This window comes from Actinomadura sp. KC06 (assembly GCF_004348735.1).
In the GTDB taxonomy this organism is placed as follows: Bacteria; Actinomycetota; Actinomycetes; order Streptosporangiales; family Streptosporangiaceae; genus Spirillospora.
This window is the reverse complement of sequence record NZ_SMKT01000021.1, coordinates 1-57,671: the sequence shown is the minus strand read 5'-3', so window position 1 is coordinate 57,671 and position 57,671 is coordinate 1. Positions and strand designations below refer to the sequence as shown.

Annotated in this window: 53 protein-coding genes and 1 tRNA gene (1 of these 54 running past the window's edge); 14 read left to right on the top strand and 40 right to left on the bottom strand. The window is 67.0% G+C overall.

All coding sequences use genetic code 11. The features are described from left to right. Together E1287_RS10075 and E1287_RS10070 are read left to right on the top strand one after the other, a co-directional pair. On the top strand, nt 1-417 hold the 3' portion of the coding sequence (locus E1287_RS10075; RefSeq protein ID WP_131964598.1) for a cob(I)yrinic acid a,c-diamide adenosyltransferase. It extends 210 nt beyond the left edge of the window; 417 of the gene's 627 nt are visible here — the last part of the coding sequence; its start codon lies beyond the left edge, outside the window; it ends in the stop codon at nt 415-417. 180 nt (nt 418-597) lie between these two features. Further along, nucleotides 598-1,530, top strand: a complete 933-nt coding sequence (locus E1287_RS10070) for a DUF4097 family beta strand repeat-containing protein (RefSeq protein WP_131964597.1) — start codon at nt 598-600, stop codon at nt 1,528-1,530. 37 nt (nt 1,531-1,567) lie between these two features. Here the strand turns inward: E1287_RS10070 and E1287_RS10065 are convergent, their stop codons facing one another. The 27 genes from E1287_RS10065 to E1287_RS09935 all read right to left on the bottom strand — a co-directional run bounded on the left by E1287_RS10065 (nt 1,568) and on the right by E1287_RS09935 (nt 29,093). After that, nucleotides 1,568-3,094 (bottom strand): M20/M25/M40 family metallo-hydrolase, encoded by a 1,527-nt coding sequence (locus E1287_RS10065; protein ID WP_243718807.1) that lies wholly within the window; start codon nt 3,092-3,094, stop codon nt 1,568-1,570. Nucleotides 3,095-3,256: 162 nt separating this feature from the next. Further along, entirely contained in the window at nt 3,257-3,721 is a 465-nt protein-coding gene (locus tag E1287_RS10060) for a DUF2550 domain-containing protein (RefSeq protein ID WP_131964596.1), read from the bottom strand. 39 nt (nt 3,722-3,760) lie between these two features. Then, nucleotides 3,761-4,147, bottom strand: a complete 387-nt coding sequence (locus E1287_RS10055; RefSeq protein WP_131964595.1) for a F0F1 ATP synthase subunit epsilon — start codon at nt 4,145-4,147, stop codon at nt 3,761-3,763. A 76-nt stretch (nt 4,148-4,223) separates the two neighbouring features. Then, the gene (atpD, locus tag E1287_RS10050) at nt 4,224-5,654 is read right to left on the bottom strand and encodes a F0F1 ATP synthase subunit beta (protein WP_131964594.1); all 1,431 of its coding nucleotides are present in this window, start codon (nt 5,652-5,654) and stop codon (nt 4,224-4,226) included. Nucleotides 5,655-5,656: 2 nt separating this feature from the next. After that, nucleotides 5,657-6,553, bottom strand: coding sequence for a F0F1 ATP synthase subunit gamma (locus E1287_RS10045; RefSeq protein WP_131964593.1), 897 nt, complete (start codon nt 6,551-6,553; stop codon nt 5,657-5,659). 5 nt (nt 6,554-6,558) lie between these two features. Then, on the bottom strand, nt 6,559-8,193 hold the full coding sequence (gene atpA, locus E1287_RS10040; RefSeq protein WP_131964592.1) for a F0F1 ATP synthase subunit alpha: 1,635 nt from the start codon (nt 8,191-8,193) through the stop codon (nt 6,559-6,561). A gap of 38 nt (nt 8,194-8,231) precedes the next feature. Then, complete coding sequence (locus E1287_RS10035) at nt 8,232-9,101, bottom strand: F0F1 ATP synthase subunit delta (protein ID WP_131964591.1); 870 nt, start codon at nt 9,099-9,101, stop codon at nt 8,232-8,234. Further along, a complete protein-coding gene (locus tag E1287_RS10030; RefSeq protein ID WP_131964590.1) occupies nt 9,098-9,655 on the bottom strand; it encodes a F0F1 ATP synthase subunit B in 558 nt (185 codons plus the stop codon). The genes E1287_RS10035 and E1287_RS10030 overlap by 4 nt, the downstream gene beginning before the upstream one ends. A 32-nt stretch (nt 9,656-9,687) precedes the next feature. Then, nucleotides 9,688-9,924: an ATP synthase F0 subunit C gene (gene atpE, locus E1287_RS10025; RefSeq protein WP_131964589.1), complete on the bottom strand. Its 237-nt coding sequence runs from the start codon at nt 9,922-9,924 to the stop codon at nt 9,688-9,690. 97 nt (nt 9,925-10,021) lie between these two features. Next, nucleotides 10,022-10,816: a F0F1 ATP synthase subunit A gene (gene atpB / locus E1287_RS10020; RefSeq protein WP_131964588.1), complete on the bottom strand. Its 795-nt coding sequence runs from the start codon at nt 10,814-10,816 to the stop codon at nt 10,022-10,024. A gap of 61 nt (nt 10,817-10,877) precedes the next feature. Continuing rightward, entirely contained in the window at nt 10,878-11,102 is a 225-nt protein-coding gene (locus E1287_RS10015; RefSeq protein ID WP_131964587.1) for an AtpZ/AtpI family protein, read from the bottom strand. Between the two features lie 84 nt (nt 11,103-11,186). Then, nucleotides 11,187-11,621 (bottom strand): hypothetical protein, encoded by a 435-nt coding sequence (locus E1287_RS10010; RefSeq protein ID WP_131964586.1) that lies wholly within the window; start codon nt 11,619-11,621, stop codon nt 11,187-11,189. 189 nt (nt 11,622-11,810) lie between these two features. After that, nucleotides 11,811-12,977 carry an MraY family glycosyltransferase gene (locus E1287_RS10005; RefSeq protein WP_131964585.1) on the bottom strand — a complete coding sequence of 389 codons (1,167 nt, stop codon included), beginning with the start codon at nt 12,975-12,977 and terminating at the stop codon, nt 11,811-11,813. 112 nt (nt 12,978-13,089) lie between these two features. Further along, complete coding sequence (locus tag E1287_RS10000) at nt 13,090-14,172, bottom strand: DUF2207 domain-containing protein (RefSeq protein ID WP_131964584.1); 1,083 nt, start codon at nt 14,170-14,172, stop codon at nt 13,090-13,092. Nucleotides 14,173-14,258: 86 nt separating this feature from the next. Next, on the bottom strand, nt 14,259-15,104 hold the full coding sequence (locus E1287_RS09995) for an L-threonylcarbamoyladenylate synthase (RefSeq protein WP_131964583.1): 846 nt from the start codon (nt 15,102-15,104) through the stop codon (nt 14,259-14,261). A 73-nt stretch (nt 15,105-15,177) separates the two neighbouring features. Beyond that, on the bottom strand, nt 15,178-16,038 hold the full coding sequence (gene prmC / locus E1287_RS09990) for a peptide chain release factor N(5)-glutamine methyltransferase (RefSeq protein WP_131964582.1): 861 nt from the start codon (nt 16,036-16,038) through the stop codon (nt 15,178-15,180). Nucleotides 16,039-16,147: 109 nt separating this feature from the next. Continuing rightward, nucleotides 16,148-17,212: a peptide chain release factor 1 gene (prfA, locus tag E1287_RS09985; protein WP_131964581.1), complete on the bottom strand. Its 1,065-nt coding sequence runs from the start codon at nt 17,210-17,212 to the stop codon at nt 16,148-16,150. A gap of 155 nt (nt 17,213-17,367) precedes the next feature. Next, nucleotides 17,368-17,586, bottom strand: coding sequence for a 50S ribosomal protein L31 (gene rpmE, locus E1287_RS09980; protein ID WP_131964580.1), 219 nt, complete (start codon nt 17,584-17,586; stop codon nt 17,368-17,370). Between the two features lie 268 nt (nt 17,587-17,854). Next, nucleotides 17,855-18,508: a response regulator transcription factor gene (locus E1287_RS09975; protein ID WP_131964579.1), complete on the bottom strand. Its 654-nt coding sequence runs from the start codon at nt 18,506-18,508 to the stop codon at nt 17,855-17,857. Nucleotides 18,509-18,620: 112 nt separating this feature from the next. Then, complete coding sequence (locus tag E1287_RS09970; protein ID WP_243718805.1) at nt 18,621-20,027, bottom strand: sensor domain-containing protein; 1,407 nt, start codon at nt 20,025-20,027, stop codon at nt 18,621-18,623. Nucleotides 20,028-20,593: 566 nt separating this feature from the next. Further along, nucleotides 20,594-22,705 carry a transcription termination factor Rho gene (gene rho / locus E1287_RS09965; protein ID WP_131964578.1) on the bottom strand — a complete coding sequence of 704 codons (2,112 nt, stop codon included), beginning with the start codon at nt 22,703-22,705 and terminating at the stop codon, nt 20,594-20,596. 454 nt (nt 22,706-23,159) lie between these two features. After that, on the bottom strand, nt 23,160-24,128 hold the full coding sequence (thrB, locus tag E1287_RS09960) for a homoserine kinase (protein ID WP_131964577.1): 969 nt from the start codon (nt 24,126-24,128) through the stop codon (nt 23,160-23,162). A gap of 1 nt (nt 24,129) precedes the next feature. Then, nucleotides 24,130-25,197, bottom strand: a complete 1,068-nt coding sequence (thrC, locus tag E1287_RS09955; RefSeq protein ID WP_131964576.1) for a threonine synthase — start codon at nt 25,195-25,197, stop codon at nt 24,130-24,132. A 141-nt stretch (nt 25,198-25,338) separates the two neighbouring features. After that, entirely contained in the window at nt 25,339-26,631 is a 1,293-nt protein-coding gene (locus E1287_RS09950; RefSeq protein ID WP_131964616.1) for a homoserine dehydrogenase, read from the bottom strand. A 14-nt stretch (nt 26,632-26,645) separates the two neighbouring features. Further along, nucleotides 26,646-28,037: a diaminopimelate decarboxylase gene (lysA, locus tag E1287_RS09945; RefSeq protein ID WP_131964575.1), complete on the bottom strand. Its 1,392-nt coding sequence runs from the start codon at nt 28,035-28,037 to the stop codon at nt 26,646-26,648. Further along, on the bottom strand, nt 28,034-28,720 hold the full coding sequence (locus E1287_RS09940; RefSeq protein ID WP_131964574.1) for a DALR anticodon-binding domain-containing protein: 687 nt from the start codon (nt 28,718-28,720) through the stop codon (nt 28,034-28,036). Before E1287_RS09940 ends, lysA begins: the two co-directional genes overlap by 4 nt. Nucleotides 28,721-28,730: 10 nt before the next feature. Further along, the gene (locus tag E1287_RS09935) at nt 28,731-29,093 is read right to left on the bottom strand and encodes a response regulator (protein ID WP_131964615.1); all 363 of its coding nucleotides are present in this window, start codon (nt 29,091-29,093) and stop codon (nt 28,731-28,733) included. A 127-nt stretch (nt 29,094-29,220) separates the two neighbouring features. On the opposite strand from E1287_RS09935, the gene E1287_RS09930 reads away from it, so the two are divergent. Then, nucleotides 29,221-29,295, top strand: a tRNA-Arg gene (locus tag E1287_RS09930). A gap of 98 nt (nt 29,296-29,393) precedes the next feature. On the opposite strand, the gene E1287_RS43620 is transcribed toward E1287_RS09930, so the two are convergent. After that, the gene (locus E1287_RS43620) at nt 29,394-29,540 is read right to left on the bottom strand and encodes a hypothetical protein (protein ID WP_165968947.1); all 147 of its coding nucleotides are present in this window, start codon (nt 29,538-29,540) and stop codon (nt 29,394-29,396) included. A 153-nt stretch (nt 29,541-29,693) separates the two neighbouring features. Here E1287_RS43620 and E1287_RS09925 point away from each other — a divergent pair, with 153 nt between their 5' ends. Next, complete coding sequence (locus E1287_RS09925) at nt 29,694-30,014, top strand: hypothetical protein (RefSeq protein WP_131964573.1); 321 nt, start codon at nt 29,694-29,696, stop codon at nt 30,012-30,014. Nucleotides 30,015-30,312: 298 nt separating this feature from the next. Here the strand turns inward: E1287_RS09925 and E1287_RS09920 are convergent, their stop codons facing one another. After that, nucleotides 30,313-31,158, bottom strand: a complete 846-nt coding sequence (locus E1287_RS09920; protein WP_131964572.1) for a DUF2637 domain-containing protein — start codon at nt 31,156-31,158, stop codon at nt 30,313-30,315. Between E1287_RS09920 and E1287_RS09915 the strand changes: the two genes are divergently transcribed. Together E1287_RS09915 and E1287_RS09910 are read left to right on the top strand one after the other, a co-directional pair. Further along, nucleotides 31,130-31,693, top strand: a complete 564-nt coding sequence (locus E1287_RS09915; protein WP_131964571.1) for a hypothetical protein — start codon at nt 31,130-31,132, stop codon at nt 31,691-31,693. The genes E1287_RS09920 and E1287_RS09915 overlap by 29 nt on opposite strands. A 50-nt stretch (nt 31,694-31,743) precedes the next feature. Next, nucleotides 31,744-32,223: an NUDIX domain-containing protein gene (locus E1287_RS09910; protein ID WP_131964614.1), complete on the top strand. Its 480-nt coding sequence runs from the start codon at nt 31,744-31,746 to the stop codon at nt 32,221-32,223. Nucleotides 32,224-32,247: 24 nt separating this feature from the next. Here E1287_RS09910 and E1287_RS09905 read toward each other — a convergent pair whose 3' ends face one another. The 5 genes from E1287_RS09905 to E1287_RS09885 all read right to left on the bottom strand — a co-directional run bounded on the left by E1287_RS09905 (nt 32,248) and on the right by E1287_RS09885 (nt 43,251). Continuing rightward, the gene (locus E1287_RS09905) at nt 32,248-32,481 is read right to left on the bottom strand and encodes a hypothetical protein (protein ID WP_243718803.1); all 234 of its coding nucleotides are present in this window, start codon (nt 32,479-32,481) and stop codon (nt 32,248-32,250) included. Beyond that, nucleotides 32,478-33,248 (bottom strand): hypothetical protein, encoded by a 771-nt coding sequence (locus E1287_RS09900; protein WP_131964569.1) that lies wholly within the window; start codon nt 33,246-33,248, stop codon nt 32,478-32,480. The genes E1287_RS09905 and E1287_RS09900 overlap by 4 nt, the downstream gene beginning before the upstream one ends. A gap of 332 nt (nt 33,249-33,580) precedes the next feature. Then, on the bottom strand, nt 33,581-36,988 hold the full coding sequence (locus E1287_RS09895) for a DUF499 domain-containing protein (RefSeq protein WP_131964568.1): 3,408 nt from the start codon (nt 36,986-36,988) through the stop codon (nt 33,581-33,583). Nucleotides 36,989-37,009: 21 nt separating this feature from the next. After that, nucleotides 37,010-39,766 carry a DUF1156 domain-containing protein gene (locus tag E1287_RS09890; RefSeq protein ID WP_131964567.1) on the bottom strand — a complete coding sequence of 919 codons (2,757 nt, stop codon included), beginning with the start codon at nt 39,764-39,766 and terminating at the stop codon, nt 37,010-37,012. Then, entirely contained in the window at nt 39,763-43,251 is a 3,489-nt protein-coding gene (locus E1287_RS09885; protein WP_207934116.1) for a helicase-related protein, read from the bottom strand. The genes E1287_RS09890 and E1287_RS09885 overlap by 4 nt, the downstream gene beginning before the upstream one ends. A gap of 213 nt (nt 43,252-43,464) precedes the next feature. Here E1287_RS09885 and E1287_RS09880 point away from each other — a divergent pair, with 213 nt between their 5' ends. The 4 genes from E1287_RS09880 to E1287_RS44625 all read left to right on the top strand — a co-directional run bounded on the left by E1287_RS09880 (nt 43,465) and on the right by E1287_RS44625 (nt 46,769). Continuing rightward, complete coding sequence (locus E1287_RS09880; protein ID WP_165968945.1) at nt 43,465-45,444, top strand: DUF262 domain-containing protein; 1,980 nt, start codon at nt 43,465-43,467, stop codon at nt 45,442-45,444. An 82-nt stretch (nt 45,445-45,526) separates the two neighbouring features. Beyond that, nucleotides 45,527-45,937, top strand: coding sequence for an ATP-binding protein (locus E1287_RS44635; protein WP_207934115.1), 411 nt, complete (start codon nt 45,527-45,529; stop codon nt 45,935-45,937). A 56-nt stretch (nt 45,938-45,993) separates the two neighbouring features. Further along, on the top strand, nt 45,994-46,557 hold the full coding sequence (locus E1287_RS44630) for a hypothetical protein (RefSeq protein WP_207934114.1): 564 nt from the start codon (nt 45,994-45,996) through the stop codon (nt 46,555-46,557). Beyond that, a complete protein-coding gene (locus E1287_RS44625) occupies nt 46,554-46,769 on the top strand; it encodes a hypothetical protein (RefSeq protein WP_207934113.1) in 216 nt (71 codons plus the stop codon). Before E1287_RS44630 ends, E1287_RS44625 begins: the two co-directional genes overlap by 4 nt. Before the next feature lie 652 nt (nt 46,770-47,421). Here the strand turns inward: E1287_RS44625 and E1287_RS09865 are convergent. The 6 genes from E1287_RS09865 to E1287_RS46270 form a co-directional block, all read right to left on the bottom strand. Next, a complete protein-coding gene (locus E1287_RS09865; protein ID WP_131964564.1) occupies nt 47,422-47,658 on the bottom strand; it encodes a hypothetical protein in 237 nt (78 codons plus the stop codon). 85 nt (nt 47,659-47,743) lie between these two features. Next, entirely contained in the window at nt 47,744-47,959 is a 216-nt protein-coding gene (locus E1287_RS09860) for a hypothetical protein (protein WP_131964563.1), read from the bottom strand. 773 nt (nt 47,960-48,732) lie between these two features. Continuing rightward, complete coding sequence (locus E1287_RS09855) at nt 48,733-49,758, bottom strand: hypothetical protein (protein WP_131964562.1); 1,026 nt, start codon at nt 49,756-49,758, stop codon at nt 48,733-48,735. Between the two features lie 79 nt (nt 49,759-49,837). Continuing rightward, nucleotides 49,838-50,959, bottom strand: a complete 1,122-nt coding sequence (locus tag E1287_RS09850) for a hypothetical protein (RefSeq protein ID WP_131964561.1) — start codon at nt 50,957-50,959, stop codon at nt 49,838-49,840. A 691-nt stretch (nt 50,960-51,650) separates the two neighbouring features. Continuing rightward, nucleotides 51,651-51,968 (bottom strand): DUF2637 domain-containing protein, encoded by a 318-nt coding sequence (locus E1287_RS46275; protein WP_279503939.1) that lies wholly within the window; start codon nt 51,966-51,968, stop codon nt 51,651-51,653. Between the two features lie 665 nt (nt 51,969-52,633). After that, a complete protein-coding gene (locus tag E1287_RS46270; RefSeq protein WP_279503937.1) occupies nt 52,634-52,765 on the bottom strand; it encodes a hypothetical protein in 132 nt (43 codons plus the stop codon). 685 nt (nt 52,766-53,450) lie between these two features. Here E1287_RS46270 and E1287_RS09835 point away from each other — a divergent pair. The 4 genes from E1287_RS09835 to E1287_RS09820 all read left to right on the top strand — a co-directional run bounded on the left by E1287_RS09835 (nt 53,451) and on the right by E1287_RS09820 (nt 57,556). Beyond that, nucleotides 53,451-54,269, top strand: a complete 819-nt coding sequence (locus tag E1287_RS09835; RefSeq protein ID WP_131964559.1) for an SAM-dependent methyltransferase — start codon at nt 53,451-53,453, stop codon at nt 54,267-54,269. Nucleotides 54,270-54,417: 148 nt separating this feature from the next. After that, entirely contained in the window at nt 54,418-55,317 is a 900-nt protein-coding gene (locus E1287_RS09830; protein WP_131964558.1) for a helix-turn-helix transcriptional regulator, read from the top strand. 246 nt (nt 55,318-55,563) lie between these two features. Continuing rightward, on the top strand, nt 55,564-56,427 hold the full coding sequence (locus tag E1287_RS09825) for a hypothetical protein (RefSeq protein ID WP_131964557.1): 864 nt from the start codon (nt 55,564-55,566) through the stop codon (nt 56,425-56,427). A gap of 517 nt (nt 56,428-56,944) precedes the next feature. Beyond that, the gene (locus E1287_RS09820) at nt 56,945-57,556 is read left to right on the top strand and encodes a hypothetical protein (protein WP_131964556.1); all 612 of its coding nucleotides are present in this window, start codon (nt 56,945-56,947) and stop codon (nt 57,554-57,556) included. Nucleotides 57,557-57,671: the final 115 nt, after the last annotated feature.

The window sequence follows — 57,671 nt, the reverse complement described above, 5'->3', positions numbered from 1 at the left end:
GTCGTCCAGAACGACCTGTTCGACGTGGGCGCCGACCTGTGCGCGCCGGTCGTCCCCGACCCGCCGTACCCGCCGCTGCGCGTGGACGAGTCGTACGTCGACCGGCTGGAGGCGGCCTGCGACGAGCACAACGAGGCCCTTCCGCCGCTGCGCAGCTTCATCCTCCCGGGCGGGTCGCCGGGCGCGGCGCTGCTGCACGTCGCGCGGACGGTCTCCCGCCGCGCCGAACGCACCGCGTGGGCGGCGATCGAGGCGCACGGCGCCGCCGCCGAGGGCGCCCCGGAGGCCCCGGTGGGCGGCGTGAACCCGCTGACGGCGCGCTACCTCAACCGGCTGTCCGACCTGCTGTTCATCCTGTGCCGCATCGCCAACGCCGAGCACGGCGACGTGCTCTGGAAGCCGGGCGGGGAACGCTGATCCCCTCTCTTCCGGGGGGTGTGGGGGGGCGTCCCCCCACAAGAGACACGAGGGGTGGGGTTAGCCCCACCCCTGGGAGACCGGCTCCCCTCCTGGTGACGCCGCCCCCCGCGGAGCAGTCTGGTTCCGTACGGGCGCACAGCTTTCTGCGGGGCGCACAGCGACAACAGGAGTGACCACGTGAGGACCCTGACGATCACGGCCGTCGTGACGGCCGCGGCCGCGGCGACGCTGACCGGGTGCGGCAACCTGACCTTCGGCACGCATCAGGAGGACCGCTCCTACTCCGCGCCCGCCGGGATCACCGCGTTGAAGATCAAGTCGAACGGCAACCGGATGGTGCTCACGGCGTCCGACTCCCCCGCCGTCAAGGTGCGGGAGCGGCTGCGCTGGTCCAACGACAAGAACAAGCCGGAGGCGCGGCACACCGTCGAGGGCGACACGCTCTCGTTGTCGTCCAAGTGCGCCAGGGCCACGATCGGTTACACCAACTGCGGCGTCTCCTACCGGGTCGAGGTTCCGCGCAACATGCCCGTGGAGGTCGACAACGCCGACGGGGCGGTCGTGGCGTCCGGGCTCAGCGGGGCCGTGAAGCTGCACAGCGACAACGGCTCGCTGAAGGTGACCGATCTGCGCGCGACGTCGGCCTCGATCAGCTCGAACGACGGCTCGATCCACGTCACCGGACGCGCCGCGACCGCCGTCCTGCGCAGCGACAACGGGTCGATCAACGCCACCGGCCTCACCACCGACCGGCTCACCGCCCGCACCGACGACGGGCGCATCGAGCTCAGCGGCCGCGCCACCGTCGCCGAGGTCGGCACCGCCAACGGCTCGATCGACGCGGGCGGCCTGACCACCGACCGGATCACCGCAGAGACGAGCAACGGCGGCATCGACCTGCGGCTCGTCACGCCGCCGGCGAGCGTCCGCGCCATCAGCGACAACGGGTCGGTGCACGTCCGCGTCCCGACCAGCGAGGGCTACGCGATCAGCATGTCCAGCTCGAACGGCGGCGAGCGGATCGACTCGGCCGTCCGGCAGGACTCGGGCTCGCGCCACCAGCTCCAGCTCCGCAGTGGAAACGGCAGCATCACCGTCTCTCCCGCCTAGAGTCCGGCTAGAGTCCGCCTAGGGCCCGCCTGGAGGTCTAGCGGAGCCGGTACGGGCCCTGCCAGGCGGGAGCGCTGGACGAGGGGACGCCGCCAACGGTCAGGCGGGCCCCGCCGTTCACGGCGACGGTCGTCCGGGCCAGGTGCTGCGCGACGTGCGCGATCCCGTCGGCGTTGGTGTCGAGGAGCTTGCGGTTGACGTTCTTCAGCCGGTCGCACTTGGCGTGGTAGCACGGGTCGTACACCTTGCCCGCCCGGCCGCCGAACGCCTTGGCCTCCGCCGCGGTCTTGACGCCGTCCGCGCCGGTGGCCATGCCGCCGGACGCGATGCCCGCCTCGATGAACGGGCCGTAGTCGGAGCGTCCGCTGAACGCGTGCTCGGTCGTCGGCAGGCGGCGGCTCTTGAAGTAGTCGCGGAACATCTTCTCGATCGCGCCGGAGCCCGCGGGGGCACGCGTCCCGGCGCGGGTGGAGTGGTCGCCGTCGTAGACACCGCGGGTGCCGTTGCGCGAGCCGAGCATGTCGAAGTTCAGGGCCACCGCGATCTTCTCGCGGTTCGCGCGGGACAGCGACTTCACGTAGTGCCTGGAGCCCCGCAGCCCCTCCTCCTCCGCGCCCCACCAGGCGAACCGGACCCGGTTGCGCAGCCCGTCCTTGCCGAGGTGCTCGATCTTCGCGGCGATGGCGAGGAGCGCGGCCGCGCCGGTGGCGTTGTCGTTGATCCCCGCGCCCTCCGGGACGCTGTCGAGGTGCGCGCCGAGCAGCACCACGTTGTCGGACCGTCCGCGCCCGGTGTCGGCGATGACGTTGGACGACCGCCGCTTCCCGTGGACGGTGTCGGTCCGCACCCGCAGCATGAGCCCGCCCTTCTTCGCCGTCTTGGCCAGCGCGGCGCCGACCGTCCTGGACGTGCCGACGACCGGGATCCCGGCCGGCTTGCCCACCGTGCCGTTCAGCAGCCCCTGCTCACCGGGCTTGTTGTAGATCACGACGGCGGACGCGCCCGCGGCCCGCGCGTTCGCGGCCTTGACGGCGAACGTGCAGGTCCCGCGCTGGACGAGCGCGATCGACCCCCTCGTGAAGCCCTTGAAGTCGCCCTTCTCGCAGCCGCTCGTCCCCTCGCCCTTGGACGGGACGTCCACGGCGACCGCGCGTGCCGTCACGTTCCCGGACCCCGAGTACGCGAACGTGGCGAAGTCCTTGCCGTGCCGGTAGGACGCCTTGGACGGCGCCGTCCGCGCAAGCACCGCCCGCGACCTCTCCCGCCAGAACGGGTAGGCGAACTTCTGGATCTTCGGCGTGAGCCCGGCCTTGCGCAGCCGTCCGGCGACGTACCGCACCGACACGTCGTACCCGGCGCCGCCCGACGCGCGGTTGCCGCCGTTGTAGTCGGCGATCTCCTGGAACGCCTCAAGGTGCGCCACGATGTCCTTCAGCGTGACGAGCTTCGCGAGTTCGGGACGGGCCGGCGCGGCGCCGGAGGCCAGGGACCCCGCGGGCATGACGGCCGCGGGCAGAACGGCGAGGGGCAACGCCACGGCGGCGCCGATGAGCAGCTTGCGCACGTGCACTCCTGCGGACGAGGACGGAGCTGACCAGCAGCGATCCTCACCCGCGCCGCACCGGCCCACAACGGTGACGCGCCCGCCACGCCAATTCCATACCTGCGCCTTACCAACCCGTACCCAATTCCGCCTCCACCTCGGCCGCGCTCGGCCAGGGCCGGGTCATTCGGGGGGATGCAGCTCCACGGGGAAGCCGGGCGGCGCCGCCTCCAGCCAGGCGAGGAACCCCGTCAGCGCCGCCGCGCCCATCGCCAGCTCCACCGTCAGGTCGCCGTCCCTGACCTCGATGATGCTCACGTCCGGCAGCAGGCCCTCCGCCTCCTCCGGGCCGGGACGGCGGCGGTTGGACACGACGAGGCCCCGGCGGTGAATCACCTGCCGGGGCCTGGTACGGAAACCGAACACGCGGTGCCAGTGCAGGACATCGCCCTTGTAGCGGCCGATGCCGAGCCGCCACACTCCCGGGGCTCCGCCCTCCGGGGACAGCTCCCGCAGGCTGCACTCCACGGTGCCGCCGCCGCGGGTGAACAGCCGGCGCCGCACCGCCATGGACGCGAACAGCAGCGCCGCAGCCACGACGACCGCGGCGAGCACCCCGCCCGCATCCCATGCCAGGTGCTCGCCCACATCCCCCGCCGTCCGCCCTGAGCCGCCGCGCCTCGCGCGCTACGCCTCGATGCCCGCGGCGCGCAGCCGCGCCCGGGCCCGCCGCTCCGGCGTCGCGTCCTCGCCCTCGGCCGCGAGCGCGTCCTCCAGCGCCCGCCTGGCGTCCGGGACGTCGATCTCGTCGCCCAGCTCGGCCTGCTCGGCCAGCACCGACACCTCGTCCGCCGCGACGGAGAAGAAGCCGCTGCCGACCATCGCGGTGATCGGCTCACCGCCGTCGGCCGGCTCGATCTTCACCACGCTGCCGTCGAGGAGGATGCCGAGCACCGGGGCGTGGCCCGGCAGGATGCCGAGCGAGCCCTCGATGGTCTGGGCGACCACCATCTTGGCCTCGCCGGACCAGATCTCGCGCTCCGGCGAGACCAGCCCGACCTTCAGGTTTGCCACGTTTTCCCTCCGAGTCCACCGGGAGCCGCCGCCGGCGCGGCCGCCGCGTCACGCGCGGCGGCCCCGCCGGTGCGGGCTACTTCTCCAGCTCCCTGGCCTTGCGCTCGACGTCCTCGATGCCGCCGCACATGAAGAACGCCTGCTCGGGCAGGTGGTCGTACTTGCCCTCCGCCAGCGCCTTGAACGAGGCGATCGTCTCGTCCTTCGGCACGGTCTCGCCGGGCTGGCCGGTGAACTGCTCGGCCACGTACATCGGGTGCGACAGGAAACGCTCGATGCGCCGCGCCCGCTGGACGGTGACCTTGTCCTCCTCGGACAGCTCGTCGATGCCGAGGATCGCGATGATGTCCTGCAGTTCCTTGTACTTCTGCAGGATCCGCTTCACCTCCTGCGCGACCGAGTAGTGCTCGTTCCCCAGCACCTGCGGGTCCATGATCCGCGAGGTGGAGTCGAGCGGGTCGACCGCCGGGAAGATGCCCTTCTCCGAGATGCCGCGCGACAGGGTCGTGGTGGCGTCCAGGTGCGCGAACGTGGTGTGCGGCGCCGGGTCGGTGATGTCGTCGGCGGGCACGTAGATCGCCTGCATCGAGGTGATCGAGTTACCGCGCGTCGAGGTGATCCGCTCCTGCAGCACGCCCATCTCGTCGGCCAGCGTCGGCTGGTAGCCCACCGCGGACGGCATGCGCCCGAGCAGCGTGGACACCTCCGAGCCGGCCTGCGTGAACCGGAAGATGTTGTCGATGAACAGCAGCACGTCCTGGTTCTGCACGTCGCGGAAGTACTCCGCCATCGTCAGCGCGGACAGCGCGACCCGCAGCCGGGTGCCCGGCGGCTCGTCCATCTGGCCGAACACCATCGCGGTGTCCTTGAGGACGTCCGCCTCCGCCATCTCCACCCAGAGGTCGTTGCCCTCGCGGGTGCGCTCGCCGACCCCGGCGAACACCGAGGTGCCGCCGAAGTTGCGGGCGACACGGCGGATCATCTCCTGGATGAGCACCGTCTTGCCGACGCCCGCGCCGCCGAACAGGCCGATCTTGCCGCCCTTGACGTACGGGCACAGCAGGTCGATGACCTTGATGCCGGTCTCCAGCATCTCGGTCTTCGACTCCAGCTGGTCGAAGGCCGGCGCGCGGCGGTGGATGCCCCAGCGCTCGTTGATCTCCAGGGACGCGGTCGGGACGTCCAGCGCGTCACCGAGGCAGTTCCACACGTGCCCCTTGGTGATCTCGCCGACCGGGACCGAGATCGACTTGCCGGTGTCGGTCACCGGCGCGCCGCGGACGAGGCCGTCCGTCGGCTGCATCGAGATCGCCCGGACCATGTTGTCGCCGAGGTGCTGCGCGACCTCGAACGTCAGGGTCTTCTCCTCGCCGCCCAGCGCGACCTGCGCGTGGAGGGCCTGGTAGATGTCCGGGATGGCGTCGGCGGGAAACTCCACGTCGACGACCGGGCCGATGACACGCGCGACGCGCCCAGTGGCGGTCGCCGTCTCTACCTGAGCAGTCATTATCACTCCCCGCCAGACTCGGCGAGCGCGTCAGCGCCACCGACGATCTCGCTGATTTCCTGGGTGATCGCGGCCTGCCGCGCCTGGTTCATCTGGCGCGTGTAGACCCCGATCAGTTCGTTGGCATTGTCGGTCGCCGACTTCATGGCCCGCCGGACGGACGCATGGAACGACGCGGCCGACTGCAGCAGCATGTGGAAGATGCGGCTCTCGATGTAGTTGGGCAGGAGCAGGTCGAGCGCCGCCGACGCGGACGGCTCGAACTCGTAGGCCGGCGGGACCTTGTCCGACGACGCCTCCTCGATCTCCAGCGGCATCAGCCGGGTGACCCGGACGGCCTGCGTCAGCATCGAGACGAACTCGGTGTAGACCACGTGGATCTCGCCGACGCCGCCCTCCGCGTCCGTCTTGAGGAAATCGTCGGTCAGCCGCCGGCCGATCTCCTCCGCGTTCACGAACGCCGGACGGTCGCTGAACCCGTGCCAGCTCTCCGCGACGTCCCGGTCCCGGAACCGGTACCAGGTGATGCCCTTGTTGCCGACGACGTACGGGACGGGCTCGCGGCCCTCGTCCCGCAGCGCCCTGATCAGCGACTCGGCCTCGCGGATCACGTTCGCGTTGTACGCGCCGCAGAACCCGCGGTCGCTGGTGACGATCAGGACGGCGCTGCGGGTGTCGGCCGGCTGCTCCTTCAGCAGCGGATGGTCGATCCCCACATGATGGCTCACCAGCGCGGTCAGGGCCTGCGTGATCTGGTCGGCGTACGGCTTGGACGCCGCCACCGCCTGCTGGGCCTTGACGATCCGCGAGGTGGCGATCATCTCCTGGGCGCGCGTGATCTTGGCGGTCGACTTGACCGTCTTGATCCGCTGCCGGAGCTGGCGAAGCTGTGCGGCCATCGCCGTCAGTCCTTCTTGACGCGGGTGATCGTCTCCTGCTCGACGTCCTCGTCCGCGATCGCCTCGACGGGCTCCTCGGCCAGCAGCTCGCCCTCGCTGGTCTGGAAGCCCTTCTTGAACTCCGTGACGGCGTTCTTGAGGCTGGTGAGGCCGTCGTCCGACAGCTTCCCGGTCTCGCGGAGCGACGTCATGAAGCCGCTCTCCTCGCGCTCCATGTAGTCGAGGAACTCGCGCTCGAAACGGCGGACGTCGGCGACGGGCACGTCGTCCAGCTCGCCGGAGGTGCCCGCCCACACGGACACGATCTCCTGCTCGACCGGGAACGGGCTGCCCTGCGGCTGCTTCAGCAGCTCGACCAGGCGGGCGCCGCGGTCCAGCTGGGCGCGGGACGCGGCGTCCAGGTCGGACGCGAACGCCGCGAACGCCTCCAGGTCGCGGAACTGCGACAGCGCCAGCCGCAGCGTGCCGGCGACCTGCTTCATCGCCTTCACCTGCGCGTCGCCGCCGACCCGGGACACCGAGATGCCGACGTTGATCGCCGGCCGGACGCCCTGGTTGAACAGGTCCGACTCCAGGAAGCACTGCCCGTCGGTGATGGAGATGACGTTCGTCGGGATGTACGCCGACACGTCGTTGCCCTTGGTCTCGATGATCGGCAGGCCGGTCATCGAGCCGGCGCCCATGTCGTCCGAGAGCTTCGCGCAGCGCTCCAGCAGCCGCGAGTGCAGGTAGAACACGTCACCGGGGTAGGCCTCGCGGCCCGGGGGGCGGCGCAGCAGCAGCGACACGGCGCGGTACGCCTCCGCCTGCTTCGACAGGTCGTCGAAGATGATCAGGACGTGCTTGCCCTGGTACATCCAGTGCTGCCCGATCGCGGACCCGGTGTAGGGGGCGATGTACTTGTAGCCCGCCGGCTCGGACGCGGGCGCCGCCACGATCGTGGTGTACTCCAGCGCGCCGGCCTCCTCCAGGGAGCGGCGCACGTTCGCGATCGTGGAGCCCTTCTGCCCGATCGCGACGTAGATGCAGCGGACCTGCTTCTTCTCGTCGCCGGACTCCCAGTTCTCCTTCTGGTTGATGATCGTGTCCACGCAGACGGTCGTCTTGCCCGTCTGCCGGTCACCGATGATCAGCTGCCGCTGGCCCCGGCCGATCGGGGTCATCGCGTCGATCGCCTTGATGCCGGTCTGCAGCGGCTCGCTGACCGACTGGCGCTGCACGACCGTGGGGGCCTGCAGTTCGAGCGCGCGGCGCTCGGTGCTCTCCACCGGGCCCTTGCCGTCCAGGGGGTTGCCCAGCGCGTCCACGACGCGGCCGAGGAAGCCGTCGCCGACGGGGACCGAGAGGACCTCGCCGGTGCGGCGGGCCTTCTGGCCCTCCTCGATCTTGCTGAAGTCACCCAGGACAACGGCGCCGATCTCGCGTACGTCCAGGTTCAGAGCCAGGCCTCGGGTGCCGTCCTCGAACTCGATGAGTTCGTTCGCCATCGCGGACGGCAGGCCCTCGATGTGGGCGATGCCGTCGCCGGAATCGACGACGGTGCCGACCTCTTCGCGCGCGGCGGCATCGGGCTCGTACGACTGGACGAAGCGCTCCAGCGCGTTCCGGATCTCATCCGGACGGATCGTCAGCTCCGCCATGATTCCTCTCTTGCTCCTCAGAGTCCGCTCTGCCGGCCTCAGCCGGTACCGAGCCGCCGGCGGACGTCGTCCAGCCGTCCGGCGATCGTGCCGTCGATGATCTCGTCCCCGATCTCGACCGACAGTCCGCCGATCACCGTGGGGTCGATCTCGATGTTCAGGTGTACGTCATGGCCGTACGCGGCGGCGAGCACCGCGGCGAGCCGCGTCCGCTGCGCCTCCGGCAGCTCGGCGGGCGTGCGCACGAGCGCGACCAGCCGCTGCCTGCGCTGGGCGACGAGCTTGCCGTACTCGGCGAGCCCTCCCTCCAGGCTACGTCCTCGCGGGCGCAGCACCAGCTCGGTGACCAGCGTCAGGGTCGACGCGGTGACCTTGCCCTCCAGCAGTGCGTCGACCACGCCGAGCTTGCGCTCGTCCGGCAGCCCCCGCCCGGCGAGGGCGGCGCGCAGCTCCGGCTCGCCCTCGACGACCCGGGAGAACCGGAACAGCTCGTCCTCCAGGTCGTCGATCTTGCCCTCGGCCTCGGCGCGGGCGGCCTCGGCGGTGACCGCGAGGGTCTCCACCGCGTCCGCCAGCTCCGACGGCTTGGACCAGCGCAGCCGGACGACGTCGGCGACCAGCCCGAGAGCGGCCGGCGACACCTTGCCCTCCAGCAGGATCCGGGCGAGCTGCGCCTTGTCGGCGCCGTCCCGCGCCGGGTCGGAGACCGCCCGCCGCAGGCCGTGCTCGCGGTCGATCAGGTGCAGCACCGCGAACAGGTCGCCGCCGAGCACGGCCAGGTCGGCGTAGTCATTCTGGGGGGACGACCCCCCAGACCCCCCGGCAACCGCCGTAGGGGGGATGACCGCCTCGAACCGCTCCTTGGCCTCGGCCAGCGACGCCCTGCTCACCGCTCCCGTGATGGTCATGATGTGATCTGCTCCTGCGTGCGAGCGCGCTCCTCGAGCTCCTCGAGGAACCGGTCGACGACCCGGCTCTGCCGCGCGCTGTCCTCAAGGGACTCGCCCACGACACGTCCGGCCAGCTCGACCGACATGGCGCCGATCTCGGCCCGCAGCGACTGCAGCGCCTGCTGCCGCTCCGCCTCGATCTGCGCCTTGGCGTTCTCGACGATCCGGCGCGCCTCGACCTGGGCCTGCTCCTTGGCCTGGGCGATGATCACCGCGCCCTGCTCCTCGGCCTTGCGGCGCTCGTTGGACGCCTCGACCGCGGCCGCCTTCTGCTGGGCCTTGTACTCCTCGAGGACCTGCCTGGCCTCTTTCTGCGCCTGCTCGGCCCGCTCCAGGCCGCCCTCGATCGCCTCGGTGCGCTCCTCCAGCGTCTTCTGCAGCCGCGGGACGAGCATCTTGCCGACGACGACCAGGACGACGACGAACGAGAAGATGCCGACGACCAGCTCGAACGTGTGCGGGATGAGGGGGTTGTTCTCCTCCGCCGCAAGGACGGACGCTGCTTTGATCATGTCTGCAGCCCTTCCTCAGATGAGACCCCTGGTCAGATGCTCTGGAAGATGAAGGGCGCGACCAGGCCGATCAGGGCGAGGGCCTCGGTGAGGACGAAGCCCAGCATCATGTTGGTGCGGATGACACCGGTCAGCTCCGGCTGGCGGGCGATGGCGTTCACGCCCTGGCCGAAGATGATGCCGACGCCGATGCCCGGGCCGATGGCCGCGAGGCCGTAGCCGATAGCGGTGACGTTGCCTTCGACGGCGGCGAGGACGGCTCCCGTCATGGGTTCTTTCCTTTTCTGTCGGCCGGCGGAGTCTCCGCCGGTCTGGCTTATCGAGGTTGTCGGTTCGGGCGCGGCGCCGTACGGCGCCGCCCGGGGCTCAGTGGTCCGCGTGCAGACCGCTCTGGATGTACATGGCGGCCAGCATCGTGAACAGGAACGCCTGCAGGAACTGGATCAGCAGCTCGAACGCGGTCATGAGAATGGTGACCACCACGCCGACCAGACCGATGCCGAAGCCCGCTGCCGTGGGCTTCTCGAACAGGAACCAGAAGCCGACGAGGCTGAAGAACGCCAGGATCATGTGGCCGGCGAACATGTTGGCGAAGAGCCGGACCGCGTGGGTGAACGGCGCGATGATGAAGGTCGAGAGGTACTCGATCGGCACCAGCAGGAAGTAGACGGGCAGCGGCAGGCCCTTGGGGATCATGTTCGTGAAGTACTTGACCGGACCCTGGTGCTTGATGCCCAGATACACCTTGATGAAGTAGACGAACAGCGCCAGGACCATCGGGAACGCGATGTGCGAGGCGATCGGGAACTGGATTACCGGGACGACCGAGAAGATGTTCCAGATCCAGACGAGGAAGAACAGCGACATGAGCAGCGGCATCCACTGCTCGGTGTTGCGGCCGAGGAACGGGCGGGCGATCTCGTCCCGCACGAACATGTAGCCGATCTCGCCGATGTTCTGGACGCCCTTCGGCACCAGCTTGGGCTTGGCGAACGCGCTCCAGAAGAAGACGCACACGACCAGCGAGCCGAATACCGCGAAGACGACCGGCTTGGTGAGCCACTCAGGGCCGCCGGCGAAGAGGGGCGGGAAGTCGAACAGCTCCGTCCCAGGGGCCTGGAACTCAGCCCCCTCGGAGGCGAGGACCGTCAGCGCGTTCACGCGGCGTTCCCTTCATCACTGTGTTGATGTTTCACGAAGGCTCTCTCGGCGGCGGGGCCGCTCAGAGGGAGTGGCGACCGTACTTCACGTAGACCAGGTAGACGGCGAGCCCGACACCGATGACCACGCCCACCGCGGTCAGCCAGTTCTGGCCCGTCCATTCGGCCAGCAGCCACCCCAGACCGCCCCAGATGATCATCCCGGAGAGGAGGTAGCTGGGCACGGACCAGGCGGCGTCGGCGAATTCCCGTTGGCCGTCCTCCGGCCGACGTTTCTGCTCGCTCATCGCGCTCCGGACGATAGCAGGCCATCCATGCGGTGGTCATATTGGAGTAGTCCGTTAGGGCCGCCGCCGTCCGCGAGGGCGTCATCACGGACTCCGGTCCAGGACGTTCTTGGGCTCGTCGACGTTCTGGGGCTCGTCAATGTAGGGCCTCTTCTGCATCGCGACGCGGAACTCGGCGGCGATCCAGAGCAGCGCGAGCCCGATGACCGTCCAGCCGAAGACCTTGGTGTTCCAGATGGTGACCTCGTCCATCGCGGTGACCAGCACCATCACCGCGAGGATCTTCACCATGTAGCTCGCGAGCGCGGCCAGCATCATCGTCTGCGCGGAGTGCTTGGCGGCCCACGAGACCGCGAAGGCGCTGAGCGAGAAGAAGGCGATCACCACGACGGTGGCCAGAGCCGCCGCGAACGCGCCCTTGGCGCCGGCGGTCAGCAGGCCGATGAGGACGGCGCCCACCCCGGCGGCGGCGGCCGGGATCGCGGCGCCGCGGAGCATCCGGGCGTCGGAGGTATGCATGAGGGCTCCGGCTGGTCACGTTGAGTGGTCGTCCGTTGTTCGTGAAAGGTATCACAAGCGTCCGGAATGTCCACAATTACCCTAGAGGTAATGCGATCCCGGGAGAGCGTGACCCCACGCTGGCACCACGGACTCTAACGGAGTTCACCCAATGCTCATCCCGGCGTCACCACACGCAGGAGGGTTGCGTCACGACACCCCGGCGCGGTGGCGCGAGGAGCGGCCGGGCGGCGGCGGTTCGAGGGCGTCGCCGCCGTGGGCGGGGCGGCGGCGCGGCTTGGCGAGCATGACCAGGACGCCCGCCACCGCGACGAGCACCGTGACACCGAGTGTTATCCAGGCGGCGTCGAACAGGGCCAGGCCGACCAGGCCGGACGCCAGCAGCCCGACCCAGAAGTACATGATCAGGACGGCGCGGCGGGTGGAGTGGCCGAGCTCCAGCAGCCGGTGGTGCAGGTGCTGCTTGTCGGGCGCGAACGGCGACCGGCCCTGGTTGGTGCGCCGCCACACCGCGAGCAGCATGTCGATGAACGGGACCGCCGCCACCGCGGGGATCAGCAGCACCGGGACGAAGAACGGGAACAGCCCGTTGGCGAGGAGGGCCGGGTCGAACTGGCCGGTCAGCATGATCGTGGACGCGCTGAGCAGCAGCCCGATCAGCATCGAGCCGGTGTCGCCCATGAAGATCTTCGCCGGGCTGAAGTTGTGCGGCAGGAAGCCCAGGCACATCCCGAACAGGATCGCGGCGATGAGGGTCGCGGCGGACAGCGTGCTGAGGCCCTCCTCCCGCGACAGCAGGTAGGCGTAGGAGAACAGCGCCAGCGCGGCGATCCCGACGACGCCCGCGGCGAGACCGTCCAGGCCGTCGATGAAGTTCACCGCGTTGATCGTGGCGACGACGACGAAGACCGTCAGCGGCACCCCGTAGGCGGGCGGCAGCGTCAGCGACTCGCCCGTCGGCAGCGGGATCACGTAGATCTGGATGCCCTGCATGATGAAGATCCCGGCCGCGGCGACCTGGCCGGCGAACTTGGTGAGGGCGTCCACCTCCCAGCGGTCGTCCGCGATGCCGATCAGCACCAGCAGGCCGCCGGACAGCAGCAGCGCCCTGGTGACGCTGATGTCGCCGTCCGCGAGGACCTTGCGCATCTCCGGCAGCCCGGTCGCCACCACCAGCGCCGCGACCATCCCGCCGAACATCGCGAGGCCGCCGAGCCGGGGCGTCGGGATGACGTGGACGTCGCGCTCGCGGGGGACGGCCTGCGCGCCGAACCAGACGGCGAACGTGCGCACCAGCGGCGTCAGCAGGTAGGCGACAAGGGCGGCGACCAGGATGCTGAGCAGGTATTCCCGCACTCCCCTGCGCCTCCCTTCACCGATCCCGCCCGGCGCGCCTCGCGCGGCATGCTCTGCGCGATATGCCTTGCGCGGTCGCCCGCGCACGCTCCGTACCCCGTCCGCGCGGCCGTCACCTTGGTAGACGGCTCACCGGGACGATCTGTTCACATCGCGACCGACCAACTGTAGTCCGCCCGGCGACCGTCCGGTGCCCGATCGCGCCGTCCCGGATCCGGCGGGCGCACATGACCCCCGCTCCGACGATCATGAGCGCGAGCCCGGCGAGGGACCGGTCCCCCACCGAGAACGCCCAGGCGCCGTGGGCCGCCATGTCGTCGCCCGCGTCGGCGATGACCAGCAGGAGTCCGGCCGCGGCCAGGCCCGCTCCGGCGCGCCCCGGCAGTGCGGGGCGGCGGGCGAGCAGGGCCACGGCCATGAGGGAGAGGGCGAGCAGCGCGGTGCCCGTCCAGCCGCCCGTCCATCGCGGCGGGACGTACCGCGGCGGCTGGACGGCGATCGCCCGCTTCGGCAGCTTGACCTTGATCGTCATGCCCTCGTGCGGGGCGAGCCCGCGCTGGATGAAGTCCACGGCGTAGGGGCCGTCCCGGTCGCGCAGGCACCGGGTCGTCGCACCCGGGGCACCCGCCCGGCAGGTGGCGTGCCGCAGCGGCACCGGCGCCTCCACCCGGACGGCCGCGTTCCCGATCGGCACGCTCCAGGCCGTCCCGATGGCGTCCCAGACCACCTCGTCGTGGCGGGGGCGGGGCGTGAACGCCCACGCCACCGCGTACTCGATCACATACGCCTGGCGCCCGCTGACCACGCGGTTCCGGTCGCCGACGCTGATCCGCACGTCGTTCAGGAAGCGCGTCGTCCTGACCCGGGACGGGGCGCCGGTGGACGAGCTGGTCCGGACGTCCCGCACGTCGTACACCCGGTCGCCGTGCCGGAACCGGACGCTCCGCACGATCCCGTGCTCGCCGGCCCGGTCGAAGTCGTAGGTGATCGTCTCCCGGACGTGCAGGACGCCGTCCCCGCCGATGGTGAGGACGACGTCGTAGGTGGGGATGCGCTCGCCGTCCCGGGGAGCGCCGGCGGCGGGGGCGGCTCCGGCAGGGGCGGCTCCGGCGGGTGCGGGCAGCGCGAGGACGAGGGTCAGCAGCACGCCCGCGGTGATCGCAGGCCCCCGGACACGGCCACGCACGTCAGGCATGGTTCCACCGTTGCCGACATCATGCGGGTGTAACGACGCCGATACTCTCGCCAGGTTAGGAGGCGCTTACGAGTGGCCCGGCCGCGCTACTTCTCGTCGTCCTTGGTGAGCGACGGCTTCGCCGCAGCCTCCGCCGGCTCAGCGGCCTCGGAGGACGGCTCAGCGGACGCGTCCCGCGTGTGCGCGCCGTCTCCCTTGGTGAGGGAAGGCTTACCGATCTCGGGCCCGGACGCGGCGTCTGCGGGCCCGTCGGATTCGGCGGACTCGTAGGGTTCGTCCGCCTCGTCCTCCTCGGTCAGCAGCACGCCGACCACCGAGCGGATCTTGTCCTCGGGGATGGCGCCGGCGCGCAGCAGCCGCGGCACGGACCCGGTCAGGTCAACGATCGTCGACGGGTCGGCGTGCCCGGACACGCCGCCGTCCAGGTAGACCGAGACGGCGTCGCCGAGCATCTTCTCGGCTTCCTCGATGTCCCGGGCCGCGGGCCGGCCGCTGAGGTTGGCGCTGCTCACGGCCATCGGGCCGGTCTCCTTCAGCAGCTCCACCGCCAGCTCGTGCATCGGCATCCGCAGCGCGACCGTCCCCTTGGTCTCGCCGAGATCCCACATGAGGTTCGGGTTGGCGCGGCACACCAGCGTCAGCGCGCCCGGCCAGAACTCGTCGACGAGGTCCTGCCCGTAGGTGCCGAGGTTCTCCACCAGCGCCGTCGCGGCCCGCACCGACCCGACCAGGACGGGCGGCGGCATCTCGCGCCCGCGTCCCTTGGCGTCCAGGAGCTTGCGCACCGCGTCCGCCAGGAACGCGTCCGCGCCGACCCCGTACACGGTGTCGGTCGGCAGGACGATCAGCTCGCCGCGCCGCACGGCCGACACGGCCTCGGCGATCCCGCGGGTGCGCTCCATCGGATCGGAGCAGTCATAACGTCGGCTCACGGTCGCCCGTCTTCCCATCTGCGCAGCGCTCGTCCGGCATGGCACCGCCCAGGATAGCGGCGCTTCGCACCAACTAGTCGGAGGCGATCCGGGCCGTGACGAAGCGGTCCCGGTTGGTGAGGTCGCGCCTGTTGCGGACGTCGCGCCAGCCGTTCTCCTCCGCGAACACCCAGTAGACGCCGTTGCCCTGCAGGTCGCTGTGCTCGACCGCCGCGTAGCCGCCGGGACGCAGCAGCCGCCGCGCGGTGCGCTCGACCACGCGGATCGCGTCGAGGCCGTCGTCCCCGCCGCCCCACAGCGCGTCGGCCGGATCATGGTCGCGGACGTCGCGGGGCACGTACTCCCACTCGCTCATCGGGATGTACGGGGGGTTCGACACGACCAGGTCGACGGTGCCGTCCAGCTCGGGCAGGGCGGTGGCGAAGTCGTCCAGGTGCAGCCGGACGCGGCCGCGCTCGTCCAGCTCCTCGATGTTGCGGGTGGCGTGCACGAACGCCGTCGGGTCCTTCTCCACGGCGTGGACGCGGGAGCGCGGCGCCTCCAGCGCGATCGACAGCGCGATCGCCGCCGACCCCGTGCCGAGATCGACCACGAGGGGGTCGCGGACGTCCATGTCGCGCAGCGTCTCCAGCGCCCACCCGACCATCACCTCGGTCTCCGGACGCGGCACGAACACCCCCGGCCCGACCTTGAGCTCCAGGTAGCGAAAGAAAGCACGTCCGGTGATGTGCTGCAGCGGCTCCCCCGCCTCGCGCCGCGCGACGAACTCCCAGAACCGGGCGTCGAACGCGCTGTCGGGGACGGCGTGCAGCTCCGAGCGCTTCACCCGGTGCACGGCCGCCGCGAGCTCCTCGGCGTCGGCGCGAGGCGAGGCCGCACCCGCGTCGGCGAGCCGCGCGGTGGCCCTGGCGATCTCGTCGAGCAGCAGATTCATGATCCTGCCCTTCGAGGGGGGACGACCCCCCACACCCCCCGGTTCGCTGCGCTCATGACCTCTGCACTTCGAGGGGGGACGACCCCCCACACCCCCCGGTTCGCTGCGCTCATGATCCTTGGGCTTCGGCCAGCCGGCGGTCCATGTCCGCGTCGACGAGCGCCTGCGTGACGTTGTGGAGGTCGCCGTCCAGCACCTGGTCGAGGTTGTAGGCCTTGTACCCGACCCGGTGGTCGGAGATCCGGTTCTCCGGATAGTTGTAGGTGCGCACCCGCTCGGACCGGTCGACCGTCCGGACCTGGCTCTTGCGCTCCGCCGCGGCGGCCTTGTCGGCCTCCTCCTGCGCCATCGCCAGCAGCCGCGACCGCAGGATCCGCAGCGCCTGCTCCTTGTTCTGCAGCTGGCTCTTCTCGTTCTGGCAGGAGACGACGACGCCGGTCGGCAGGTGCGTGATGCGGACCGCGGAGTCGGTGGTGTTGACACTCTGCCCGCCTGGCCCGGACGACCGGTACACGTCGATGCGCAGGTCGTTCGCGTCGATCTGGACCTCGACGTCCTCGGCCTCGGGGGTCACCAGCACGCCGACGGCGCTGGTGTGGATGCGTCCCTGCGACTCGGTCGCGGGGACGCGCTGCACCCGGTGGACGCCGCCCTCGTACTTCAGGCGCATCCAGACGCCCTCGTCCTGCGCGCCCCTGGCCTTCACGGCGACGGTGACGTCCTTGTACCCGCCGAGGTCGGACGGGTGCGAGTCGATCACCTCGGTCTTCCAGCCGACGCGCTCGGCGTACCGGAGGTACATGCGGAGCAGGTCGCCGGCGAACAGCGCGGACTCCTCGCCGCCCTCACCGGCCTTCACCTGCAGGATGACGTCTTTGGCGTCGTTCGGGTCGCGCGGGACGAGGAGCCGCCGCAGCCGCTCCTCCAGCTCCTCACGGCGTCCCTCCAGATCGGCGGCCTCGGCGGCGAACGCCTCGTCCTCCCCCGCAAGCTCGCGGGCGGCGGCGAGGTCGTCCTCGGTCAACGCCAGTTCCCGGTGCGTCTCGACGATCGGCCGGAGCTCGGCGTAGCGCTTGCCGAGCTTGCGCGCCAGGCCCTGGTCGGCATGGACGGACGGATCGGCGAGCCGTTCCTCGATGCCCGCGTATTCGCTGATCAGTTCGTCGAGATTCACGATGTGTTCCTGGCCCGTTCCGGCGCCGGGGCCGCGATGGGCCGCGACGGTTCGCGGCAGCTCGCGGCGTCGCCCGGACGCCGATTCAGAAGGCCCGGGGACCCATGGCGAGTCCCCGGGCCGTCAGTGGTCGCTGTAGGTGCGGCGCTCGTCCTCTACTTGTCGGCCTTCTTCTTGCCGAAGCGCTGCTCGAAGCGCGCCACCCGGCCACCGGTGTCGAGGATCTTCTGCTTGCCCGTGTAGAACGGGTGGCAGTTCGAGCAGACGTCCGCGTGCATCACGCCGTTCTCGGCGGTGCTGCGGGTCTCGAACGTATTGCCGCACGTGCACGTCACGGTGGTGACGACGTAGTTCGGGTGAATGTCGGGCTTCATGGTTCTCCTCGCTTCTGGCGGTCGCCGGGCGCTCCGGGCTCGCATGGCCGAGTCCGCATGACGGGGCCACGAGAGGACGTGGGAACGTGAACCGGTACCGCAGCGGTTGGCTCGTCGAGTAATTCTCATCCTCGGTGGGAGCCGGAAGTGTCGGCCGCCGAGACCCGCCGGATGAAAACCACTCGCCCAAGTGTGCCAGATAGGAGAACGTGCCGACGTCACCGGGCATTCCCGATCTTGGACGTTCCCGGCCGGGCCGTCGCGGCGCTCAGGCGTCGGCGCGGCCCAGATAGGCCAGGACGGCCATGACCCGGCGGTGCCCGCCCTGCGCGGGCTGCAGGTTCAGCTTCATGAAGATGTTCGAGATGTGCTTCTCCACGGCGCCCTCGGTGACGACGAGGTCCTCCGCGATGGCGCCGTTGGACCGTCCCTGCGCCATCAGCGCCAGCACCTCGCGCTCCCGCGGGGTCAGCGCCTCCAGCGGGTCGCCGGTACGGCGGCGGCCGAGCAGCTGGCCGATCACCTCCGGGTCGATGACGGTCCCGCCGGCGGCGATGCGGCGGACCGCGTCGATGAACTCGGCGATGTCCGACACCCGCTCTTTCAGCAGATAGCCGACGCCTTCGGCGCCGCCGCCGATCAGGTCGGTCGCGTACCGCTCCTCCACGTACTGCGACAGGACGAGGATCGGCGTGCCCGGCAGCCGCTCCCGGACGGCCAGCGCGGCGCGGAGCCCCTCGTCGGTGAACGACGGCGGCATCCGCACGTCCACGATCGCGAGGTCCGGCTTGTGCTCCTCGACGATGCCGAGCAGGCCTGGGCCGTCCCCGACCGTCGCCACCGTCTCGATCCCGGCGTCGTCGAGCAGCCGGACGAGCCCTTCGCGCAACAGCACCGAATCCTCGGCGATCACAACCCGCATCCGCCCATTATCAGCCCTGCGGCGACGGGACGGGGATCCGCGGCGTCGGGACAGGCCCCGTGGGGAGCCACGGCGACGGGACGGGGCCCGTGGCGGCGGGCCCCGTCCCGGATCACCAGGTGCAGGGCAGGTCGGCGCGGATGATCGTCGGACCGCCGGACGGGCTGTCCACGATGAGCATCCCGTCGATCGTCGCGGCCCGGTCGGCCAGCCCGGCGAGACCGCCCCCCGGCCGAGCCACCGCGCCGCCCATCCCGTTGTCGATAACCTCGACGACCACCCAGCGGTCCTCGCGGACGACGCGGACGGACGCGCGGGTCGCGCGGGCGTACTTGGCGATGTTCGCCAGCGACTCCGCGACGATGAAGTAGGCGATGCTCTCGACCGCCGCCGGCGGGCGCTCCGGCAGGTCCACCTCGACCTCGACCGGGACGGGCGCGCGGCCCGCGAGGCCGGACAGCGCCGGGTCCAGGCCCCGGTCGGTGAGGATCGCCGGGTAGATGCCGCGGGCCAGGTCGCGCAGCTCGGAGATGGCCTCCTTGGTGCCGTCGTGGGCCTGCTCGATCAGCGCCCGCGCGCCCTCGGGATCCTCGTCCAGCTTGGCGCGGGCCCGTCCGATGTCCATCGCCACGGCCAGGAGCCGCTGCTGCGCGCCGTCATGCAGGTCGCGCTCGATGCGGCGCCGCTCGAACTCCGCGGCGTCCACGCCGCGGGCGCGGCTGGCGCGCAGGTGCTCCGTCCGCTGCCGCAGCTCCAGGTTCTCCTTCTGCGACGGGCTCGGGCCGAGCATCAGCCCGGCGAACGCCGAGTGCCCGATCGCCATGATCCGCGTCACGTACATCGCCAGGACGAGGAAGAACAGCCCGCCCACGGAGATCGGCAGCGCCTCCAGCGGGTTGCCCGCCCAGTACGAGACGAACCCGACGCCCACCTCGGCGCCGCTGCCGTCCACCGCCACGATCACCGGCATGAACAGGAGCATTCCCGTCGCCCCCCAGACCGTCACGGACACGACGAACTCCACCAGCGTGATGGGGAACAGCACCGCGAGGTAGCCGAGGTCCTTCCAGGTGGCGGGGTCGCCCGCCATGCCCTTCAGCTTCGTCAGCGGGTTGCGGCCCTCGGGCAGCCGCCGGTACGGGCTCGCGATCTTGACGCCGAACGCCGCCCGGACGAGCTGCCGTTCCAGGACCGCGCCGAACCGCCACGCGACCATCATCAGCGCCAGCATCGGCAGGCCCACCCAGATGATCAGCAGGCTGAGGGAGAGCGCCAGCCCCACGGTCAGCGCGATGAACCAGCCGAGCCCGAACGCCCCGCTGACGGCCAGATAGATCGCCGAACGCCAGGTCAGCGACGACCTCAGCATGGCGAGCGGCGTCCACGGGGTGTTCGCGACGGTCGCCGCCGCGTCCCCGCCGGCCTGCATCACCGTGGCCCACCGCGCCGCCGCCCACCGCGCGGCGCCGCCGCCGGCGGTAGCGCCGCCGGTCCCGCGATCCCTGCTCAGCTCGCCCACGTCGTCCCTCCATGCCCGTTCCAACGTACGGTCCAAGACTGCCCGGCACGAGGTGGGGCGACCATGATGTCCGCCGCCCATTCGGGGGTGGGGCTAACCCCACCTGTTTATTGCATTTCTCTCCTCCTTCGGGCCCTGGGGGCCCCTCCATCGTCGAGAAACGCTGTGCGATCGCTGGCATCGCTCCGGCTCGCCTGGCGGCTCGCTGCGCGATCAGGTTCTCGCAAGCTCGAAACCTGCCTTCGGACGCGATCGCGAGTGTTGAGGTCGCCGCAGGGCTGGGGCAACGACCTCTGTCGCCTTACCCGGTTGCAGTGCTCTCGCGTGCGATCGCTGGCATCGCTTCGGCTCGCCTGGCGGCTCGCTGCGCGATCAGGTTCTCGCAAGCTCGAACCTGCCTTCGGACGCGATCGCGAGTGTTGAGGTCGCCGCGGGGCTGGGGCAACGACCTATGCCGCTTTTACCCGGTCACGAGCCGCGGGCTTTAGCCGGTCTCTGGCCGGGGGGAGATGCGGGACGCCCCCGGCCGGGACCGTTCCGGACGGGGGCGTGCGGCCACGCAGGGCTCAGCGGTCGTCGGAGACCGTCGTCTTCTGGACCTGGAGCAGGAACTCGGCGTTCGACTTCGTCTCCTTCATCTTCTCCAGAAGGAGCTCCAGCGCCTGCTGCATGTCGAGCGCGTGCAGGACGCGGCGGAGCTGCCAGACGACGCGCAGTTCCTCCGGCGCCATGAGGATCTCCTCCTTGCGGGTGCTGGACGCGTCGACGTCCACCGCCGGGAAGATCCGCTTGTCGGCCAGGCCCCGGTTGAGCTTCAGCTCCATGTTGCCGGTGCCCTTGAACTCCTCGAAGATGACCTCGTCCATGCGGGACCCGGTCTCCACCAGCGCGGTGGCGAGGATGGTCAGCGAGCCGCCGTTCTCGATGTTGCGCGCGGCGCCGAAGAACCGCTTCGGCGGGTACAGCGCGGTCGAGTCGACACCGCCGGACAGGATGCGTCCGGACGCGGGCGCCGCCAGGTTGTAGGCGCGGCCGAGCCGGGTGATCGAGTCGAGCAGCACGACCACGTCGTGGCCCAGCTCCACCAGCCGCTTGGCACGTTCGATGGCCAGCTCCGCGACCGTGGTGTGGTCCTCGGCGGGACGGTCGAAGGTCGAGTGGATCACCTCGCCCTTCACCGTCCGCTGCATGTCGGTGACCTCCTCCGGACGCTCGTCCACGAGGACGACCATCAGGTGGCACTCCGGGTTGTTCTTGGTGATCGCGTTGGCGATCGCCTGGAGCACCATCGTCTTGCCGGCCTTGGGCGGCGACACGATCAGGCCGCGCTGGCCCTTGCCGATCGGCGACACCAGGTCGATGATCCGGGTCGTCAGGATGCCCGGGTCGGTCTCCAGGCGCAGCCGCTCCTGCGGGTACAGCGGGGTCAGCTTCGAGAAGTCGACGCGGCCCTTGGCCTGGTCGGGCTCCATCCCGTTGACGGTGTCGAGGCGGACCAGCGCGTTGAACTTCTCGCGCCGCTCGCCCTCGCGCGCCTGCCGGACGGCCCCGGTGATGACGTCGCCCTTGCGCAGCCCGTTCTTGCGGACCTGCGCCAGCGACACGTACACGTCGTTCGGGCCGGGCAGGTAGCCGGTCGTGCGGACGAACGCGTAGTTGTCGAGGATGTCGAGGATGCCCGCGACCGGGATCAGGACGTCGTCCTCGGTGATCACCGGCTCCTCGTAGCGCTCGCGACCGCGCCCGCGGTTGCGCTCGCGGAAGCGGCGCCCGCGACGGCTCCGGCCGCCACTCTCGTCGTCGTCGTGCTGGCCCCCGCCGCCCTGGCTCTGGCCGCGCTGACGTCCGCCGCCGCCCTGCTCGCCGCGGTCACCGCGCTCGCCGCGCTCTCCACGGTCGCCGCGCTCTCCCCGGTCGCGGCCTTCGCCGCGCTCGCCGCGCTCACGGCCGCCGCGCTGCCGCTGGCGTCCGCCGCCCTCGCGACCGCCGTCGCGGTTCTCGCGTCCCTCGCGCCCGTCGCGTCCGCCCTGGGACTCGCCGTCCTCGGTGTTCTGCTCCCGGCCCTGGTCTCGCTGGTCGCGGCCCCGCTCGCCGCGGCCTTCGCCCCCCCGGTCCTGCCGCTCGCCCCGCTGCCGGCCGCCCTGGCGCCCGTCCCGCTCCGTCTTCTCCGGCCGCTCGGCCTGCTCCGTCTTCTCCGCCGTCCCGGCCTGCTCGGCCTGTGCGGCGGCCGGGGCCTGCTCGGGCGCCGGTGCCTGCTCGGCGGCCTGGCCCTGCTCGCCCGCGGGCGCGACCTCGGCGAGGGTCACCTGGTCGTCGGACACCTCGCGCTTGGCGGCGGCCGTACGGGTCCGCCGGGGGCGCTCGGCGCGGCCCGAGTCGGGCTGGGCCGACTCGAGCTTGGCCGCGGCAGCGTCTCCCTGCTCGCCCCCCGCCGAGCCCTGCCCCTGGCCGCCCTGCTTCTCCTGGATGGCCGCGATGAGCTGGCTCTTGCGCATCCCGGTCACACCGGTGATGCCGAGGCTGGACGCGAGCGCCTTGAGCTCGGGCAGCACCATGGCCGACAGGCCGGTGCCCGCCCGGCGGCGCCGGGGGGTGGCGGGCTCGGCGTCGGCGGCCTGCGCGGCGTCGACGGGTCCCGTGCTCGATGCGTCCGTAAGGAGTTCGCTGGATTCGCTCACTAAGGGTCCTTCCCAGGGAGCGGGCGTTGGCCGGTGTTCGGCCAGCCGACCCGGTAGTGCGGCCCGGCGGGGGCGCCGGGACGGGCTCCGCTGATCACGGTGGGGCCGGGATCTGCGTGTTCTGGGCACAGCCAGATGGTGGACGGGACGGTTCGCTCGTGCGTGTTCCCGGTACCGCCACGTCCGAAGTTTCGCTGGAATGCCGGACAACGGGATGTCACGGTGTCGGGAAGCCTAGTACGCGGGACCGACACGGCCGAAAGGCCGGTCAGGTGACGCGCGGCTGACGAGCACGCTGCCCCGAACGGGGCATCTGGTGCGGCATTCAGCCTAACATCACCAGGGCGCACTGCTATTCCCCAGAGGTCGATGTCTTCGCATTTTACCTAGCGGGAACGTGCCGGAACCCGCGTCGGCCGCGGCGAGACGCCTCCCCCGGCCCCCGGTGCCGCCATCAGGGCCGGAACTCCGATTCTCCGGCCACGACGCGTGCGCCGCGGGTCGCGACGTCCAACGGGTGCTTGAGCCACCCATTACCCACTTCGGGGACTATCGAATCAACTCGAGATGCGCTTGTGAAGGCCAGGACAGTAGGTCCTGCCCCGGAAATCACCGCCGGGACGCCCGCGGCGCGGAGCCGTCCGACCAGCGCGGCGGACTCGGGCATCGCGGGCGCGCGGTAGGTCTGGTGGAGGCGGTCCTCGGTCGCGTCGAGCAGGACGTCCGCGTCCAGCCCGCCGGTGAGCGCCGCGATGAGCAGCGCGGCGCGTCCGGCGTTGGCGGCGGCGTCGCCGTGCGGGACGGTCTCGGGCAGCAGCCCGCGGGCCCGCTCCGTCGCGAGCCGCTGCTCCGGGACGAACGCCGTGACCTGCGTGATCTGTGTCTCCAGGCGGACGAGCCGGGGGCCGCGCGGGGTCGTCCAGGCGACGGTCAGGCCGCCCGCGAGGCACGGCGCGACGTTGTCGGGATGCCCCTCGATCTCGGTGGCGAGGCGCAGCGCCTCGTCGTCGCCGAGGAGCTTCCCGGCCGGGTGCAGCGCGCGGGCCGCGACGATCCCGGCGACGATCGCGGCGGACGACGAGCCGAGGCCGCGGCTGTGCGGGATGCGGTTGCGGCAGCGCAGGCGCAGGCCGTCGGGGCGCGTTACAGGTCCGGTTCCGGCCAGGCCGTCGAGCAGGTCGAAGGCGCGGCGGAGCACCTTGACGATGAGGTGGCGTTCGGCCCGGTCGGCGACCTCGGCGCCTTCGCCGTCCACCTCGATCGTCAGGCCGCCGCCCGCCGCGCCGACTTCGACCTCGACGTCGTCGTACAGGGACAGCGCGAGGCCGAGCGAGTCGAACCCGGGGCCGAGGTTGGCGCTGGTGGCCGGCGTCCGGACCAGGACGGGCCCTTCAAGCCAGTTCGAGTTGTTCGTCGGGCCCACGTCAGGTGAGGCCGAGTTCCGACGCGGCGGAGTGCGCGTCGACCTTGATGGTGGTCGGGGCGGGCGCGCCTGAGATGGCCCAGTCGGGGTCCTTGAGTCCGTTGCCCGTCACCGTGCAGACGACCGTGGAACCGGACGCGACAACGCCCCGCTCACTCGCCTGCAGAAGGCCCGCAACGCTCGCCGCAGAGGCGGGCTCAACGAAAACGCCCTCTTCCTTGGCGAGAAGCCGGTAGGCCGCCAGGATCTGCCGGTCGGTGACCGAATCGATGGCGCCGCCTGACTCGTCCCGCGCGGCGATCGCCAGATCCCAGGACGCGGGGTTGCCGATACGTATGGCGGTCGCGATGGTCTGCGGTTTCAGGACGGGTTCGCCCTTCACGAACGGCGCCGCCCCGGACGCCTGGAACCCGAGCATGCGCGGGGTCTTCGAGGCGGCCTTTCCGTCTGCGTACTCCTTGTAGCCCATCCAGTACGCGGAGATATTGCCTGCGTTCCCTACGGGCAGGCAGTGGACGTCGGGTGCGTCGCCCAGCGCGTCCACGATTTCGAACGCGGCCGTCTTCTGGCCCTGCAGCCGGTACTTGTTGACGGAGTTGACGAGGGCCACCGGATAGTCGACGGCCAGCTTCTGGGCCAGTTCGAGGCAGTCGTCGAAGTTGCCGTCCACCTGGAGGAGCCGCGCGCCGTGCACCAGCGCCTGCGCCAGCTTCCCCATCGCGATCTTGCCGGCGGGGACGAGGACCGCGCACGTCATCCCGGCCCGCACCGCGTACGCGGCGGCGGACGCCGACGTGTTGCCGGTCGAGGCGCAGATGACCGCCTTCGCGCCGTCCTCGGCGGCCTTGCTGATCGCCACCGTCATGCCGCGGTCCTTGAAGGACCCGGTCGGATTCGCGCCCTCCACCTTGAGGTACACGTCGCAGCCGGTCAGCTGGGACACCCGGCCGGCGGGCACCAGCGGCGTCCCGCCCTCCAGCAGCGTGACGACCGGCGTCGCGTCCGACACCGGAAGCCGGTCGCGGTACTCCTCGATCAGGCCGCGCCACGGGCGGGCGTTCGCGTTCACGTCGGTCTCCCTGAATGACCTGCGATGTTGCCCGGAGTCTACCGGTGCCGCCGCCCTTTCCCCGGCCCCGGCCCGCAGATTACGGACGGGTCTCATTCCCCAATAGGCGGGGCTCTCTGCGGGGTTCCTTACGGGCGGCGGTCATTCCTCGCCTTCGACACGCATGACGCTCGTCACCTCGCGGACGATTTCCAGCCCGCGGAGGCCCTCGACGGTCGCGGCCAGGGCCGCGTCCGGGGCCCGGTGCGTCACGACGACGAGTTGCGCCTCCTCGCCCAGCCCGACCTGCCGGACGGCCTGAATCGACACTCCGTGCCTGGCGAACTCTTCGGCGACGGTGGCGAGGACACCGGCCTCGTCGGTCACGTCCACCTGGATGTAGTAGCGCGTGACTGTCTCGCCCATCGGCAGTACGGGAAGCTCCGCGTACGTCACTTCCACTGGGCCGGGCGTACCACCGGCCACGTTCCTGGCCACCGCGACCAGATCGCCCAGCACCGCAGACGCCGTCGGAGCGCCACCGGCCCCCGCGCCATAGAACATCAGCGAACCGGCCGACTTCGCCTCGACGAACACCGCGTTGTACGCCTCGCGGACGCTCGCCAGGGGGTGCGACCTGGGAATCATCGCCGGATAGACGCGGACCGATACCCCACGTCCGTTGCCGTTGTGTCCGTCCGCTGAAGGAACACGCTCGCAGATGGCGAGAAGCTTGACGACGCAGTCCATTCCTTGGGCGCCGGCTATGTCGGCGGCGCTCACTTCGGTGATTCCTTCGCGATGGACGTCCGCGGCCGTCACCGGAGTGTGGAAAGCGAGCTGCGCCAGGATCGCCGCCTTGGCCGCCGCGTCGAAACCCTCCACATCGGCGGTCGGGTCGGCCTCCGCATAGCCGAGCGACTGCGCTTCCTCCAACGCGTCGTTGAACCCTGCGCCGTGCGTGTCCATCTGGTCGAGGATGTAGTTCGTGGTGCCGTTCACTATGCCGAGCACCCGATGCACGTGGTCGCCGACCAAAGACTCCCTCAGCGGGCGCAACAGCGGTATGGCGCCCGCGACAGAAGCCTCGTAGTAAAGGTCGGCGCCGTACTCCCGCGCCGCCGCGAACAGCGTCGCGCCGTCCTCCGCCAGCAGCGCCTTGTTCGCCGTGATGACCGACTTGCCGGACTTCATCGCCTCCAGCATCAGCGACCTGGCCGGCTCGATCCCGCCGATCACCTCGATGACGATGTCGACGTCGTCCCTGGTCACCAGCGCTTGCGCGTCCGTCGTCAGCAGCTCCCGGTCGACGCCCTCGCGCACCCGGTCCGGCCGCCGCACCGCGATCCCGGCCAGCTCCAGCGGCGCCCCGACCCGCGCGGCGAGATCGTCCGCCTGCTCGTTCAGCAGCCGGACGACCTCCGTGCCGACCACGCCGCAACCGAGCAGCGCCACGCGCAGTCCGCGTTTCACGCTCCGACCTCCGCATCGAGCCGCAGCAGGTCCTCGGCGCTCTCGCGGCGGACGATCACGCGCGACCTGCCGTCCCTCACCGCCACCACGGCGGGCTTCGGGACGTGGTTGTAGTTGCTGGCCATCGACCGACAGTACGCACCGGTCGCCGCCACCGCCACAAGGTCCCCCGGCGCAATATCTTCGGGGAACCACAGGTCCCGCACCACAATGTCGCCGCTTTCGCAGTGCTTGCCGACAAGCCTACTGAGCATGGGCGATGCGTCGGACGACCGGCTCGCCAGCGCGCCGGTGTACTCGGCGCCGTACAGCGCCGTCCGCAGGTTGTCGCTCATGCCGCCGTCCACCGACACGTAGGTGCGCAGGCCCTCGACGTCCTTCACCGTCCCGACCTCGTACACCGTGACGCCGCCCGGACCGATGATGGCCCGCCCGGGCTCCACCGTCAGCTGCGGCATGGCCAGCTCGTACGCCCGGCACTCGCGCGCCACGATGTCGCGCAACCCGTCCGCGATGGACTTCGGATCGTGTGGCTCCTCACCGGGCACGTACGCGATCCCGTAGCCGCCCCCCAGGTCGAGCTCCGGAAGCTCGATTCCGTGCTCGTTCCGGATGGCCACCAGCAACTCGGCCAGCCGGTGCGCGGCCACCTCGAACCCGTCCACGTCGAAAATCTGGGACCCGATATGGCTGTGCAGCCCCACAAGCTCCAGCTGCTTCAGTTCCAGAACCCTCCGCACCGCCTCCAGAGCGGCCCCGGAACTCCTGGAGAACCCGAACTTCTGGTCGTCATGGGCTGTAGCGATGAACTCATGCGTGTGCGCCTCAACACCCGTAGTGACGCGCACCATCACCTTGGCCCGGACGCCCTTCTCCTGGGCGAGATAACCCACCCGGGCTATCTCCTCGTAGGAATCCAGCACGATCCGTCCGACGCCGGCTTCAAGCGCCTGCTCAATCTCCCAGGACGCCTTGTTGCTCCCATGCAAAGTGATGCGCTCAGTGGGGAATCCCGCCGCCAACGCAATGGCGAGCTCGCCCCCACTGCAGACGTCCAGGCCGAGCCCCTCTTCCTTCAGCCACCGCGCGACAGCAGTACACAGAAACGCCTTACCTGCATAGTGCACATCGCCGTCATGGAAAGCCGCCGCATACTCCCGCGCACGGCTTCGCACGTCCTCCTCGTCGTAGACGTACAGAGGCGTCCCATATTCCCGTGCGAGATCCCGCACATCGACACCACCGACCGTCAGGACGCCGCCGACCCGCTTGGCGCTCCGCGGCCAGACCGCGGGCTCCAGCGCGTTCAGATCGTCCGCCGGACCGACCGGATGGTCCTCCGGCAGAACGTCGGCATGCCGCGGCCCAGCAGGATGTACTCGACTCATATCCGCTCTCTAGGGGTCTCACCGATCATGTTCAGCCCATCGCCGAGGACGACCTTCACGGCCTCCGCCAAGCCGACCCGTCCCTCGTGCACCGCCCCCGGGGCCTCATCGCCCTTCGGCACGGCAGGACACCGCTCGTGGACGTCGTGGTACGCCCCGGCCACTCTTTCCAAACAGAACATCAGCGGCCTTGCATCCCGTTCCCGCTCCGCTTGAAGGACTCTCCCCTGCACGTCCCCCAGCGCCCCCACGAGCTCAAGCTCCTCCGCCTCTGGCTTTTGCAGCGGCCCCCGCCCGATCCCAAGCTCCGAAGCCCAACGCCCCACCCAACTAGCCCGCGCATAGGCGTACCGCACCGAAAACCCTGGGTTCTCAAACGTCCGGGGCCACTCACCCCACCCGCCAGGGACCCGCACACCCTCAAAACCCTTCAGGGCCCCGTCCATTACCACGTCCGCCGACATGACAACCCGCACGAACCCGCTCCCACTGACAGACCCCCCGACCCGCCGCGCGATCACCCACGGATCGACCCCGAGCCGCAACGCCACAGGACTCTCATAAACCCCAACACCACGACTGAAAACAACAACCTCATCAGGCACCGACACATCAAGCTCACCCTCGGCCACGGCGTCCCGCACCGCACCCGCAAGGGCACCGCTCACATCGGCTGAAGTCACACCGGTGAGACTATCCGGCCACCGCGGCGAGCTTCCGCACGGTCTGGATCAGCTGATTGGGGTCGAACGGCTTGGTCACGTAGGCGTCGACCCCGATCTCGTTCCCCCTGCGCACATCGTGCTCCTGCGCCCGCGCCGTGATCATCACGACCCTGATGTGCGCGGTCTCCGGAGCCTCCCGCAGCCGGACCGCCGTCACCCACCCGTCCAGCCTGGGCATCATCACGTCCAGCGTGATCACGTCCGGCCGCACCTCGGCCACCTTCTCCAGGCAGTCCTGACCGTCCACCGCGGTCGACACCTCGAACCCCTCCAGTTGCAGGTTCACGGCGATGAGCTGGCGGATCACCTCGTCATCATCGACGACCAGCACGCGTCCCAGTGGCTCGGTCACGGCCTCGAAGTTAGCCCACTCCACCCCCGTGACGCACGGCGAACGTCCACGTGCGCGTCACCCCGCCAACCCTGGTAATCTTCTACCGCGCCGCCCAGGGGCGCACGCCCCCTTAGCTCAGGGGATAGAGCAACGGCCTCCGGAGCCGTGTGCGCAGGTTCGAATCCTGCAGGGGGCGCCACATTGCGAGAACGAACCCGCCAGCCACGCTGACCTGGCAAAACGAGCAGTTCTCAGTAAAGCCGATCAAGCTAGTAGAACTCGACGCCTCACGAACCTTCAGCCAGTGCTGCCGCCGTCACGTTGAGTGCCCTTGGCGGTGTCCTGGCTGGTCTCCTGGTCGGCCAGCAGCTCCGTTAGCACCCTGATCGCCGTGCGTTCATTCTCCTCACTCAGCGGCGCGAACTCCGGCGGATTCACGATCACCGGATCAGTGCGTGAACCTTTACCGGTCCTCGGCCGTCGGCCTGAACCTTTAGACGGACGGTCACCCATCGCCCTGCCCCCGAATGATCACAAGGCGCCTGCGGTGGCGGCGGGTCGGACTGGCACGGCTGGTGAGCCGCCGGCCCCTACGCGATGCGGACCAACGTCAGCGAGTTGCCTTCCCCCGTGCGCGCCGGGGTCGGCGCGGTGTTAGTCCACCACGAGACGCGAAGCTCGCTCACCGGCATGAGCAGACGTTTGATGTTCCATTGCGGGCTGGAAGGTCAGGGGGCGCTGACTCGGCAGAGAGACGACTTCGCTGCGCCGAAGGCTTTGATGCGGCTGAGGGAGATCTACGCGTCCGCAACCGCAGCCAGCCATACCAGCCACGGCTTCGGCGGCCCCGAGGGCGTTCAGACCGAGATCGATGCCTGTGTGGCGATGACGGCGAGAAGCGAGTGCACATCACGCTGACTCCGCTTCGGTCAGACGGTCGCGAACCATCCGGGCAACCTGGGAAACGGTGGTGTGAGAGCAGTCGATCTGCTGGATGGTCCAGCCGGCGTTGATCAACAGCCATGCCACGTTCCGGTGATGGTGCTGTCGATACGGCTTGAGGAGCAGTTTCTGGAGTCGGTTGTGGGACTCCGTTCTGTCCAGCGCTATCCGACGACGGCCGGGGTGGCGTGGAGGATGACGGCGAGATCGGGTTTGGTGGCCTTGGCGTTGATGCGCCAGATGAAGTCGGGATGCACGCCGTCGAGTCGCTGCATCACGAGCGCGGAAAGGATGTACCGGTACCGGCGCTGTGTCCGGCCTCGCGCAGCCTCGTAGCGAGGGTGTTGCGGGTCAGCGGCTGTCCGGTCGCGGCCAGGTCGGCGGCGATGGTCCGGCCGATCGGCATCAGGTCGTCCACGTCCGGCGGCGGTGTGGCGGGCTTGCCGGTCCGGGACCGGCGCCCGGACGGTCCGCGCACGCGTCCCCCGGACCGGCCGGTCGCGGTCCGCGCGCGGGTCCGGGACGGCGCTGCGGACGGTCCACCGGACCGGCGGCCGGACGGTCCCGGCTCCAGTGCCGGACGGTCCATCACGGGCAGGGCGGGACGGTCGGTGACCGGTCCATTGGACGGCGCGGCAGATGCCACCGCGGACACCACGGCGGGGAACTCGCCGAGCCGGTACAGGGCCCGCACCCGGGCGGGCGCCTTCTTGCGCCACTTGCGGTCGTAGGTGTCCTGCAGGTCGGTCAGCGCCAGCACGCGGGCGCGTTCACGGGCCAGCGCGTCAGGGTAGGGCCGGATCTCCCACAGCACCATCCGACGCCACAGCTTGACCGTGGGCCACGGCGCCAGGAACCACCGAGACGTCCGGATGGACTCCATCCGGGTACCGGCGGCGATCCCGGCACGGATCCGGATCACGTGCGCGGCGATCTCCACCGCGACCACCCACAGCGCGGGAAGCACCGCGTGCGCGACCATCCCGAACACCCCGTGTTCACCGGCGACGTTGAGGTACACCGTCGCGCCGGTCAGCGCCCACGGGATGAACCGCAGCCACCGAATCCGCATGTCCAGACGGGCCAGCACGATGTCGAGCGCGGCGTTCTTCGCCGCCACCACCGGCTACCTGTACAACCTCACCATCTGGGAAGCCAGCGGGAACCGCCCCCGCTACGTCGACACCGCGCTCCTCACGCTCCCAGCCCGCATCACGATCTTGGGCTACGGCTGCGGAATCGGCATCGACACCATCGCGCTACGCGCCCACGGCCACACCGTCATCCCCGCCGAACTACCCTCACCACACGCCGACTTCGCCCACTGGCGCATGGCCCACCTCGGACAGCCGGACACCATCCACGACCCCGACGATCTTCCCGACCTCAGCCCAGACCTGCTCTGGATAATCGACACCCTCGATCGCCTAGCCGACCCTCATGCCGGCCTGGGTCACGTTCTCCCTCAAGTCCCCGCAGTGATCATCGAAGACATGGCTCAATCCCGACGCCACGGACGCCAAGGCTTCCACCACCACCGCCCCTACCTCAATATCGCTGCCTTCTTCGCCCAGTACGACTTGCATCCGCACCGGCTCGGTAAACCACAGCTCCTCACCTGGACGTGCACCGCACGAAGAAGATCCAAGGCATGAACGTCATGATGGATACTGATCCCCGACCGTCCCAGTATCCCGGTAGAGCCATGAACCGTCGCATCGACTACTACGACGACCCCGCTGCCCCGGAAGTCAACAGCCTCGTTCCCTCCGTGAACGTCGCCATCACTAACGACGCCGGGAAGCTGCTGTTGATTCGCCGAAGCGACAACGGGAACTGGGCACTACCCGGTGGAGCTATCGACCTCGGTGAGTCCGTCGCGCAGGCCGCCGTACGGGAGACCCATGAGGAGACGGGGATCGTCTGCGAAATCACCGGACTGGTCGGGGTCTACTCCGATCCCCGCCACGTGATCCACTACACCAGCAATGACGAGGTCCGCCAGGAGTTCTCGATCGTGCTCACCGCCAGTCCAGTAGCCGGCCAGGCAACCCCGAGCGACGAGTCCACCGAAGTCCGCTGGATCCCGCTCGGCGAGTTGGGCGAACTGCGAATGGACCCATCGATGCGCATCAGGAACGCACACCTGCTGGCTCGAGACCGAGATACACCGATCATCACCTGATTTCGGCGTAGGGAGTAGACACATTCAGGCAGGCACCACGAGAGCGTCGGCGAAGATGTCCTGCATCCGCTCGGCCCCGTTCTCGACCGCGGGCCGCAACTGGTGGCGGTATACCGTCTCGGTGACCACCGTGGTCCGGTGCCCGACTAGATCGGTGATCTTCTCCACGTGCACACCACTATCGCTCATCAGCGACACGAACGTGTGCCGCAGCTCCCGCGGACACCATCGCGTGCCCACCCCGGCTGCGTCGGTCATCTTCTTGAATCGGTACAGCACCTGCTTCGCCGACCAGGGCCGTCCGTCAGGCTGGCAAACACCAAGTCGTGATCGCGGTAGGCCGGTCCCGCAGCAAGCTTGTCAGCTGCCTGCTGCGCCCGTGCCGCGAACAACGCGTCTACCGCCAGTTGACTGAGCCGGAACCCGCGACGGCTCTTGGCCGTCTTGGTGTCGCCGCCGAAACGCGCGAACCTGACCACCACGACCGTCCCGGCCTCCAAGTCAACCTGTTCCCAGCGCAACGCTCGCAGTTCCTCCGTCCGCAGTCCGGCCAGCAGCCCCAGTGCTACGTAAGGACCCAGCCGATGGCGGCCGTGAAGGGCTTCACGGAGACGCAAGGTCGCCTGCTTCACCGACAACAACATCGACGGACGGCTTGCCCGGCCGCGCGGAGTATCAACCAGCTCGGAGACGTTTCGAGCGACCTTGTCGTGCCGCTGCGCTCGCCGCAAAGCCCGTGTCAGGAGCCCGTGCAGGATCCCGAGCGTGCTGGTCGAGAGCTTGTCGGCCCGATCGAACAGCCAGGTCTCCACGTCGTCGGCCGTCAACTCGCGGACCCGCGCCTTTCCCAGGTGCGGGATCAGATGCAGGTCGACCAGTTCCCGATAGGTCTGCACGGTCGTGTCCGCCCGCCCATGCGCCGCGAGGACCTTAAGCAGGTCGTTGATACCGCGCTCGACGGTGTAGTTCCGATCCGCTTGGATCCCTTTCTCCAGGTCATCGACCTCCTCGGCGAGCTTCTCCATCACCGCCGCCTCAGTCAGCCCCTTCCGCTTCAAACGCCGCCGACGGCTATCAGGACGGCGCCCGAGACAGATCGCCCCAGTCCAGCCGTCACCTTCCCGGTAGATCGACGCCCGATACCGCCCAACCAACGCCCCCATGCACGTGCCTCCCTTGTTCCGGTCGCACACCAGCGTTGCGCGTTTACGAAGGGAGGATCTTGGAGTTACACAGGACTTCCCAAGACGTCCTGCTTTCGCGCCCAGCACGCTGTCGGAGGTCGTTCCGTCTCACTCGACGGAACATTCCAGGCCAAGCATTGGCGGAAAACGCGCCTGTCCCTCGCGAGACTGGATCATCGGTCTTCGAAGTTCCCCTTGGCCTTCAGGTGGGTGAGGTTCTCGACCACCTTCATGACTGTGTCGTCCGGGAAACCCTCCGCCCTGCGAGCCTCGATCTGTACGGTGACCTCGAGCTCGACACCGTCGGGCGCGGTGAGCAGGGCGAGCAGATCTGGGCCGAGTCTGGTGAGGTCCCGGGTGAAACGCTCCGGATTCACCCCGTAGGTCGCCCAGAAGCGGGTGTTCTTGACCGTAGTTTCCAGCTCGGACTGAACTTCATCGCCGTCTTCAGTGTCGGTGCCGGTCGTGTCACCTGCTGAATCTCCGTCGGTCTCCGCATCATCGGAGCCCAGGCTCCGTTCCCGCTCTTCCCGCTCTCGTTCCTCCCGAGCGCGCTGTTCCTTCGCACGGTCCAGTTGGACGAGGAGGGTGCTGTCGGTGATCTGCGCGGGTGCCCATTCCCCGGCGTTCGGAATGGCCAGTTCGATGTACTTGCCCGTGTCCTCGTCGTAGGCGCTGGCTACAGCGAAGCCCTCGATGCTGCCAGTGAGCTCATCGAAGACACGGCGGACACTCTCTTCCAGGACAGCACGATTGCGCAATCGGCCTAGATAGGGGAATCGGCGGTAGTACTCCCACAGGACACCAAAGGAAATGTGGCCGTCTTTCCAGACCTTGGACAGATTCTTGTCCAGGTCATAGCGAATCAGTCGTGAGCCCATCTCCGTACGAAGCTTGTCGATGTTCTTGAGCTTTGCGCTGACCCGTTCGGGAATGGACGCGCCGTCCTCGTCGACCACGGCGGCCTGAAGGCCGATACGGCCGGTGTTCTTGTCCCAGATCGGGTAGAGGACCGTGTTGTACGCCTGCTCAATGCGCCTTGAGACCGTGTCACTAGCCGTACTATGCCGCTTCCTCGCCATCTTCGCTTGGTCGGGCGGGATCGGCAGTTCCTTGTCTTCTACGATCGAGTTCCACGCGAGGTATTCCCGCACGGCGTCCGTTAGATAGGTGAGCGGCTCACGGTCAGCAACTGCGAACACCAGCATATTCTGATTCGTCCGAGGCGAGTTACCTCGGCTCGCCAGAGCCTCGTTGGCGAAGGTGAAGGCGGGGTTGTCCTTGACCTGGCTTGAGTAATGCAGCCTCGGGTGGACGATGACGATCTGACTCTCTGGGCGGTCAGGGACCTCATCGGTGCTCTTTGGCGCTGGCTGTACCCTGACGAAGAGGCCCTTCTTGGGGAAGTCATGTTCCTTGAGCCGCTTGACGATCTCTTCGTACACATCTTCCAGGTGGCTGCGATACTCCTCGGCACGATCGCGGGCCAGCCGGTTGACCGACTGCTGAGTGTCGTACCAGTAGGACGTGCCGTCTGCATAAAAGTAGAGTGCCTGCTCACTGAGGAGATGGATCGCCGAGCCGAAGTTGCCGACCACGTCACCGGGGAGCGCGGTCCCCAGCCAGATCCGCTTGCGCTCAACACCCTTTTGCTGTGCGCCGGTTCTCGCCGCGGATGCCAGGAACGCGGCCCTGGCCAGGCGACGGGTGAGGTGGCGCTGGGAGAAGGCCGCGCGGCTTGCGTCGATCCGCTCTGGTGTGGAGCCAGATGAGTCCACGTCTGCCTCGATCACGGCCTTCCACGTGTCCGACAGATAGTGGGTGACTTCGCCCAACACCCATTCGTCGCCGAGCGGCAACGAGCCGGGCATGATCAACGGAGCCGGGTCCTCGGCTTGCCACAACCGATAGATCACCGCGCTCATCAACCGCAGTACACCACGTGTCTTCTGGAACCGTTCCAGCGTCGACCAGTCCTCATACAACCGATGGAACAGCTCCGGATGGATCGGATACGCCGCCTTGATCTCGCTCTCGTACTTGGTCTCCGTCACCTCGTGCGGAAACTCGGCGGAGTGCTCCCGGTAGAACCGCACCAACGCCTTGGCGATGAAGTCGCGCTCCTTGAGCGCCCTCTCGGTCGGCTGCTCGAAGAGCCGACGGCGGACGATCTCGAACGACTCATCTGGGGTCGCTGGACGCCAATGCTTGGCGACCCGGCCGACCACGTTCTGTAGCCTTTCCAGGGTTTCTTTCCCACGGAGCCCACCGACCTCGGCCTCATCAGCCTCCGACCTCCGCTGTTTCGGGTCATGGGAGGCAGGGACCGAGACGATGAACATGATGCCGGGGATCGTCTTCGCCAGCTCCGTCATTGTCTGCGCGAAGGTGAACTGGGCCTCGAAGGTGCCACCCGGCAGGTCGGTTCGCCCGTGCAGCAGCCTGGCGTAGCTGACCCACTCGTCGATGAGGATCACGCATGGCGCGTACGCCGTCAGCAGCTGCTCAAGTGAAGCACCGGACGGCACCCTCGCCTGGTCGGATTCGGCGACGATGTCGTAGGCTTCCCGGCCTCCGAGCTGCCACGCCAGCTCACCCCAGAGGGTGTTGATGCCAGGCCGGCCGTCCTCAGACGAAGGCTTCGCCGTCTCAATGTGGTTGCCCACCAGAGCCACCCGCCGTACACCCTCCCGCAATGGGATGCCGCCGAGCATGTCCTGGACAGCCTGGGGGTACTGATCAAGCTCATGGTTCGGCGAGTACAGATGCCATACCGCGAGCATCGAGTGAGTCTTGCCACCACCGAAGTTCGTCTGCAGGTTGAAGACCGGCTCGGCATTCCCGTCGCCGGACAGCCGCCGGGCGGTGTTGGTCAGCAACTCCTTCAGGCCGTCGGTTAGGTAGGTGCGGCGGAAGAACTGGACCGGATCGGCATACTCCTCGCTGCTGGTCTTCCCTGTCGCCACCTGGTGAAGATCTGCCGCGAACTCCGCGCGAGCATACTCGCCCTTGCGGACGTCCTCATGCGGAATCATCACGTCCCGCCACGTGCCGAGCTTCTCTGCCGAGACCGTCACCGAGGCGGGAGCACTCTTACGGACGCGATCCAGCGCCCGCTTGTTGTCGATCTGCCCGCGATGCTCATCACGCTGAGCGGCGATCTCATCAGCCGCCGAAGCCGCACCGAGAGCACGGAGCAACCGCTCCATCGTGTCCAACGCACGGTCTGTGTCGTTGAAGGTGAACTTCTCGTTGTGCGCCCATAGGTTGCGCACGTCTCGCAGCTCACTGGCATAGCGCTGGCCACTATGGGACAGCAGTTCGAAGAACACCTGTCGATGATCAGTGATCACCTTGAGCAGAGCCTGCGGGTCGTTCTTGGAAAGCTTCCTAGTGCCCCCAGGCTTCGCGGATTCCCTTGCCGCGAGCAGCTCCAGCCAGTCCTTCCCGGCAGGAGCAGCTTCACGCATCAGCTGATCTACAACAGGTGCCAGGCCCTCTGCGAGGATTTCAAAACCCCTGCCCACCCGTTGCTGGTGCGACAGCGCCATTACTTCCCTGTCCGATGTGTCGTCACCCATCGTCGCCCACGCATCCGCTCGTCAGCCCTCATCGTCGGCCTCCCCCACCGAGAAGAGACCATCGATCTCATCTGAAACATAGCGAACTGACGAGACATTCTGGGCAGCGGCCATGATGTCGGGCCAAGCTGTACCGAGCTGGTTGAGGCGTGCGGCCGTCTTCTGATACCGGTGCTCGGAGATCCTGAACAGCCGGTGGACGAGACGGTTGACCCGATCCAGGTTGATTGCGGCGTCCGGACGGCTACGCACCGCGGCCACGAGCTCCGCAGCACCATCGATCCCCCCGCCCGGCCCCTTCATGTCGAACCTCTTGGCGAGGTGCATGGCAACCTCCCAATGAGAGATACGATGAGGTTTGACAGGGTCGTACTTGACAGGTAGCTCATCAAAGTCAAGCAAGGAGACCTTGCTGCGCGGACTGTTGCTAACGATGCCTGCCTGAACCAGGTCGAGGATGGCCGTCCCTGTTTGACGTAGCACACCGTCGGCGACACCGTACGGGCCTTGGTCGAACGCGTATTGCCTGAACCACTTCAGCGCGAACCTGGTCGGAGCATCGTACTCAGCCTCTTCGCCGTCAATAATCGCGGTAGCTGCCTTGTCGATCTCGATGAGGGCGTCACGAACTGACATCGGGCTCCCATCCGGCTGAAGCACTTCGCGGTACGAAGAAAAGATGCGCATACCCGGACCAATCGCAGCTTGCCCCATATCCAAGGGCGATACACCCGCCTTCAGAAGGGCATCGATACCGCTAGGCATCTCATTCTTGAGATGATCAAGAAATGTTGCCTTGTCCGCTACCTCGACTGAATTCCGAGTCCGACAGATCAAAATGATATAGGAAGCAAGCGCGTTGGCCCCTTGACTGATCTGACGGGTTTTGTGGGTGCATTCGATCGGGAGAGTCCCCACAACTGACAAACCCGAAGCGAGGATCGCCTGCAGCATGGAGACCCACGCCGACGATACCGCGCCATCTCCTCCACTATCATCTTGCTTAGCCGCATAGGCGACGATAATCGGGAGATCTGGACGAGACGCTTTCTGAAGAGATTTGAATACCTCTATAAACCCTTCAATGAAGTACTTTTGTGCGGCATCCTTACTACCTCCGTGGCGAGCTATGTTCGCCACGAGTTCTGGAACTTTAGGAGTCGCGATCGTGCCGAACAGATCGGGATGGACGTCTCGGAGAGCCCTCCTGAGCCACAAATAGAAATAGTCACTCAGATCGGCATAGTTGATCTGAGCAAAGTACGGCGGATCAGTCACAATCAGGGCTGTTCCGGGCTCCACCAACTCCCCTGCCCGGCGCGCATCGCACTGATATATGTCACCTTTTACCTGGGCTCCTGGGAGCGCGCGAAGCAATCCAATAACTGTGTCAATTTGGGTATTCCACGACCCAACTGAATGTCCAAACGGATATGCTTCAGCAAAATCCCATACCATCGGAATAGATTGAGACCCGAAGGCGGGCATGCACCGAGAAGGCCCCTCACGGATATACCATCGAACTAGTGTGGAATTTGACTGAGACATCTTGCTAAGGCAGATTCCGAGCGCGGTCGAAATGGCACTGGCCTGGTCAGTGGTACCACCATCCTCAGCTACTCGATCGTAGATCTTGGCAATCTCGTCCGCAAAAGCAGCTAGAACAGCTAGTTGACGCGAAGTATAAAGATCGATCTGTCGAATGAACCCATATAGAGGGGGGGCAAAATTTTTGGTATTACCGCCGATTTCAGTCTCGTCCAAGTCATCAGGAACCTCCACGACTTGAGCAGTGGAATTGTCGGGGTCGGGTTCGAGAAAAGTGCGTCCGGCCGGAGTATCAACACAGTAGGCCATGAGCTGAAGCCCTAGACGCCCTTCCTTTCCCAGAGCGCGGAGTTCCTTCTCCCCCAGGCGCGAACCACATTTTGGGCAATTAAACTGTGCTCTTCCTGTTCCCTTGGTCCCCTTGATCGGGCCATCCTTGCCACGGTGGATGACAAATCTAATCTTGTCATCTTCCACGACTGGTTCTAGAGTGGCTTCGCGGTCCTTTTGCTTACTTAGCCATGGTGAGCTGTAGAGAGGGATACGAATATTGCACATGGGGTTAGGGCAGGGTGCGGTCCTCGCCCAAAGCCACGCAACTGGGGCCCCCTTATCCGGGACATCGTAATAGTGGCCGACTTGTTCCTTAACAGCTTGCTGGACAAGTCCACCGTAGTAGCGTAGGTCATCCGCAAAACCTTCGTAAGGAAGGTCCTCTGTTCGAGTTGGCCGATTCCCTTCCTCCGAGATCGGCGATGCTGCAACAACGGAGGGCAGCAATTGCCCCAGCATGCGTGTAATGAGGGCAGCAACGGGGTTGAGATCCGACCCTCTAGCGGGGAGCCCCAAACGAAGCGCTTCGACTATGGTCGCTCCTCCACCAACGAAGGGGTCCATAACGACTGGGATTTCGCTATTTGACTTGGCGATCAATTCACGCGCTTGTCCAATGGCGGCTTTCGATGGAGCCGTGCCGTCCAGAGGCAAGAGATCTTTAACCACTTGCAGAAGGTAGTCGCGCTCATCTCCGGGACCTGGGTCATCCACCAAAGAAGCAAACACCAGGGCGCGCAGAGCGGGGGTCGGCATGGGCGCAAACCATTTATGCAAGTTCTTGACGGTGCCAACACTGCGCTGCTTTTCCGCCACGCTGGCGGCGCCGATATGAATCAAGGGAAGCGTTACATCAATAAGCTTGCTTCGGTATTCGCCGTAATCTGCTTTAGTCATACCGGAACACCTCCCCGATTCCAAGTCTTCTTCCAGTTGCCGCCAATTTCGGTGGCATCAAAGCTGCCGAAGTCAACATCCTTGAAGGGGTCGACTACGTAACGCACATCGTCATTGTCGGGCCCATGCGGATGGACGCTGACCAGAGCCAGTCGGAAGTTAGGTCCCGAGTTTTTTCCAGTGAGGACTTCCGTGCGTGTGACATGGAAGTCCTCTGCGCCAACAACACGGCCCTTGACCTCGATGAAGACCCAGTGCTCGTCCACGGTACGGGACCGGATGTCGTAGCCAGGGTTGTTGTGGGCCATCTCCTCGGGGATCCGGCCGAGCTTGCGCTCCGCGGCTAGGACGAGGTCGAGCGCGCGGCGTTCGACGGCCGCTGTTTCGCGGGCGTAAGCCTCCGGAGGCTGTTCGCGTAGCCCGGCGAGGCGATCTAGAAGGCCCTGGGGGATCACGAGGGCGGCTCCGGCGACGCGCGGAGGGCGGGCCTGGAGACGGCGGTCTCGGTCGAGCTCCTCCATCCGCTGGTTGAGGCGTCGTTCCAGGTTGCGGGCTTGGCGAGCGGCGAAGTCCGACTTCAACTTGGTGGACTTGCCAGCTGCCTCGGCCTCCTGAAGGTCGGCGTAGCGATAGTCCCAGTAATTGATCTCTTGGAGGAGACGCGCGTGAACCAGCTTGCGTGTTCGATCCGTCTCGCGTTCAACGCGCTCACGTAGCTCGGTCATGTGCGCGTTGAGCCCGTTCTGCACGGACCATCCGATGGCGAGGTCCTCCACACCACTGCTCAGCCAGGGCTGTTCCAGAACGGGCGCGGTTAGCTCGCGTTCCTCCGCGTCGGCTGGGGCGTAGTCCAGGTAGGGGGCCGCGCCAGCCATCCTGTTACGTGCTTCGCCTAGCTCAACGAAGTCGAAACGCTTGCTGACGACACTCGGGGGCTGGTGGCTGGTCGTGATCTCCTGGGCCACCGCAACCAGCAGGCGAGGTTCCTCTCCCACGTCGCGGCGGTCGACGAGGATCGCGCCCTGCTTGAGCTGGCCTCCGTACCTGTCGATGATCAAGGAGACGACGGCATCCAGCAACGGGTGTCCTGGGGCAAGCAGATCAGCGCTTGGGGCTCCGGCGGGTCGAACGAGTTCTCGGTCGAAGGTGACGCGCTCGTAGCGGCGAAGCACTGGCGCGCTGTGCTTGATGAGGGACTCGTATTCGCGCAGGTCCGCGGGCACATGGCTGATCTCGTAGCGACCCGGCTCGCGTTCGCCGATGCGTCCGCCGAGGAGCTTGAACGCGGCGATGAAAAACGCCTTGATGTAGTGCGGCTGGAGCCGGCGGGCGCGTGCTTCCTCCATCCGCAGGCGCCACTCCGCCACGTCTGCCTCGGCCAGCTTCTGATGGGCAAGAGCCCGCTCGGCCAGGAGCTTCTCCAGCCCTTCCCCGACCGAGGAGTCGATGACGTGGTTAAGGCGGTCGCGGACGTCCGGGCGGTCGCCGTACTGGATCGCCTCCATGAGCACGGAGCGCAGCGGCCGGTCGATGAACGCCTCGCCCAGGACGTCGAACACCTTGCCCTTGTAGGCCTTGCGCTGTTCGTCGATCTTCTCCAGGAGCCGGATGAAGACGGCGCCCTCGCGAGTGTCCTCCGCCACCAGATTCCACAGGTGGCAGACCTCGGTCTGGCCGATGCGGTGAATTCGGCCAAAACGCTGCTCAATCCTGTTCGGATTCCAGGGCAGGTCGTAGTTGACCATCAGGTTGGCGCGCTGCAGGTTGAGGCCCTCGCCTGCGGCGTCCGTGGCGATCAGGATGCGGCAGTCGCGATCCTGGGTGAACAGCTCCTTGATCTTCCGACGGTTGTCGCGACTCACCCCGCCATGGATCGTGACGACCGCGTCCTGGCTGCCGAGCAGGCCACTGATCTGGTCCCTGAGGTATTCGAGGGTGTCCTTGTGCTCGGTGAAGATGATCAGCTTGCGTGGGCTGCCCGCGCCGTCATTGACCATCGGGTTGCTGAGCAGCAGCTCGCGGAGCTCTGTCCACTTCCGGTCCGTCCCGGCATGGCGGACGCGGCGGGCGACCTCGACCAGGTCGGCGAGGATCGCGATCTCCTTGTCGAGCTCGGCGATGGTCTGCGCCGCGGTTGCGGCATCGACGACGTCGTTCTCCAGGTCCTCGAGCTCGGCGGCGGGCAGATCACCGGAGTCGTAGTCTTCCAGATCCTTGCCGAGCAACCTGGCCAGCCGCTCACGCAGGGCGGTCTCGACAGGGCTGCGGCCGGCGGCCATCTCCTGCCGGAGAGCTTGAAGGCGCTTGTGACGGCGGGCCAGCGACTTCAGGATCGCCTCGGGGCTGGAGGCCAAGCGACGTTGCAGCACCGTGAGGGCGAAGCCGACGGTGTTGCCGCGCTTGCCGTCCGCCATGGCCTGGGCGCGTCCCATCTGCTCCCGGACGTATTCGGTGACAACGTCGTACAGTTCGCGCTCGGGATCAGAGAGCCGATAGGGAAGCGTGTAGGCGCGGCGTTCGGGGAACAGGGGCTTGCCCTCGAAGGTGAGGAGATCCTCCTTGACCATACGGCGCATGAGGCCGTCGGTGTCGGTGGAACTGATGCCCTCGCGGTAGCGGCCTTCGAACCGGTCAGAGTCGAGCAGGCCCATGAAGAGCTGGAAGCCGGCCTCGTTACCCGCATGCGGGGTGGCGGTCATCAGCAGCAGGTTACGGGTGTGCTTGCCGAGGAGCTCGCCGAGCATGTAGCGCTTGGTCTTCTTGAGTTCGTCGCCGAAGTAGTTCGCGGACATGCGGTGCGCCTCGTCGACCACAACCAGATCCCAGTCAGACTCAGCGAGCTGCGCTTGGAGATCCTCGTTGCGAGAGAGCTGGTCCATGCGCGCGATGAGGAGGGGGTACTTCTCAAACACGGTCTGGTCGAGCTGAGCGTTGATCAAATCCCTGGTGAGGACGTCGAAGCGGAGGCCGAACTTGTCGAGCAGTTCCTCCTGCCACTGGTCGACCAGTCCTCCAGGGGTCACGACGAGGCAGCGTTCTAGATCTCCTCGGAGCATGAGCTCCTTGATATAGAGCCCTGCCATGATCGTTTTTCCGGCGCCAGGGTCGTCGGCGAGGACGAAGCGGAGCGGGCTGCGGTCGAGCAGTTCGCCGTAGACGGCCTGGATCTGGTGCGGGAGGGGTTCCAGGTCACTGGTCGTGACGGCCAGCATAGGGTCGAAGCGGGCGGCCATGCGGATGCGCAAGGCTTCCGCGGCAAGCTTGAACAAGCTGCCGTCGGCATCAAAGCTGTAGGCGGCGGATGCTTTGCGGATGGTCAGGCGGGGCTCGGCATCACGGTAGAGGAGTTGATGGTCCGGCTCACCGTCCTCGGCCTGGTAGGTGACATGGACTGCGTCGTTGCCGTACCACTTGGTCGCCACCACCGTGACCGAGCCGGACGCGGCGAGGCCGTCCACGACGGTCCCCGGCGTGAGGTCGTCCAACCTCGCCCCTGCCATGTGTTCCTCCCCCCTGCAGATCCGACGCACCACGATAGTGCTCCACCAGGTGGCAAGCATCGTTAATCGAGCCAGGGCCATCTTGCGTTACAACCGGCAAGTATTGGTAACGCACGATCTATCCTGATCAATAGGACATGTCGGATAGCCCTGGAGGCGAGGCAACCCCCCGTGCCCCCTGAGAAGACCTCCCGAACCGTGGCCACGCTGGTCGATCAAGTCTCCAAGGGAGAGATCAAGCTACCTGAGATCCAGCGAGGGTACGTCTGGAAGGCAACCCAGACGGCCAAGCTGGTCGAATCGCTGTACCGGGAGTATCCGACCGGGTCGCTGTTGCTCTGGAAGGCCTCCGAGGTACCGATCACGCGGGAGATGGCCATCGGGACGGTCGTCCCCGAGCCAGTGGTCGTCCCGCTGTACCTGCTGGACGGGCAGCAACGACTGACTGCCCTACACCGCGTCTTCAGCAACCACGAGGGCGCCCAGATCATCTTCAACATCGAGACGGAGAAGTTCCAGAACCAGAGCCCGGCAACGGCCAGGGATCCGCGCTGGATCAAGGTGTTCGACGTCCTCAAGGGCAACATGGTCCAACTGGCGATCAAGCGCGCGGAGCAGCTCCCTGACCTGGGGATGGAGACGATTCTCGAGAGGTTCCACGCGCTCACCAAGATCGGGGAGCGCCAGTTCCACATGGAGATCCTCGAAGGGTTCTCCTACCAGGAGATCACCGAGATCTTCGTCCGTGTCAACAGCGGTGGACGGTCCCTGAAGGCCAGCGACCTTGTGCTGGCCACACTGACGGCCCGCTGGCCCGGCGTCCTGGGCAAACTTCAGGACGAGGCGGAGCGCTGGAAGAAAGAACACTACGACGATCTCGACATCACCTTCCTGACCAGGGCACTCGCCGGGGTCGTCCTGGGGCGGGGGCTGTCCACGGGCGCCCACGCCCGGCTAGTGGCGGCCTCGGACGCCGAGTTGGAGAAGGGCCTGGACACCGTCAAACGCGGTCTCCAGCGTCTTGTCCCCCTGCTCCAGGAAAACCTGAAGCTCAGTCGCAGCAGCCTGATGCCATCGCACAACGTTCTGCTCCCCCTGATCGTTCTGCTGGGGGAATGGCCAGAAGACAAGGCGATGGACGGCGATACCGCCAATGGGATCTTGTACTGGTTCCTTGTAGCGACCATCAAGAACCGATACAGCGCGTCCACCGACACTCTGCTCGGGCAGGACATTCCGACAACCCGGGAGGACGAACCCGTCAAGAAGCTGCTCACCAGCTTCGGAGTGATGACCGGCGCCGTCTCGGTCACCCCCGGCGACCTCGCAGGACGGACGGTCGGAAGCCCGTACTTCTTCCTCAGCTACCTTGTGGCTAAGCACGCCGGCGCTCGGGACTGGTGGTTCGGAACCGAGATCTCCGCCATAGCGGAGGACGGCCGGAAGCTCGAGTACCACCACATCCATCCGCAGGCGACGCTCACCAGGCATACGCCGCCCTATGGCAAGTCCGAGATCAATGACCTGGCCAACCTCGCCTTCATCTCCGGCAAGGCGAATCGGCGGATCAGCGACCGCTCGCCAGCGGACTACTTCGTCGCGCCCGAGGTGCCCCCGCTGACTGAGGCCGAACTCGCCCCGCACTTCGTCCCGTACGACGAGGACCTCCGGACGGCCGGACAGTACCGAGAATTCCTCAAGAAGCGGCGCTCGCTGCTGGCCGACGCTATGACGGCGCTGCTCGACAAGTTCCGGCCAAGCTGGCTCGACGAGCACCTGGCCGCGACGGTCGACCTGATCGCCGGACACTCTCTCGAATTCCAGCTCTACCAGAGCAGCTGGGACATCGGTCGGATGGTCGCCACGGCCAAGGGCGTCGGCTTCTCCTGGACGGGGTCCTTCACCATGGATGATTTCGAGGACGCCATCCGCCAGGCCAGTGACCAGGGACTTTCAGGCGACATCGAGATCGCTGGTGCCAGCGCCCCCGTCACAGTCAGCAACGAGACGGTCGAAATTCCCATAGGTCCCTTCCTTGCCATCGGATCCATAGATGACTGGAAGGACGTCATCTCTCGGGAGAAGGAAACATTGCTCCCCCAGTCCCAGCTCCCCGTCCTCAGCGAGGAACCTTGGAACGGTGAGCTCGTACGGTTCCCCGCATCCAGTATCGAATAGGCAAGAGCTACTGAGGGCGACAGCCGGTAGAGGAAGCGGCGGCTTCTCGGATCATGTCGGCACTCCTCCCTACGCTTGGAGCATGACCTTCACCGCGCTCCACCGCGCGCTCGGACTCGCACCCGCGCCCTTGACAGATGACCTGCTCGATGCAGCGGTGGCCGCAGGAGTAGCGGAGGCGACTGACCTGGATTGGAAGTCGGAGCTGCCGCCGGTGAAGGGGCTGCCGCAGACCGACTTTCCGAAGGACGTGGCTGCGATGGCGAACAGCGGCGGCGGTGTCATCGTCTTCGGCGTGCGCGAGTCGCAGAAGGTGGCGACAGAACGAGTCGACGTGGGTGAGCTCGATGAGGCGTACGAGCGCTCCCTGCGCAGTGCCGCAATCACCGCTATCTCCCCGCCGGTGTTCGGCCTGAACGTGTATCGCCTCGGAGCTAAGGGCAATCGGGCCGTCGTGGTGGAGGTGCCCGCGAGCATCGACGGCCACATCTGATCTACAAGAACGACTACTTCGGGGCGCCAGTGCGGAACGATTCCGACACTGTGTGGATGAAGGAGCGGCAGATCGAGGCGATGTACCGCGCTCGGTTCGAGGAGCGCCGCCACGCAACCGAGGCTCTGGATGCGCTGTTCGCAGAAGCCGCTAGCGGTCGGGACTCCGGCAAGCGTGCTTGGCTGATCGCGGTCGCCCACCCTCGCACTCCTCGCTTCCGCGAGCGCCTGACCCGCGAGGAAGCCCGCGGTGTGCTGACCAAGACCGTGGGGCTGGCCTTGACCTATGCAGGGCGTGGAGGCGTCCACCCGCTAGAGAACGTCGACTGCGACAACCCCCGTCTCGGATTGCGCCGATGGGTGGTTGTGAACACGGCAACCGGCGATCGTTCGATCTGGAAGGAGGCTCGGATGAGCATTCACCATGACGGCTCGGTCACAGTTGTCACCGCGGTCGGCGGGCATCGCATGAGTAGCGAGGGGTACTATGAGGGCTGGCAGGTTGAGTCCACCGCTATCGAGTGCGCCATAGCCGACCTCATGGCGCTTACCCGCACGACGGCGGAGACGACTGCAACGACGAGCGTGTCAGGATCGAGTGGACCGGCGAGCAGCCGTTGACGATCCTGACGAAGGATAACTTCGGCTATGCCTACGACGGCGCCTCAGTCCCTCTGCACCGCTACACGCCGGTCGAGACCACCGTGAACGCGGTCGACCCGGCGCTGGACTACTACTGGCACGTCCACGACCTCGCCCAGGACTGCGTGAATCAAGGCGGCGTCTCGAATGTGCTGATGGTTCAGCCCCCCGAACGCGACGAGTCAGCATAGCCCTGCTTCTCTCACGGTCACAGGGATGCCACTTACGTCAGTCGCCTATCAGTTCCTGACGCCTGCGGCCATAGGCTCCAGACCCCATTCCCGCACGGCCTTGCCGTCAACGAAGCGCCACTCCGCGCGGCACTTGTCGCAGTCGATCCGGACATCGTGCTCCCGGAAACCGGCACGTTGTCGTGCTCTTCGATGACCCTCCCGTCGCCGCAGGGGCAGTAGTACTCGTAGTGCTCCACCGTCCCGGCACCGGCACCCCAGCCCCCATGGTTATGTGAGCCTCCACCGATGCGTTCGGTACGAATGGGCTGCGGTGCTGGCAACGTCCTCATCCACTCTGCGATCGCGCTCACTACGGCGTCATACGCCTCGGGCAAATGTGAAACCTCGCAGAAGATCGCCAACAGCTCGTCCTGGGTGCGAGCGATGCGATGATCGCTGTCTCGCACACCGGCGGAATAGTTGCTCGCAAGATTGCCCACTACGTCGTTGCGACTGGCCTGAAGAATCAGCCAGTCGTGGAAGGGAGCCGCCTCGTCCACGAGAGCTGGCCGAACCCAGCGACCCGTGATGGGGTTGCCCGCTGCCGCCCGGACAAGCGCGGTCTGTAGACGTACCCGGCGTGGCGGTAGTGGTCCGCGTGCGGTGGGGTCTACCCCGGACCGACCATCCTGCGTACGTAGTCGTGCTCGCGCTCCGACACACCGATCAGAAGGTTCGGTCCGGCGCCATCCGGGTCGGCGATCCGGAGTCCAAGCACTGCCGCCGCCCAGATCACCCGGCCGTTGGACACATTCGAGCTATGTGGGCTGAGGAACCACTCCGCGGTGTGCTTCAAGGAGTAGCTGTTCACCTCCGGCGTTGCGGTGCCCGAAATGGGGGTGAACATCCGGAGCAGGTCCGTGATGAGAGCGAGCTCGATGAAGTCGGTCTCGCCGTTGATGTGCCATGGTGCTTCCGAGAGGAATCCGTTATCACCGAGGACGGGATCGCCACCGCGCGCCGATAAGCTCGTGATCGTTGAGGACAGCGATCAGCTGCCGTGCGCTGACTCGATCACCGAGGAGCCCTTGGGCCAGCGGGGAACTCATCTGCCGCAGCGCGGCGGTGTACTTCGTGCCGGTGAAGGCTGCCCACGCGCGCGCGTCATGCTGGAGCTCACGATTCTGTGTGTGGTTGTTGGAGGTCATCTCAATCTATGTTCCGGCTAGGCACCCCACGCCTACCAGCCCTGTGACATGAGAGAGATCTCAATCCAACGGGTACTGCTTCTCTGGATCGGCAACCGTTGTCCTTCGCGTCTTCGTCGCGTGGGGACTCTTTCTCGGAGAAAGGCAGTCCAGACTGCCCACGGAAAGTGTGGCAGGGAGGGAGGGCTCCGCACGTCCACAGCGCTGCGAACGGGATCAGCCTATCGAGCGAGGCGCGGCGCGCGTGCCAAGGTGCTCGGAGTTCTGATTCGCTCGTTGGTCGCTACAGCGCCGGCTCTCGGCATCATGGGCGTGGCTATGCGGCGTGCTCTGGGATCCCAGAACATGTCCGTAGAACCAGTCAGGTGTCACCTACGTAACCTCACGCCAAGCAAGATCAGTTTTCACTGGCTACTCCGGTCGCCCTCGTCGGCGAGGACATCCGAGAGTTCGCAGACGCTTCCCGGGCGCGGTCATCTGGGTGACCGACAGTTCTTCGACATATCCCTTCTTGTTTCCCAAAAGGTTGTAAATAGCTACCGCGCAAGGTGACCTAACCGCCCTGGACGCCCGGCCCCGGGCGATTCCTCACCGGAATCCGGCTCGATACCTATGCAACCTCACTCGATTGGTTCCCCAATGGCAGCGGTCTGTATGGAAACAGCCCGCGCGGGTTGTACGCGTTCAACCTCCACCAACTCTGACGCCCCCGCGCCCGGCAACTCGGGCGCTGGAATCTCCGTCCGCCCGCCTAACCACACCCGACCATCCGATCAGAAAGGCGGCTCGTCCGAACTGGTCGCCCACGGATTGGCCGCCTTGGGGAGCGCCGCATCCGGCAACGGCAGGTTGGTCACCACGTAGAGGTTCAGGATGTCGTCTCGGTCCATGAACATGATCTGGCTCCGTTTGCTCGCATCCAGGGCGTTGCCGAGCCAGTTGCGGGCTGCCTTGGTGATCGTGCCGCCCGCCACGATGAAGGCGTGGTCAACGAGCACCCGGCGATTCGTCTCCGGGTCGAAGATCTCGTGCGCCAGCATCATCAGCGCCTGGTTGTGGATCTCGGCGACGTTGCTGCTGCCTGTCTTCGTCTGGCCAGCCGCGTCGATCTTGCCCTTCTTGGCCTGGATGCCGAAGTAGAGGACGTGCTGGGTGGGCAGCGTGTAGCGCATCCAGATGTCCTTGCCGTACTCCAAGGCTTTGTCCTTGTGGCCGGCGGCGGTGATGCGGTGGTAGCCGAGCTGGCGGAAGAGGGGAAGCAGGACCTCCTCGATCAACTCGTCTTCACTGCAGAAGTCGAGATACGCAGCCAAGCGGTTGCGCCGCTCAACTTCCGCCTGGTTGAACGGGCGGTGGGGGTTGGCCAGCGGGATCGTCGCCAACCCTGTCCCCAGGTGCCGCACGTAGCAGTGGCGGTCCTCCCCGTAGAAGGCCTCGAAGCCCTCGCGGTTCAGCACCTCGTTCAGCTGGGCCAGCGCGTTCTTCCGATCGACGCCTTCGCTGAGCGCGTCGGCGGGGTTCATCAACAGGTCGATCAAGCGGCAGAAGATCTCTGGCGGATGGGTCGGGCCGTCGTGGGGCTCCGCGAGCAACTCGGCGAGTCGGTCAGCCACCCAGCGGTGTCGCGTGCTTCCGTCGTGAACGAAGTCAAGGTCGAGCTCCTGAAAGAACTCCGTGATGTAACTGCTCGACCGGTACGGGAAGAAGGCAGGCTTCTCGCCCGGACCAGGGTTGACGACTCCCGGGTTACCGACAACCAACTCCGCCAGGGCATTCAAGTTCCGCGGCCGAAACTTCATGCCGCCATCGTGCCAGGACCGGCTGACACCCAAGCCACGATGACAACGATCACCTCATCCAGCATGCCCTGGTGCTCGTCTAGCTCTTCGCTGGCCACAGCTCCCATCGGTTCGCCCGTCCACGCCTAACCTCGGCATCGGGGAACTGCTTTTGCAGCTCGGTCAGTCGCGCCGTGATCTCAGCGATCGGCAACCCCGACGGGATGACAGCCAGGGGTTCCGGCTTGGGGGGCGGCGGCGCCGGTGGTGGCTCGTTGCGCTGCTTGTTCTCCTCGGCGGCTGCGGTGAGCATCTCCCGCACCCGTTGTATCCGCTTGGCCCACCCCGGCCAGGCCGGGCACGGGCCGTCGTACGGCGGCGTCACCCAGCCGTGCTTGAACATCGGCGTGGTGCACTCGCTGCACATCTGCTCGGCGGCAAGCTCGGGAACCGCCAGCAGATCGTCGAGTTTGCGTTGCGCCATGCCGATCTTGACGCGCAGCTCTGAGCGCTCTTTCCGGTCCTTCGAGGCTTTGTGGGTGGCCTGCAGGTCGGGGAGCTGTTTCCGTAGGTCCCGACCCGAGAACTCCCGGTCGTACTTGTAGTGAAAGAGCATGACCTCGCGCCGCTCGCGCGGCAGCCAGCCGTTCTTGTCGATGATCTCCTCTGGGTCACCCACGTCGGTCTCAAGGCGCGTCACGAGCTTGTGGGCACGCTCGATCTGGGCCTCAAGTTCGGCTATGTCCTTCTGGCGCTTGTCCGGCGGCATGGCCGGGAAGCGCGAGCCGTCCCGGAACCCAGCCAGTTCCGTCTGCAGGTGGTCGACGATGGACTGGTTCTCGATGAGCGCGAGCCGTGCGTGTGCCCGTTCCTGGTCGTAGTGCTGCTTGCGGGCTTCGCGCTGCTTTTCGGCAGCGGCGCGCTGACGTTCCAGCCTGCGGTCCTCGCGCTCCCAGCGCGCTTCCAGCTGTTTCATCGTCAGCCGACGGTGCCCCGGTTCGGCTCGCGTCCACTGATCCATGGTGGCGCTCGCCTCATCGAGTTCGGCCTCGCGCTCGTCGAACACCCAAGGGTTCCATCTGCCGTCACGGTTGATCTCGACGAAGCGCGTCCGCGCCGCGATGAACTCCTCGGCCGTGGCGGTCGCGCTGGCCTTGGGCTTCCAGAGCATCCCTTCGACCTCGATGACGCCTTCGGGGAGCGTTACTGACGTCCTTGCCATCGCTTCGACCTCCGTCCGGCTGACGATGCACCCAGTCTGCACACACCCGCGAGCACGACTCGCCGGGATTCCGTAGTCCCACCGCACTTGGGACCGCCCAACCCAACGCGCTTCGTACGTCAAGTCGGTCGGATGACCATCTGCCGGGCGGGTCAATAGAACCAGGACAGCGCAGGCATAACCGCAGGCAGTGTGCTAATCATGCCGACGGTTGCCAGCGAGCGTCGCCGTCCCATTCAAGCGCGCACCGAGCTACAGAAAAGGGCCCCTTGTCGATGCGTCAGCTACGTGGCGGCGGTGGAATCCATGCGTCCTGCAACCCCGGCCTGTTTTGACCAAGCGGCCCCAGCGCTCGCGGCGCCCGAACTCCTGCGCGATCGCCCTTCCGGATGGCAGTTTCCCCGTCGGCGTGCGGTTGGCCAACGCCCACTGCCAGGCTTGCGCCCGGAGCAGCGAGGCTGGCCGTCTCGATCGCGAAGGAGCACGCTCGGCGCGCTCGTCGCCTACTCCCCGACTCCCACCAGCGATCTCTTTGCGAGATATGTGGCCCTCGGCGGTTTCCGTCTGAGCACCGTCTGACCCGTCCGGCGACCGACCGTCCGCAGGCGTATGAGCTTGGTATGAAGCGGCGGCACCAATGAGGGCGCTCGTAGGAGATGCATATGGGTCAGACCTGCCCCCGGTCTCGTCCTCATATGAGGTTCCGTATGACCGTCTTGCTGGTCATCGGGCTTGTCTGAGTCCCGTATGAGGCAACTGGAACCGTCTTCTGGGATGTGTTCCTCACCTGGCGCATCAGCAGCTCATACGCGCCGATCAAGGCCGCAGACGGCCACGCCGCGATCAACCGGCCCACCAGCGACGGCTCGGCCACCGCAACGTTGGCGGCCAGACTCGCCGCGCTCCCGATCACCAGCAGAGCCCAGGGAAGGAGACCACCGCGCTGACCGTGACGCGAGTCAGCCAGCAGCGTCATCGACGAAGCGACGATCATGCCGTCCACCGACACCGGCAACAGCGCCGCAGTCCACGACGTCTCCCGTACTCCAGGACCAGGGCATACATGTGCGTATACGACAAGGCCGCAGCGATCCCCGCCAGCACCACCACACAAATGGTCGTCACCCAGCGGACCGCCACATCCCCCAGCCGCATCACCGCTCACCACCCTCGACACCGCCGAGGCCGACTCCCCCACACTGGCCGGAGCCCACCTGCGGGGAGGACGAGGGGACACCCCCCGATCCAGTGCCGTCACCTGCGGGTTTCTGACCGCGGTAGCCGTCCCGGCGGATCTTGGCGTGGACCGGGGCGACCTGCACAACCGGGCCCTCGATCAAGGGCGAAAGGTTCTTATTATGTCGGGTTGGGTGCGCACAGCATCTACGCGAGAAACACCGGTCTCCTGCTTCGGCTGGCTTCGGCGGTGAGGGACACGGTGCGGGGTCTGGGAGGGCCGTCAGTACCGGCGGGTCGGTGACCTGGGCGGGACGCAGCCGCACGCTGGCCACGTCGGTGGTCGTGCCAGGCCGCACCGTGATCGGCCCGCAGACCCCGACGAACACATCCAGGGCCCGGCCGGCCGGTGCTGCGTCGCGTTGGTCTGGAGGGTTGGTCCGGTGGCCGGCGGCGCCGCACGATCCGCCAGACACCAACCGCAGCCGACGTATTCGATCACCAGTTCACCCGCAGCCGCAGGATCAACTCCGGGTCGTCGACATCGCCGAGCACCCCGCACGGGAGGGCAAGGTGTACCGCTGCGGCCGAGAGGAGGGAGCCGCCACCGAACAGCCAGAGGTTGCGCATGGGCCTCCCCACTCCGGCCGCAGCACGTACGAGGACCCCGCCGGCAGCGAGGACGGGGCCTGCGCAGCAGATCGCCATCAGCGCCAAGGCCCGGCACGCAGCCGGGTACCGGCGTTACGACGCCGCGCGCCCGCTGGTCACGTCCCCTCCCTCTTGCCGGGGCGTCACGCGCCCGTACCGGTCCTCGACCCGCCGGAGCCGGGGCAAGCTCCTAGACGAGGCCCGCATCTTCGCCGCTACGGCCACCTGACGCGACCGCTTCAGCTCGGCCTTTGTGGGCGGTGTCGAATTCGGGCAGCCAACAACCGTAATGGCGTTAGTATCCTGACGGATAGACATGGAGCGGGATGAGGGAAAGCTGCCTCGACTGCCCTGCTGGCCAATTGAGAGTGCTGGGGTCTGTGCGGGCGGCCGGTGTGATGGTGGAGTTGATGACCTCGTTTCCAGCCAGCACCAAACGCCTGGTTGTTGTGTCTGGCGTCATTTTATCGTTGTGTTCCGGGCGGTAAAGGAGAGTCAAGAAATGACTCGCCCTGTCCGTCTCGCTACAAGTTTCTCGGTTTTGTGCTGAGGTTCGAACTGATCTCCGATGATTCGACTAGGCTGCCAGTGTCACAGGTGCTTGTGCTGACTCGTTCACGTGTGCCTGAGAGACGGTTCTGCACGGCGTAGTGAGGAGTGATAAATGTCGGACGACGTCCCAGACCTTCGTTCCGTACCCGGTATCGATACGACCAGAGCGAATTCTGCGCGAATCTGGGATTATCTGCTTGGCGGCCGAGAGCATTATCAAGTCGACCGCGAACTGGCGGACGAGGTCGCAAAGTTTCTGCCCGATATTGTGGAGCAGGCTCGAGCGGACCGGTTGTTTCTGAGTCGCGTCGTCCGGTTCCTGGCCAACGATGCGGGGATTACGCAGTTCCTGGATATAGGTACCGGGTTGCCCACGGCGAACAACACTCATGAGGTGGCGCAACTTGTGAACCCCGCCTGCAAGGTCGTGTACGTCGATAACGATCCGCTGGTCCTCGCGCACGCACGTGCTCTCTTGACCAGCACGCCCGAAGGGAAAACGGCGTATCTGGACGCTGACATGCACCAGCCGGACGACATCCTTGATCGGGCTCAAAGCACACTCGATCTCTCTCAGCCGATCGCGATCACAATGCTCGGAGTGTTCTGGCACATTCTGGAAGACGCCGAAGCCGACCGGATCATGGGCCGCTTGCTGGCCCGGGTACCGTCCGGGAGTTACCTGGCCATCAGTCAGCAGACCCTCGAAATCACCGGAGAACAGGCGGCCCGGGCTGTACGGCTGTGGAATGAGCGCGGGAGCCCGCCAGGTGTGTGGCGCTCTCCCAAGCAGATCGAGGATCTCTTCCTCGGACAAGGCTTGGAACTCATCGAGCCGGGTGTGGTGACGTGCACTCGCTGGCGCCCGGAAACCGAGCAATTCGAGGTCCCGGAGACCGACCAGTTCGCCGCGGTAGGCCGAAAACCCTGATCCGTGCGGCACTGCTGACAGCAGTGGTGATCCGGCGCGTCCTAGGCGCGATCCCGTAGTATCCCCAAGTGTGCGGGGACAAGCGTGACGGTGTGCTCGCACGCATTGGTGCGCATGGGCGGCGGGGAGTGCAGCCGGGGAGCGTGATGTGATCACTGGATGGGCAGGCTGGCTGACCACCCAGGAGACGGACGCCCTGACCCGCCCGCGAATGGTCCTCGGCGTCCGGCTGAGGAGGATGCGGGAACAGAGCGGACTCGGTTCGGCCGATGCGGCGGCGGCGGTCGGTTCGCCGGCACGGTTGGAGGCCATGGAGCGCGGCCTGGTCGGGTCCGATCCCCGTGCGGTGATCACGCTCGCGGAAATGTACGGGGTCACCGATCACGGGACGCGGATGATCCTGCTGGAACTGGCCCAGTTGTCCCAGCAAGAAGGCTGGTGGGCGCCCTATCGTCAGCTGATCCGGTCTTGGTTTCTGCCGTATCTGGGGGTCGAACAGTCCGCGAAGCTCATCCGCTGTTACGCGAGGGAGGCGGTTCCGGATCTGTTACAGCATCCCGACTACGCCCGCGCGTTGATCCGGCTCCGGCATCCGGGCGCGGATGAACATGAGCTCGGCCAGCGGCTGCGGCTGCGGCTGCGGCGGCAGCAGATCATCCACGGTGCGCGGCCCGCACACCTCTGGGTGATCTTGGACGAGGCCGTGTTCCACCGTCCCCTGGCCGACGCGAGTTCCATGTTCCGCCAGCTCACCCATCTGCTGGATCTCTGCGAGCTGCCGAACGTGACCATCCAGCTCGCCCCGACGGGCGATGCCGGGTTCGAGAAGCCGGTCACCCTGGTCCGGCTTCCGGAACACGATCTCGACGACGTGGTCTTCCTGGAGCGGCTCGGCGCGGCGTTTTATCCGGAAGAGTCGGAATTCCACCGGCACGAGATGAATGCCCTGGCAGTCCAGTCCCCGCCTCCCGACCAGACCCCGGCCAGGCTGAAGGAAATGATCAGCCGGTTGTCGCATGACGCGGGCGGAAAGTGTCGGATTGCATAGAGTTCGGTAGGTTGGGTGTGCGATCCTGGGGCCAGTCAGGGTGATCCACTGACGCGGTGTTCCCTGTCTGCGAGAGCCGGTTATGGATCTACGCATACTTCCGTGGGTGACGACCGCCGTGTGACATTGCCGGGGCCTACAGGTCGGATCAGCGTGTCGGGTGTCCCTTGTTCTCGCGTGTGCGGCCCTTGATGATCTCCGGCGTACGGCTCGTCGCCCGGACTGGAGCAACGGAAAGCGAATGCGATGGCGAAGCTGCTGATTACGAGAACTCCCGCGTATCTCGCATTCATGCATTTCGTGAAGTCCTATTACTTCAGCTACGGTGCGCCCAAGCATACACAGATCATCGAGCTGGCCTCCAAGCTGGACGACCTCTACCCACCCAAGAACGACGAATTCAGGATAGAAGTCAAGCTGAGCCCGGCCTGGGTCAGTCAATTGCTGACCGGAAAGCTCGACCCACTTCCCACCGCAGAGAAGTTCAGGGCGTTCATTCTCGCCGTGGGGTGCTATGCCGTGGAGGTCGGCATCATGGACGAGGAACCGGACCGCACCAGCCTTCGGGAATGGCAGGAACTACTCCGCCAGGCCAAGAAGAAGGCCGAGCAACAGGCACGCGATGGCATCTTCGTCGATCACGAGGTCGCCGAGGCCGACCCATCAGACCCGTCCCCGGCCGGGAACGCGGCGCCGGAATTGCGTGGACCGCGTCACCTTGTGCGAGCAGAGCCGGTCGTCTTGTCGCCGAACCAGCTCAGCTATCTGATGAAGCACGGACCCTATGCCCAGACACTCGCGGTGCGTGCCGCCAAGGGCGATCCCTTCGCCCAGTATCAGGAGGGCGTGCTTTTCGGCTGCGACGGACGGTTCCACGACACCGCGGTTGCCCTGCTCAAAAGCGCGGCAGCAGCCGGCCTGGAGCCCGCCTTGGAACTCTGGGAGGCCAGCCGCACCGGGCCTCTGGGGCCCGCGGCTGTAGCGCACGCCCGTGCCCTCGCCGATCAGTACCGAGATCAGGGCGAAGACCGGGCACGCGCCACCTTCCGGTCGTGCGCGACCCAGGCAACGGTGTGCGACGGCACCAATCAGACTCCTCCGTCGCCGTAGTACGGCCGACTGCCAGGGGTGCGCCGTACGCCATGACCGCCGCACCAGGTGCTGCTAAAACGACCACCCCGCCCGCTTGCCTCCCGTGATATTTGTTTGGCCCTAAACCAGTTGTTGCCCCTTCGTCGATGCCAACCATTTCAGATGCCTTCCGCAGGCTTTAGCTGCTTTTCGCAGTGTTCGGTTTATGCACTTTGTTTTATGTTTCCTTGTTTGTCGTGCATGTGGTGACATGGTGCGGCAAAGTGAGGCCCGTGATTCGAGACATCCCGTCCTTGGAGACACACGACCATGGCCGGTGCCCGTTCAACCGGCCAGGGTCTTGTCCTGATAACGCACGCCCTCGTGACCTCGACGAGGCCATATTGGAACTCGTACTAACGAGCCATTGGATGCTGGCTACCGGACGCCGTCTTGACCAACACCCGACGCTGCATGCGCTGGAAGCCGAAGAACTCATCGACTTTTGGGCCGACGACCGACTGGCCGCACCCGCCTTCTCCGGTAGGACTTCGTGATGCGACAGGTGACCCGAATCCTGACCGGCTACGACAAGAATGAGCGCCCGCCTGCCCACCCTCGCCATCACTTGCTGTGCGGCCTCGACATCTCTGGCTACTCCAGATGCGACCAGCGCACGCAGATTTTCCTGAGGCGTTTCATCTATCGAGTCTTTCGCGAGGCACGTAGAAGCGCCCGCATCGCGACGTGGCTGTGTCACGTCGAGGACAGGGGCGATGGAATTCTCATGGTCGCCGACCCGAGGGTGGGGCCGGAGGCAATATTCCCGTCCTTCATCGCCAGCGCAAAGGAAAGCGTACGAGCGCACAACGCTCAGGTCCCTCCCAACGAGTTGCGACTGCAACTGCGCATGGCCATTCACGCAGGCTACCTCCACAGAGACTCTCGCGGATTCTCCGGAGACGCGGCCAACCATCTCGCTCGCCTGCTCGACGCCCCCGCGTATAAAGATCAGATGACCGAACACGCGGCTTCGTTCGCCGTAATCGTCTCCGACGACCTTTATCGACAGGTCGCCAGCTACCGCCTCATCGACCCAAGCCGTGCCACTCTCATCAGGGCTAGCGTCAAAGAAACGCAATGCTCCGCCTGGATGATAATCCCTTGAGAATCATTATTGGGCGGCGCGGAAGCCGCAGTACGCATGAGGGGTCAATCGAGCGGTCTCTATGAGAGTTGGAGCGGATCTACCGTCCGGTCGTCTGGGTTTGTTGGGTGGAAGC

Bases quoted from the DNA above. Each gene is read 5' to 3' on its own strand.
- E1287_RS09900 (WP_131964569.1), bottom strand. From the start codon at position 33,248: ATGGAGAAGCTCGCCGAGGAGGTCGATGACCTGGAGAAAGGGATCCAA.
- E1287_RS09915 (WP_131964571.1), top strand. From the start codon at position 31,130: ATGTCGAGCGCGGCGTTCTTCGCCGCCACCACCGGCTACCTGTACAAC.
- E1287_RS09905 (WP_243718803.1), bottom strand. From the start codon at position 32,481: ATGACCGACGCAGCCGGGGTGGGCACGCGATGGTGTCCGCGGGAGCTG.
- E1287_RS09855 (WP_131964562.1), bottom strand. From the start codon at position 49,758: ATGAAGTTTCGGCCGCGGAACTTGAATGCCCTGGCGGAGTTGGTTGTC.
- E1287_RS09975 (WP_131964579.1), bottom strand. From the start codon at position 18,508: ATGCGGGTTGTGATCGCCGAGGATTCGGTGCTGTTGCGCGAAGGGCTC.
- prmC (WP_131964582.1), bottom strand. From the start codon at position 16,038: ATGAATCTGCTGCTCGACGAGATCGCCAGGGCCACCGCGCGGCTCGCC.
- E1287_RS10010 (WP_131964586.1), bottom strand. From the start codon at position 11,621: ATGCATACCTCCGACGCCCGGATGCTCCGCGGCGCCGCGATCCCGGCC.
- E1287_RS09890 (WP_131964567.1), bottom strand. From the start codon at position 39,766: ATGACTAAAGCAGATTACGGCGAATACCGAAGCAAGCTTATTGATGTA.
- E1287_RS09860 (WP_131964563.1), bottom strand. From the start codon at position 47,959: ATGACCTCCAACAACCACACACAGAATCGTGAGCTCCAGCATGACGCG.
- E1287_RS09895 (WP_131964568.1), bottom strand. From the start codon at position 36,988: ATGGGTGACGACACATCGGACAGGGAAGTAATGGCGCTGTCGCACCAG.
- atpD (WP_131964594.1), bottom strand. From the start codon at position 5,654: ATGACTGCTCAGGTAGAGACGGCGACCGCCACTGGGCGCGTCGCGCGT.
- E1287_RS44635 (WP_207934115.1), top strand. From the start codon at position 45,527: ATGACCTTCACCGCGCTCCACCGCGCGCTCGGACTCGCACCCGCGCCC.
- E1287_RS09925 (WP_131964573.1), top strand. From the start codon at position 29,694: ATGCGGACCAACGTCAGCGAGTTGCCTTCCCCCGTGCGCGCCGGGGTC.
- E1287_RS09825 (WP_131964557.1), top strand. From the start codon at position 55,564: ATGGCGAAGCTGCTGATTACGAGAACTCCCGCGTATCTCGCATTCATG.
- E1287_RS10045 (WP_131964593.1), bottom strand. From the start codon at position 6,553: ATGGCCGCACAGCTTCGCCAGCTCCGGCAGCGGATCAAGACGGTCAAG.
- E1287_RS44630 (WP_207934114.1), top strand. From the start codon at position 45,994: ATGAAGGAGCGGCAGATCGAGGCGATGTACCGCGCTCGGTTCGAGGAG.
- E1287_RS10000 (WP_131964584.1), bottom strand. From the start codon at position 14,172: ATGCCTGACGTGCGTGGCCGTGTCCGGGGGCCTGCGATCACCGCGGGC.
- E1287_RS09820 (WP_131964556.1), top strand. From the start codon at position 56,945: ATGCGACAGGTGACCCGAATCCTGACCGGCTACGACAAGAATGAGCGC.
- atpA (WP_131964592.1), bottom strand. From the start codon at position 8,193: ATGGCGGAGCTGACGATCCGTCCGGATGAGATCCGGAACGCGCTGGAG.
- E1287_RS10015 (WP_131964587.1), bottom strand. From the start codon at position 11,102: ATGAGCGAGCAGAAACGTCGGCCGGAGGACGGCCAACGGGAATTCGCC.
- E1287_RS09850 (WP_131964561.1), bottom strand. From the start codon at position 50,959: ATGGCAAGGACGTCAGTAACGCTCCCCGAAGGCGTCATCGAGGTCGAA.
- E1287_RS09835 (WP_131964559.1), top strand. From the start codon at position 53,451: ATGTCGGACGACGTCCCAGACCTTCGTTCCGTACCCGGTATCGATACG.
- E1287_RS46270 (WP_279503937.1), bottom strand. From the start codon at position 52,765: ATGCGCAACCTCTGGCTGTTCGGTGGCGGCTCCCTCCTCTCGGCCGCA.
- E1287_RS09910 (WP_131964614.1), top strand. From the start codon at position 31,744: ATGAACCGTCGCATCGACTACTACGACGACCCCGCTGCCCCGGAAGTC.
- E1287_RS10030 (WP_131964590.1), bottom strand. From the start codon at position 9,655: ATGATCAAAGCAGCGTCCGTCCTTGCGGCGGAGGAGAACAACCCCCTC.
- rpmE (WP_131964580.1), bottom strand. From the start codon at position 17,586: ATGAAGCCCGACATTCACCCGAACTACGTCGTCACCACCGTGACGTGC.
- atpE (WP_131964589.1), bottom strand. From the start codon at position 9,924: ATGACGGGAGCCGTCCTCGCCGCCGTCGAAGGCAACGTCACCGCTATC.
- lysA (WP_131964575.1), bottom strand. From the start codon at position 28,037: ATGAGTCGAGTACATCCTGCTGGGCCGCGGCATGCCGACGTTCTGCCG.
- E1287_RS09865 (WP_131964564.1), bottom strand. From the start codon at position 47,658: ATGTTCACCCCCATTTCGGGCACCGCAACGCCGGAGGTGAACAGCTAC.
- E1287_RS10035 (WP_131964591.1), bottom strand. From the start codon at position 9,101: ATGACCATCACGGGAGCGGTGAGCAGGGCGTCGCTGGCCGAGGCCAAG.